Origin of the sequence: Streptomyces sp. HNM0574 (assembly GCF_012726235.1) — a bacterium.
In the GTDB taxonomy this organism is placed as follows: Bacteria; Actinomycetota; Actinomycetes; order Streptomycetales; family Streptomycetaceae; genus Streptomyces.
In genome coordinates, this window is the sequence record NZ_JAASAH010000001.1 from 57,672 (window position 1) to 115,342 (window position 57,671).

Sequence of the window (57,671 nt, forward strand, 5' to 3'; positions counted from 1 at the left end):
TCGAGTACCGGCAGCTGCGCCTGGAGCGCGTGGTGCTGGTCGGCGTCTGGACGTCCGGTACGGCGGAGGACGCGGAGAACTCCCTCGCGGAGCTCGCGGCCCTCGCCGAGACGGCCGGTGCGCAGGTGCTCGACGGCGTCGTGCAGCGGCGCGACAAGCCGGATCCGGCCACCTACATCGGCTCCGGCAAGGCCGACGAGCTGCGGGACATCGTCCTGGACACCGGCGCCGACACCGTCGTGTGCGACGGTGAGCTCAGCCCGGGCCAGCTCATCCACCTCGAGGACGTCGTCAAGGTCAAGGTCGTCGACCGCACCGCGCTGATCCTCGACATCTTCGCGCAGCACGCCAAGTCCCGTGAGGGCAAGGCCCAGGTGGCGCTGGCACAGATGCAGTACATGCTGCCGCGGCTGCGTGGCTGGGGTCAGTCCCTGTCGCGTCAGATGGGTGGCGGTGGCTCCGGTTCGGCGGGCGGCGGCATGGCCACCCGTGGTCCCGGTGAGACGAAGATCGAGACGGACCGGCGCCGTATCCGCGAGAAGATGGCGAAGATGCGCCGGGAGATCGCGGAGATGAAGACCGGCCGCGAGATCAAGCGCCAGGAGCGCCGCCGGCACAAGGTGCCCTCGGTCGCCATCGCCGGATACACCAACGCGGGCAAGTCCTCGCTGCTCAACCGCCTCACGGGCGCGGGCGTGCTGGTGGAGAACGCGCTGTTCGCCACCCTCGACCCGACGGTCCGCAAGGCCGAGACGCCCAGCGGGCGGCTGTACACCCTGGCCGACACCGTCGGCTTCGTCCGGCACCTGCCGCACCACCTCGTCGAGGCGTTCCGCTCCACCATGGAGGAGGTCGCCGACGCCGATCTCGTCGTGCACGTGGTGGACGGCTCGCACCCCGCGCCGGAGGAGCAGCTGGCCTCGGTGCGCGAGGTGATCCGGGACGTGGGCGCGGCCGACGTCCCCGAGATCGTCGTGGTGAACAAGGCGGACGCGGCCGATCCGCTGGTGCTCCAGCGGCTGCTGCGCGCGGAGAAGCACGCGCTGGTCACCTCGGCCCGTACCGGCGAGGGCATCGAGGAGCTGCGGCAGCTCATCGACGACGAACTGCCCCGCCCCTCGGTCGAGTTGACGGTGCTGCTGCCGTACACCGAGGGCGGCCTGGTCTCCCGGGTGTACGCGGACGGCGAGGTCCTCTCCGAGGAGCACACCGCCGAGGGCACCCGCCTGAAGGTCCGGGTGCACGAGGAACTCGCCGCGGAGCTCCGCGGGTACGAGCCGGCGGACGCGCGCGGCTGACCGCACCGGAATCGAGACAGGGCCCGTTCCTCGCGCCGAGGAGCGGGCCCTGTGGGTGTGCGCCGGTCAGCGCCGGGAGGTGAACTTCCTGCTGACGGCGTCGAGTACGGTCTCGGCCGTGGGGCCGAGCCGCGGGCCCGCGAGCCAGGTGGCGGGCTCCGGGCCGATGGAGTTGACCGACACCAGCTCGGGCCTGCCGTCGCTGCCGCGGGCCAGCCAGCCGCCGCCGGAGGAGCCGCCGGTCATGGTGCAGCCGACGCGGTACATCCCGGGCTGCGACGCGTCCATCGTCAGCTCGCCCGGCCTGCCGGTGCAGCTGTACATCCGCGCCCCGTCGTACGGCGCGGCCTGCGGGTAGCCGTAGGTGGTGACGCCGGCGAGGCCGTCGGGGCGCGGGGCGCGGAAGTTGACGCGTACGGCGTTGCCGACGGTCTCCTCCAGGGACCTGCCCGAGCCGTTCTCCGGCCGCACGTGCAGCACGGCGAAGTCCTGCTGGGCGCCCCCGCCGCCGGACTTGGCGCCCTTGGCGATCCAGTGGTCGGTGGTCTGCACCCAGTCGCTCCACCACTGTCCGTACGGGGCGACGTCCTGCGGTGCCGCGTCGCGGATGCGGGCGGGGGAGAGGCCGGTGTTGTTGTAGGCGGGCACGAACATGATGTTGCGCAGCCAGCCGCCGGAGGCGCCGGAGTGCACGCAATGTCCCGCGGTGGCCACGAGGTTGGACCTGCCGGGGCGGCGCGGGTCCCGCACGACGGTGCCGGAGCAGACCATCGGGCCGTCCGGGGTGTCCATGAAGATCTTGCCCGCCGGGGCCGCGGTCCGGGTGTACGGGGTGCGCACGCCCTCGGCCCGCACCGCGCGCGGTGCCGGGTCCGTGCCGCCGTCCCCGTACGCCGTGGCCACGTCGGCCGGGACCTTCTTCCGGTTGTCCTCGGCCTCCTTCATCCGGCCGGGCTTCCAGTGGTCCTTGAGGTACGGGTTGACGAAGTCCCCGGCCTCGCGGAGCCAGTCGTCCCGGCTCCAGTTCTTCCACTCCCCGTTCCGCCACCCCTCCAGGTCCTTGAGGGACGTGGGCAGATCCTCGGGCAGCCTGTCGGGCAGGCCGGGCCCGTCCGCCGACGGACTGCCGCCGGGGCCACGGGAGTCGGCCGCCCCCGGGCTCGCCCGGTCCTCCGTGCCCTGGCAGGCGGTCGCGGTCAGGGTCAGTGCCGCGACCGCGGCGGCCGCCGCGGTCACCCGGCGGCCTCGGGATACGGATGTCATGCGAAGTGCCCCCTGTGGCGGGCCGTGACGCGCGGACGCGCCCGGCACGGCGGTGCGTGCCGGGCGCGTCGGGGCCGGTCACGGCCCGCTGTTCGTCCGTTGTGCGCGGGGCCGCGCGGGATGCGCGGCCCCGTCGCCTCACTTCTTGCTGACGGTCTCGAAGACGCCCTTGGCCTCGTCACCGAGGCGCGGGCCCGCGAGCCAGCCGCCCGTGACGGGGCCGACCGAGGTCACCGACAGCAGCTCGTCCCCGCCCGGGCCGAACCAGCCGCCGCCGGAGGAGCCGCCCGTCATGGTGCAGCCGACGCGGTACATGGTGGGCTGCTGCGGGTCGAGCGTGACGCGTCCCGGCTTGCCCGTGCACTGGTACATCTTCGCGCCGTCGAACGGCGGGGCCGCCGGGTAGCCGGTGGGCGTGAGGGTCGAAATGCCCTTCACCCGCGGGGTGTTGAAGTTGATGTCGGCGGCCTTGCCGACGGTCTCCTCCAGGGACTTGCCCGAGCCGTTCTCCGGCTTCACCTTCATCATGGCGAAGTCCTGCGGCGCCCCGTTGCCCCCGGACTGGGAGCCGTTCTTGATCCAGTGGTCCGTGGTCTGCGCGTACTGCGCCCACCACACGCCGTGCGGAGCGACGTCCTGCTGCTGCGCGTCGGCGAGCCGGGAGTCGGGCAGGCCGTCCGGGTTGTAGTGCGGGACGAACACGACGTTGCGGAACCAGCCGCCGGAGGAGCCGGCGTGCACGCAATGGCCCGCGGTGGCAACGAGGTTGGACCTGCCGGGGTTGGCCGGGTCCTTCACGACGGTGCCGGAGCAGACCATGGAGCCCTTCGGGGTGTCCATGAACACCTTGCCGACGGGGGCCGCGTTCCGCGTGTACGGCGTGCGGACCTGCTCGGCCCTGACCTTGGGCGGGGTCGGGTCGGTCACGCCCTCGTCCTCGCCGGTGCCGTTGTCGCCGCCGCTTTCACCGGCGTCGATGTCCGAGTCGTCGACCTCGCGGTCGTTCTCGTCGGCGTCCTTCATCCGGTCGGGGTCCCACAGGTCGTCGATGATCGGGTTGATGAAGTCCCCGGCCTCGCGGAGCCAGTCGTCCTTGCTCCAGTTCTTCCATTCCCCGTTCCGCCACCCCTCCAGGTCCTTGAGGGAGGTGGGCAGGTCCTTGGGCAGCTTGTCCGGCAGCCCGAGCTCCTCCTTCAGGTCCTTGCCGGGCTCCTGGGCGCTCGTCTCCGAAGCGCTGGGCTTGTCGTCAGCGGGACCCTCCGCCTCCGGACCGCAGGCGGTCGCCGTCACCGCGAGGACGGCTGCGACGGCGGCCGTGGCCAGCGCTGGGCGGCGGCGCCGCGCGGGTCTGGCAGTGGCTGACATGGATGAACTCCCCCTGAACTGGTTCGTCGAGCACGCGTTCTTGTCATGCACCTCGCCGGAGTGAGGCGGACCCCACTATGCCCGGTGAGGGGAGGGACACCCGCACCAGGGTCGACGGTTCCGGCCGTTTTCCCTTCGCCCCCGACGGGCCCGTGATCCCGCGGGCCCGGCTTCGTTGGTACGGACGGGGGACAGGGGCGCGCCGGCAGAGCGGGCCGAGGGACACCACCAGAGGGAGACATCCGTGAACGCGCGCTCCGCAGCCGAGGGCACCACCAAGAGCCCGGTCCGCAGCCGGCTCGCCCGGCTCATCGACCAAGGCGTGCCGCGGCAGTCACGGCGCGACGCGCCGGAACCGGCCCGGGGGACCGCGGCGGCCGGCGAGCGCCGGACGGACACCACCGAGGACGGGAACGAGGGGACGCCGCCGGCGGCCGGGAGCACCGACTGGCCGGATGACGACGGTGCGCACCCGGCGCCCGGAACCGCCTCAACCACGCCTGCCGGCGGGGACGTTGACCGCGACCCCCTGGAGCACCCGGACACCGCGGCCGCCGCCGACGCGGCCACCACCGAGAACCTGCTGCGCTGCTGGATCCGCGAGAACGACGGCCCGCGCCCCGAGAACGGACGGCTCCGCCTCCCCCTCGACGCCGCGGGCACGGCCCTGCTCGTCCCCGTACGCCACTGGTCGGACACCGGCTGGCACCGCTTCGGCCCGCCCCGGCTGGAGAACGCCCCCGAGGGCGCGGCCCCGGCCGACGCCGTGCTCGTCGCCACGCTCATCGGGCGCGAGGCGGCACACCGCGCGGGCGCCGCCGAGCACGGCGGGGGAGCGGGCCTCGCCGAGACCGCGGCACTGGCCGGACGGGTGGCCGACTCCGTGCAGCGCACCGCCTCCTTCCTCACCGCACGCCGCGCCGAGCCCGGACGCCGTCCGGAGTGCGGCCCGTTCCTGGACGCCGAGCAGTCCCTCCTGCTGGGCCACCCGCTGCACCCCACGGCGAAGAGCCGCGAGGGCCTGTCGGAGGCCGAAGCCCGGGTGTACTCCCCGGAGTTGCGGTCCTCCTTCGCGCTGCACTGGATGGCGGTCTCCCGCACCGTCCTCGCGCAGGACTCCGCCTGGACGGAGCAGGGGCGCGTCCGCACGGCCGAGACGCTGGCCCGCCGCTTCGCGGGCCCGGAGGTCACCGCCCGGCTGCCCGAGGACACCGTGCCGCTGCCGCTGCACCCCTGGCAGGCCCGCGAACTGCGCCAGCGCCCCGGCACCGCCCGGCTCCTGGAGCTCGGGCTGCTGCGCGACCTGGGCGAGGGCGGCGACCCCTGGCACCCCACCTCGTCCGTACGCACGGTGCTCCAGTCCGGGGCCACGCCCTCCGCGATGCTCAAGCTGTCGCTCGGGGTGCGCATCACCAACTCCCGCCGGGAGAACCTCCGCAAGGAGCTGCTGCGCGGCCTGGAGGTGCACCGCCTGCTCCGCAGCGGCCTCGCCACCCAGTGGCGGAGCGTCCACCCGGGCTTCGACATCGTCCGGGACGCCGCCTGGATCGGCGCGGACGACGACCGCGACGGCACTCCCGTCCCCGGCCTCGACACCGTCATCCGGCACAACCCCTTCGGCCCGGGCGACGACGCCGTCTGCGTCGCCGGGCTGACCTCGCCGCGCCCCTGGCCCGGCACCGGGGAGGGCGTGCTGCGCTCCCGGCTGGCGGACGTCGTGACGCGGCTGTCCGCGCGGACGCGGCGCCCCGTCACCGAGGTGTCGGCCGAGTGGTTCCTGCGCTACCTGGACGCCGTGGTCCGGCCCGTGCTCTGGCTGGACGCGCACGCGGGCATCGCGCTGGAGGCGCACCAGCAGAACACCGTCGTCCTGCTCGACGCGGAGGGCTGGCCCGAGGGCGGCCGGTACCGCGACAACCAGGGCTACTACTTCCGCACCTCGCACCGCGCGGAACTGGAGCGCAGGCTGCCGGGCGCCCGACTGGGCGTCGCCAGCGACTCGTTCGTCGAGGACGCGGTGGTCGACGAACGCTTCGCCTACTACCTGGGCATCAACAACGTGCTCGGCCTGATCGGCGCCTTCGGCTCCCAGGGCCTCGCGGACGAGCGGCTGCTGCTGGCCGCGTTCCGCGACTTCCTGCGGAAGTCCGCCAAGTGCCCGGACGGAGGCCCGGTTTCACCGCTGCCGTCCCTGCTGCTGGACACCCCGACGCTGAACTGCAAGGCGAACCTGCTCACCAGGCTGCACGGGCTCGACGAACTGGTCGGCCCCGTCGACACCCAGTCCGTGTACGTCGACGTCACCAACCCGCTCGTCTGCTGACCGCTGCCCGTACGGGCACCCGGCCCACCGTCGTCGCATCCTGGAGGCGATTCCTTGCAGCGCCCGCAAGAGCAGCAGACCGGCCCGTACGGAGCAGGCGGCGGCGTGCTCCCGGGCGCGCGGCCCTCCGGGCGCGCGACGGCCCCGCCCGTGCCGCCGGTCGGCCGGGTCGCCGACTGGCCGGCCCGGCCCACGCCCGTCGGCACGCTGCGGCTGGTGCCCGTCGAGGAGGAGCGCGACGCCGCGCTCGTCGCGGGCTGGATGAACGACCCGGCCGTGGCCGCCTTCTGGGAGCTGGCCGGGCCGGTGGAGACCACGGCGGCGCATCTCCGCGCCCAGCTGCGCGGCGACGGGCGCAGCGTCCCCTGCCTCGGCGTCCTCGACGGCACCCCGATGAGCTACTGGGAGATCTACCGCGCCGACCTCGACCCCCTCGCCCGGCACTGCGCGGTGCGCCCGCACGACACCGGCGTGCACGTCCTGCTGGGCTCGGCCGCCGACCGGGGGCGGGGCGTGGGGAAGGCGCTGCTGCGCGCCGTCGCCGACCTGGTGCTCGACCGGCGCGCCGAGTGCGCCCGCGTGCTGGCCGAGCCGGACGTACGGAACACGGCCTCCGTCGCGGCTTTTCTGAGCGCCGGGTTCCGCTTCGCCTCCGAGGTCCAACTGCCCGAGAAGCTGGCCGCGTTGATGGTTCGCGACCGCGAACTGAGGACAACACTCTGAGAGCCCGCATGGCACCACGTCCGCGTCACTGCCTCCGAATAGGAGCTCATACCGTGCACCAGACCCCTGCCGCAGGCCCGCCCGGTACCCCGGGCCCCTCCGCGCCCTTCGGCCCGGCCGAGCCCGTCCCGCCCGCCGCACCCGTCCCACTGTCCGTCCCCGAGGGACTCGACGGGACGGCCTGGCGGACCGCGGCGCACCGGCTGCTCGCCAAAATGGTGGCCGAGTTCGCCTACGAGGAACTGCTCACGCCCGAACCGGACGACGACACAGCCGAGGGGACGGACGAGGCGGGGGCCTTCCGTCCCTACCGGCTGCCGGTGAGCGACGACCTGACGCTCCGCTTCCGCGCCCGGCGCACCGCCTACGGCCACTGGCACCTCCAGCCCGGCTCCCTCACCCCGGCCGACGCCGACCCCTTCGCCTTCCTCACCCGCGCCCACCGCACCCTCCTGGGCCTCAGCGGCGACACCACGGGCCACCTGATCCGCGAACTCACCGCCACGCTCACCGCCGATGTCCGGCTCGCCGCGGGGGAGTTGACCGCCGAGCGGCTCGCCGAGCTCGACTACGCCGCGCTGGAGGGCCACCAGACCGGCCACCCGTGGCTCGTCGCCAACAAGGGCCGGCTCAACTTCTCCGCCTCGGACGCCGCCCGCTTCAGCCCCGAGGCCCGCACCCCGCAGCGGCTCCCCTGGATCGCCGTCCACCGCGAACTGGCCCACTACCGGGGCGTCCCCGCGCTCTCCGACCCCGCGCGGCTCTACGCGTCCGAGCTCGGCGCCGGAGTGGTGAGCCGCTTCGAGGACACCCTCCGCGCGCGCGGGCTGCGCCCCGCCGACTACCTGTTCCTCCCCGTCCACCCCTGGCAGTGGGACGAGACGATCGTCCCGCTCTTCGCCCCCGAACTCGCCTCCGAGCGGATCGTCCCGCTCGGCGAGGACGGCGACACACGTCTGCCGCAGCAGTCCATCCGCACCTTCCTCAACACCAGCCGCCCGGAGCGGCACACGGTCAAGCTGCCGCTGTCCGTCCTCAACACCCTCGTCTGGCGCGGCCTGCCCACGGAGCGGACGCTGGCCGCGCCCGCCGTCACCTCCTGGGTGCACCGGCTGCGCGATACGGACCCTTACCTGCGGGACGAGTGCCGGGTCGTGCTGCTCGGCGAGGTCGCCTCCGTCGCGGTGCCCCACCCCGTCTACGACGCGCTGCCCGAGGTGCCGTACCAGTACCGCGAACTGCTGGGCTGCATCTGGCGCGAACCGCTCGGCCCGCGGCTCGACGCGGGGGAGCGCGCGCGCACCCTGGCGGCGCTCATCCACACCGACGCGCGGGGCCGCTGCTTCACGGCCGAACTGGTGCGCCGGTCCGGACTGGAGCCCCGGGTGTGGCTGCGCCGGCTCTTCGCCGCGCTGCTGCCGCCGCTGCTCCACTTCCTCTACCGCTACGGCACCGTCTTCTCCCCGCACGGCGAGAACGCCATCGTCGTCTTCGACGAGCGGGACGTCCCCGTACGGCTGGCGGTGAAGGACTTCGTGGACGACGTGAACATCACCTCGGGCCCGCTGCCCGAGCTCGCGGACATGCCGCGGGACGTGCGCGAGGTGCTGCTGACCGAGCCGCCCGAGTTCCTCACCCAGTTCATCCACTCCGGGCTCTTCGTCGGCGTCTTCCGCTACCTCGCCCCCCGCTGCGAGGACCAACTCGGCGTCCCCGAGGACGAGTTCTGGTCACTCGTACGGGCCGAGACCGAGCGCTACCACGCCCGCTTCCCCGAGCTGAAGAACCGCTTCGAGACCTTCGACCTGCTCACCCCGCGCATCGAGCGGCTCTGCCTCAACCGGAACCGGCTCCACCTGGACGGCTACCGCGACCGCGCCGAGCGGCCGCACGCCGCGGTGCACGGCACCGTGCCCAATCCGCTGCACGGGGTCTGACCGGTGCCCGACCGGCGGCGCGGCCCGTTGTCAGAGGCCGGGCGTAGGGTGTCTGACCTATGAGCAAGCCCGCCGTCTCCGATCTCCTCCATGCCGCCGTCGCCGCCGTCGGGGGCACGGAACGCCCTGGTCAGCTGGCCATGGCCGAAGCCGTCGCCGACGCCGTCGACGACGGCAGCCACCTGCTCGTCCAGGCGGGCACCGGCACCGGAAAGTCCCTCGGCTATCTGGTCCCGGCGCTGGCGCACGGCGAGCGCGTCGTCGTCGCCACGGCGACGCTCGCGCTGCAGCGCCAGCTCGTCGAGCGGGACCTGCCGCGCACGGTCGAGGCGCTGCGCCCGCTGCTCCGCCGCCGCCCCGAGTTCGCCATGCTCAAGGGCCGGTCGAACTACCTGTGCCTGCACCGCCTGCACGAGGGCGTGCCGCAGGAAGAGGAGGACGGTCTCTTCGACCCGTTCGAGGCGGCGGAGGCGGCCGGGCGCGCCTCCACGGGCCCCACCTCCCGCCTCGGCCAGGACCTGCTGCGGCTGCGCGACTGGTCGGACGAGACGGAGACGGGCGACCGGGACGACCTCAAGCCGGGAGTCTCGGACCGCGCCTGGTCGCAGGTCTCCGTCTCGGCCCGCGAGTGCCTCGGCGCGAGCAAGTGCGCGTACGGCGCGGACTGCTTCGCCGAGGCGGCCCGCGAGCGCGCCAAGCTCGCCGAGGTCATCGTCACCAACCACGCGCTGCTCGCCATCGACGCCATCGAGGGCGCCCCGGTGCTGCCCGGGCACGAGGTCCTGATCGTCGACGAGGCGCACGAACTGGTCTCGCGGGTGACGGGCGTCGCCACCGGCGAGCTGACCCCGGGCGGCGTCAACCGCGCGGTGCGGCGCTGCGCCAAGCTGGTCGACGAGAGGGCCGCCGACCAGCTGCAGGCCGCCTCCGAGAACTTCGAGCGGCTGATGGAGCTGGCCCTCCCGGGCCGCCTGGAGACCGTCCCGGACGATCTGGGCCAGGCGCTGGCCGCGCTGCGGGACGCGGCGCGCACCTGCATCAGCGCCCTGGGCAACACCCGCGACAAGTCCGTCCAGGACGAGGACGCGGTACGCAAACAGGCCCTCGCCTCCATCGAGAACGTCCACGACGTCGCCGAACGCGTCGTCGAGGGCTCGGAGTTCGACGTCGTCTGGTACGAGCGGAACGACCGGTACGGCGCCTCGCTGCGGGTGGCGCCGCTGTCCGTCTCCGGCCTGCTGCGCGAGAAGCTCTTCGAGGACCGCTCGGTGATCCTCACCTCCGCGACGCTCAAGCTCGGCGGCGATTTCAACGGCGTCGGCGCCTCGCTCGGGCTCGGGCCCGAGGGCGCGCAGGAGCAGACGTCCGGCGGCGCCGCTCCGGAGCCCGGCGCGGCCGCGGCCGTCGAGAGCCCGCCCTGGCGCGGCCTCGACGTCGGCTCGCCCTTCGACTACCGCAAGCAGGGCATCCTCTACGTGGCCAAGCACCTCGCCCAGCCGGGCCGCGAGGGCTCGCGCACGGACATGCTGGACGAACTGGAGGAGCTGATCGGCGCCGCCGGCGGGCGCACCCTCGGCCTGTTCTCGTCGATGCGCGCGGCCCGCGCCGCAGCCGAGGAGCTGCGGGGCCGGCTGGACGTGCCGATCCTGCTCCAGGGCGAGGAGACCCTCGGCGAGCTGATCCGCCGCTTCGCGGACGACGCGGAGACCTGCCTGTTCGGCACGCTGTCGCTGTGGCAGGGCGTCGATGTGCCGGGCGTGAACTGCCAGTTGGTGGTCATGGACCGGGTGCCGTTCCCGCGCCCCGACGACCCGCTGATGAGCGCGCGCCAGAAGGCGGTGGAGGAGCGCGGCGGCAACGGCTTCATGGCCGTCGCGGCGACGCACGCGGCGCTGCTGATGGCCCAGGGCGCCGGTCGCCTGGTCCGCGCCTCGGGCGACCGTGGCGTGGTGGCGGTGCTCGACCCCCGGCTGGAGCGGGCGCGGTACGGCGGCTTCCTGCGCGCCTCGATGCCCGACTTCTGGTACACGACGGACCGGAACCAGGTGCGGCGCTCGCTGGCCGCCATCGACAAGGCGGCGAAGGAGAACCCGGGGCGGAAGTAGACCCCGGAAAAAGGCGGAGCCGCCGGTTCCGGCGCAGGGGAACCGGCGGCCCGTACGGGACCGCGGGGGCGGGGTCAGACCCTCCGCAGTACCGCGACGACCTTGCCGAGGATCGTCGCGTCGTCACCAGGGATCGGCTGGTACGAGGAGTTGTGCGGCAGCAGCCACACATGGCCGTCCTCGCGCTTGAATCGCTTGACGGTGGCTTCGCCCTCCAGCATCGCGGCGACGATGTCGCCGTTCTCCGCGACGGGCTGACGGCGCACGGTGACCCAGTCGCCGTCGCAGATGGCCGCGTCGACCATCGAGTCACCGATGACCTTGAGCACGAAGAGGTCGCCGTCTCCCACGAGTTGGCGCGGGAGGGGGAAGACGTCCTCGACGGACTCCTCGGCCAGGATCGGCCCGCCGGCCGCGATCCGGCCCACCAGCGGCACGTACGAGGCGGAGGGCTTGCCCGCGGTGTCGGTGGTGGTCTGGGTGGTCGGTGTGTCCGAGCCGCGGACCTCGTAGGCACGGGGACGGTGCGGGTCGCGCCGGAGGAAGCCCTTCCGCTCCAGGGCCATCAGCTGGTGCGCCACGGACGAGGTGCTGGAGAGCCCGACGGCCTGGCCGATCTCCCGCATGGACGGCGGGTAGCCCCGGCGCTGCACGGAGTCCCGGATCACCTCGATGACGCGGCGCTGCCGGTCGGTGAGCCCGGAGCTGTCCGCGCGGATTCCGGGTGGACGTCCGGGCAGCGAACGTTTCGGTTGCTGGTCGTCGCGCCCCTCCGGGGACATGGCGTCATGCATGGGCTGGATCTGTTCGAGCGACTGCGCGGGACGGTTCTGGGAGGTGATGGTGGCGCTGTCTGCGGTGGTGGTCACGTCGGCCCCTCTCGAGCGGTTCTCCCTAGTAGGACAACGGTAGTTGCTTTCGAAAGGTTGCGCCAAACACACGTTCGAGTGAAAATTTACAGTTCACCTGACTTGATCAAGCTTCACGGTGTAAGTAGTGCGCACTCTCCGTAGGGCCCGCCGTCCGGCTCCCGGAGTCCCGAATCCGCGCGGCGCACAGGCGCGTGCGCCCGTCACCGGTGCCCGGCCGCGCGGCCCGCGCGCTCCCGTCACGGACGTCCGCCGCGGTTTCCCGCGGTACGGCGCGGCCCTGCCGGGGCGGTGACCGCGGTGGCCACCCCAATTGTTCGAAGAGGGCCTTCTCCGCGTAGTCTTCCTGGCTGTCGTCTTCCGCGACACGCATGGGCCCAGCTGACGCCCCGACACCAGATCTAGTGGTTTGATGGGCGCACGCCACCCACAAGTTGTGGTCCCCGGTGTCCTCTTCGCGGTGGCGTCACCTATGCTGGAAGCAGCTTCGTCAGGGGTCCGGAAGGGCCGCGCGCGGAGCTGTACAAGTGCTGCACGCCTGCGGGTTCCGAAGGTTCGAGGAGGATGGGGAGAGCGATGCACTGTCCCTTCTGCCGGCACCCCGACAGCCGCGTCGTCGACAGCCGTACGACGGACGACGGTGCCGCGATCCGTCGTCGGCGGCAGTGCCCGGACTGCTCCCGCCGTTTCACCACGGTGGAGAATGCCTCACTCACTGTGATCAAGCGGAGCGGAGTCACCGAGCCGTTCAGCAGAGACAAGGTGATCGCGGGGGTCCGGAAGGCGTGCCAGGGGCGGCCCGTCACGGAGGACGCGCTGGCCCAGCTCGGGCAGTGCGTCGAGGAGGCCGTGCGTGCCACCGGGAGCGCCGAGCTCTCCACGCACGACGTCGGCCTCGCCATACTCGGCCCCCTGCAGGACCTGGACCTCGTGGCCTACCTGCGATTCGCCTCCGTCTACCGGGCGTTCGACTCGCTCGAGGACTTCGAGGCCGCTGTCGCCGAGCTGCGGGAGGCGCAGCACGCGGCCGAGGACGACGACGGACGCGGAGGCGACGCCGCGCCCGTCACGGAGCCCGCGTCGGACCCCGGTCCGGACGTTCCCGCTCCGGCCGGCGCGACCGACTGAGCCGGCCCGCGCCCGCGCGGCGCACGACGTGAGACCTGGCCGGAGTACGCACGGCCCTCCGGTCATCAGACAGACACCGTGACCCGGGAAGAACCGGGGCACATCGGGGCGTTATGCCCGTACAGGGAGGCGGAATGACAGAGACGACGAGCGGCTCGGCGCGCGGCTCCCGCGCGAAGGGCAGCAAGGCGAACAAGGGACTGCGCATCGAGCGCGTCCACACGACTCCCGGAGTCCACCCGTACGACGAGGTGGCCTGGGAGCGCCGGGACGTCGTCATGACCAACTGGCGCGACGGCTCGGTCAACTTCGAGCAGCGTGGCGTCGAGTTCCCCGAGTTCTGGTCGGTGAACGCGGTCAACATCGTCACCAGCAAGTACTTCCGCGGCGCTGTGGGCACGCCCCAGCGGGAGACCAGCCTCCGGCAGCTGATCGACCGCGTCGTGCAGACCTACCGCAAGGCGGGCGAGGAGAACGGTTACTTCGCCTCCCCGGCGGACGCCGAGATCTTCGAGCACGAGCTGGCCTACGCCGTGCTCCACCAGATCTTCAGCTTCAACTCCCCGGTCTGGTTCAACGTCGGCACGCAGCAGCCGCAGCAGGTCTCCGCGTGCTTCATCCTCTCCGTCGACGACTCCATGGACTCGATCCTGGACTGGTACAAGGAAGAGGGGATGATCTTCAAGGGCGGTTCCGGGGCCGGTCTCAACCTCTCCCGTATCCGTTCCTCCAAGGAGCTGCTCTCCTCCGGCGGCAACGCCTCCGGTCCGGTCTCCTTCATGCGCGGTGCCGACGCCTCCGCCGGAACGATCAAGTCCGGTGGCGCCACCCGCCGCGCGGCCAAGATGGTCGTGCTCGACGTCGACCACCCGGACGTCGAGGCCTTCATCGAGACCAAGGTGAAGGAGGAGGAGAAGATCCGCGCGCTGCGCGACGCGGGCTTCGACATGGACCTGGGCGGGGACGACATCACCTCCGTCCAGTACCAGAACGCCAACAACTCGGTGCGCGTGAACGACGAGTTCATGAAGGCCGTCGAGTCCGGCTCCAAGTTCGGCCTGCGCAGCCGGATGAACGGTGAGGTCCTGGAGGAGGTGGACGCCCGGCACATCTTCCGCAAGATGGCCGAGGCCGCCCACGTCTGCGCCGACCCCGGCATCCAGTACGACGACATCATCAACCACTGGCACACCTCGCCGGAGTCGGGCCGGATCACCGCGTCCAACCCGTGCAGCGAGTACATGCACCTGGACAACTCGTCCTGCAACCTCGCCTCGCTGAACCTCATGAAGTTCCTGCGGGACGACGACGAGGGCAACCAGTCCTTCGACGCCGAGCGCTTCGCGAAGGTCGTCGAGCTGGTCATCACGGCGATGGACATCTCCATCTGCTTCGCCGACTTCCCCACCGAGAAGATCGGCGAGACCACCCGCGCCTTCCGCCAGCTGGGCATCGGCTACGCCAACCTCGGCGCCCTGCTGATGGCCACGGGCCACGCGTACGACTCGGACGGCGGCCGCGCGCTCGCCGGTGCCATCACCTCGCTGATGACCGGCACCTCCTACAAGCGCTCCGCCGAACTCGCCTCCGTCGTCGGCACCTACGACGGCTACGCGCGCAACGCCGAGGCGCACAACCGCGTCATGCAGCAGCACTCCGACGCGAACGCCTCCGCCAAGCGCATGGACGACCTGGACAACCCCGTCTGGGCCGCGGCGACCGAGGCCTGGCAGGACGTGCTGCGGCTCGGCAAGAAGAACGGCTTCCGCAACGCCCAGGCGTCCGTGCTGGCCCCGACCGGCACCATCGGCCTGATGATGGACTGCGACACCACCGGTGTGGAGCCCGACCTCGCCCTGGTCAAGTTCAAGAAGCTGGTCGGCGGCGGCTCCATGCAGATCGTCAACAACACGGTGCCCAAGGCGCTCAAGCGCCTCGGCTACCAGCAGGAGCAGGTCGAGGCGATCGTCGAGTACATCGCCGAGCACGGCAACGTCGTGGACGCCCCGGGCCTGCGCCCCGAGCACTACGAGGTCTTCGACTGCGCGATGGGCGAGCGTTCCATCTCGCCGATGGGCCACGTGCGGATGATGGCGGCGGCCCAGCCGTTCCTCTCCGGCGCGATCTCCAAGACCGTGAACATGCCCGCGAGCAGCACGGTCGAGGACGTCGAGGAGATCTACCTCGAGGGCTGGCGGCTCGGCACCAAGGCGCTCGCCGTCTACGTCGAGAACTCCAAGGTGGGCCAGCCGCTGTCGGCCAAGTCCAAGGACAAGCCGGCCGAGGAGGCTCCCGAGCCGGAGAAGGTCGTCGAGTACCGCCCGGTCCGCCGCCGCCTGCCGAAGGGTCGTCCCGGCATCACCACCTCCTTCACGGTCGGTGGCGCCGAGGGCTACATGACCGCCAACTCCTACCCGGACGACGGTCTGGGCGAGGTGTTCCTGAAGATGTCCAAGCAGGGCTCGACCCTCGCGGGCATGATGGACGCCTTCTCGATCGCCGTCTCGGTCGGCCTCCAGTACGGCGTGCCGCTGGAGACCTACGTCTCGAAGTTCACCAACATGCGCTTCGAGCCGGCGGGCATGACGGACGACCCGGACGTGCGGATGGCGCAGTCGATCGTCGACTACATCTTCCGCCGCCTCGCCCTGGACTTCCTGCCGTTCGAGACCCGTTCGGCACTGGGCATCCACTCCGCGGCCGAGCGCCAGCGTCACCTGGAGACCGGCTCGTACGAGGCGCCGGACGACGACGTCGACGTCGAGGGCCTGGCCCAGTCGGCGCCGAAGTCGGAGACCGTCGGCGAGGCGAAGGAGAAGGCCAAGGAGAAGGCGAAGGCCGAAGCGACCACCGAGCCGCAGAACGCCGCCCCCGCTCCGGCCCAGGCGCACAACTCCACGGAGCTGATGGAGATGCAGCTCGGGCTGAACGCGGACGCCCCGCTGTGCTTCTCCTGCGGCACCAAGATGCGCCGCGCGGGCAGCTGCTACCTCTGCGAGGGCTGCGGCTCCACCAGCGGCTGCAGCTGAGGCACGCAGTACCGCGCCGTTCCTGAGCGCCGCCGCTGAGCGCGGCGCGGGAGCGGGCAGCACCTGAGAGAGGGTGCCGGCCATCACGGTCGGCACCCTCTTTCGCGTACCGGCTGCCGCCCGCCGCCGATCCCCGCGCCGGGTCACCGGCCCGTGCGGGGCCTTCCGCCGTAGGGTGCCGTGACAGCTGGCCTGTGGCGGATCAGTTCTGCGGGAGGAGAGGCGTCATGACATCCGAGAGCGGCGCGGCGGCCGGGCGGCGTCCGGTCCTCGTCACCGGCGCGACCGGGACCCTGGGCCGGGAGGTCGTGCGGCGTCTGGTGGACGCCGGGCGTCCGGTACGGGCTCTCAGCCGGCACCCGCGTCCGTCGGGTGCCCCGGAGTGCGGCTGGGTGACCGGCGATCTGAGCACCGGCGAGGGGCTGGACGAGGCGCTGGACGGGGTCGGCACGGTCGTCCACTGCGCGACGACGCTGGGGCGCAAGGACGCGGACACCACACGGGAGTTGACCGTCGCGGCCCGCAGGAACGGCGCCCCGCACCTGGTGTTCGTCTCCATCGTCGGCGTCGACCGGGTGCCGCTGCCGTACTACCGCACCAAGCTCGTCGCGGAACGGATCGTGGAGAAGTCGGGGCTGCCGTGGACGGTGCTGCGGGCCACCCAGTTCCACGAGCTGCTGGCCCGGATGACCACCGGGCAGCGGAGGTTCCCCGTCGTCCTCACGCTGCGCGGCGTGCGCTTCCAGCCCGTGGACGCGGGGGAGGTCGCGCAGCGTCTGGTGGAGCTGGCGCTCGGCGAACCGGCGGGCCGCGTCGCGGACATGGGCGGCCCCGAGGTCTGGGACGCGGAGGAGCTCACGGGCCGGACCCTGCGCGCGTACGGGCTGCGGCGCCGGATCGTGCCGCTCCGGCTGCCCGGCAAGATCTTCCGGGGCTTCCGCGAGGGCGGCAACCTGGCACGGGACCACGCGGTCGGGACGGTGACGTACGACGACTTCCTCGCCGCCGCGGGGGACCGGAGGGCCCGCGGGGCCTGAGGGGTCCGGGTGCCGGGTGGTGGAGGTGTGGTGGCGGAACGGTCTGCCGTGTGACGGAAGCGTTCGCGGTGTGTGCCGCTGTGAACAGGCCGTGCCGCGGGGAGGGTTGGGCACGGTAAGCGAGCGGCGGGTCACGCTGTGGGCCGTACCATGGCGCGGTGCTGGTGAAGTGGATGCGTTGCACCGTGGTCGACCGCAGAGGTTTCGAGCGGGGGCAGCGGAAGTGGGCCGGACTGCTCGGCGAACCCGGATTCCGGGGACAGGGCGGCGGATGGAGCCGTGCCCGCCCGGGCGTGGTGCACCTCTTCGCCTTCTGGGAGAGCCGTACTTTCTACGACTCCTTCATGGCCCGCTCGCACGACCGGCTGAGCGCCTCCCAGTCGGGCACCTTCCAGGACGCGCGGGTGCGCCTCTTCGACTACCGCTTCGACGTGAAGACCGGCTTCCGGCCCGTCTTCACCGACGCCGACCTGCTGCGCGTGGCCCACTGCCGGGTCCGTGAGGACCGGATCGAGCACTACACGCTGATGCAGGAGAAGGTGTGGAACCCGGCCATGGCCGGGTCGCCCGGGATGCTCCGGGGCGTGTTCACGCAGGCCAGGACCGAGGACGAGTTCATGGTGCTGTCCATGTGGAACTCGACGGCCGAGCACGGCAAGTACCGGACGGAACGCGTCGAGCGGCTTGCCCTCCGCGCCCAGATGGGAGCCGACGTGACCGCCATCGCGGGAGACGTCATCGACCTGGAGCCGTCCTGGACGGTGTGAGCCCCGGCCCGGGGTGACCCTCCGCGCGCGGCCGCCGGGCCGGGCGAACCTACAGTGGGGGCATGGCACGTCCCCGTCGCATCGTCCTCGTCCGGCACGGAGAGTCGGAGGGCAACCAGGACGAGACCATCTACGAGCGGAAGCCCGACCACGCCCTGGCGCTGACCGAACGCGGCGTCCGCCAGGCCGCGGAGGCGGGGGAGCGGCTGCGGAAGCTCTTCGGCCGGGAGCGCGTCTCCGTCTACGTCTCCCCGTACCGGCGCACGCACGAGACCCTGGGCGGGCTCGGCCTGCACCCGGAGCTCACGCGGGTGCGCGAGGAGCCCCGGCTGCGCGAGCAGGACTGGGGCAACTGGCAGGACCGGGACGACGTCCACCTCCAGAAGGTCTACCGCGACGCCTACGGGCACTTCTTCTACCGCTTCGCGCAGGGCGAGTCCGGCGCGGACGTGTACGACCGGGTGGGCGCGTTCCTGGAGAGCCTGTGGCGCAGCTTCGAGGAGGAGGACCACCCGCCGAACGTTCTGCTCGTCACGCACGGGCTGACCATGCGGCTGTTCTGCATGCGGTGGCTGCACTGGTCCGTGGCCGAGTTCGAGTCGCTCTCCAACCCGGGGAACGGTGAGACGCGGGTGCTGGAACTCGGCCCCGACGGCCGGTACCACCTCGACCGCCCCTTCGCGCAGTGGTGCACCCCGCGCCCCTACGGTCCCTGCGGTTAGCGGCGGACCGGGGCCGCTCGCCGGGAGGCGTCGCCGGGCGGGGCGAGCGGCTACAGTCGGGAGATCATGAGCGCTGATCCCCTCGATCTCCCCCGCGGTGAGCGGGTCGCCCGTGCCCTCGCCAGCCTGCGCGGTCTGGCGGTGGGTGACGCACTCGGCTCGCAGTTCTTCGTCCCCGGCAACTACACCCGGCTCCACCGTCGTGACGTGCCGCCCGCGCCCTGGCAGTGGACCGACGACACGGAGATGGCCTGCTCGGTGGTCGCCGTCCTCGCCGAGCACGGCGGGATCGACCAGGACGCGCTCGCCGCCTCCTTCGCCGCCCACCACGACGTCGACCGCGGCTACGGGCCCGCCGTGAACCGGATGCTCCGGCAGATCCGGCAGGAGGACGGGGACTGGCACGAGCTCGCCGCAGCGCTCTTCGACGGCCGCGGTTCCTGGGGCAACGGGGCCGCGATGCGCGTCGCGCCGCTCGGCGCCTGGTTCGCGGGTGACCCGCGGCGCGCGGCCGAGCACGCGGAGCTGTCCGCGTACGTCACCCACCAGCACCGGGAGGCCGTCGCCGGGACGATCGCGGTCGCCTGCGCGGCCTCGCTCGTGGCCTCGGGCGCTTCAGGGGCCGGGGCGGGCTCCGGCTCGGGCGGCGGCGGGCGGTCGCGGGCCGAGCGGCTGGCGGACGGCGCGGAGTTGCTCGGCGGGGTGCTGGAGCTCGTGCCCAGGAGCGCCGTCCAGGCGGGCGTGCGCCGGGCCCGCGACATGCTCGACTACGACGACACCGGTACCGTCGCCGCCGTCCTCGGCTGCGGCCGCCGCACCAGCGCCCACGACACCGTCCCGTTCACGCTGTGGGCCGCGGCACGCAACCTCGGGGCGTACGAGGACGCGCTGTGGGACAGCGCACAGGCGGGCGGCGACGTCGACACCACCTGCGCGATCGTCGGCGGCATCGTCGCCGCCGGGGGCACGGGCGGGGCGCCGAAGGGGAGTTGGGCCGAAGCGACGGAGCCGCTCCCGGAGTGGCTCGGGCGCGCGGCGGGGCTGCCGGAGGGCTGAGCCGGGGGCGGTGGCCCGTGGGTGGCGCCCCGGTGTCCGGTAACCGCTCCGACCAGCGCGTATGCCCGTCCGTCGGTAGGGCGACCCCGCCCCCTCGGCGTAACCGGGGGCCGCTACCCTTACAGATGTCATGCCCTACGAGCCTCCCACTCACCGCGTCGAGCGTTCGCTCCGAGCCACTACCGGAGTCAAGGTCGTGGCCGGTGTGGACGAAGTCGGCCGTGGTGCATGGGCCGGTCCCGTGACCGTGTGCGCGGCGATCACCGGTCTGCGCCGGCCTCCCGAGGGCCTCACCGACTCCAAGCTGCTCGGCGTCGCCCGTCGTACCGAGCTCGCCGAGCTGCTGAGCGACTGGGTCACCGCCCACGCCCTCGGCCACTCCTCCCCGGAGGAGATCGACGAGCTGGGCATGACCGCCGCGCTGCGGCTTGCGGCGGTGCGAGCCCTGGAAGCCCTGCCGGTGCGGCCGGAGATGGTGATCCTCGACGGCAAGCACAACTACCTCGGCCCCCCGTGGCGGGTGCGCACGGTCATCAAGGGTGACCAGTCGTGCGTGTCCGTGGCGGCGGCCTCGGTCATCGCGAAGGTGCGCCGTGACGCGCTGATGACCGAACTGGGCGCCGACCACGTCGAGTTCGCCTTCGAGGACAACGCGGGCTACCCCTCTCCCGTGCACAGGGCGGCCCTGCAGGAGCGAGGCCCCACACCGCACCACAGGCTGTCCTGGGCCTACATGGACGGACTGCCCCGCTGGCGGCATCTGAAGCGCACGCGCGCCGAGGACGCGGACGAAACGGCGGAGCAGATCGGCCTCTTCTGACCCGGTGGGCGGGCGGTTCCGGTTCCGTGAACCCGGTGCTGCCGTCCGTGCCGCCGTTTGATAGACATCACCTCATGCCTCTCACCCCCGAGGAGCCACAGATTTACGAGAGTGTCCCGGGTCCCCGCAGTGCAGCGGGATCCACCCGAACTCCGCAGGCGTCCCGCCCCGCACCACCCATCCCCGGCCCCCGGTCCTCGTCCCGCCCCGCGCCGCCGCGCGCGGACAGCAAGGGCCCGACGCCCGGACGTCCGGCCAACCAGCGCAACGGCGGCGTCCCGCAGCAGAGCAAGGCGGCACAGCCCACGGCTCCCACCGCGGAGATCGAGCTCGTCCCCGCGGCCGACGGCACGGCGGTCGAGTCGGCCGACGACAGCGTCGACAAGCTTCTCGACGCGGGCCGCGCCCCCGGCGAGGTGCTGGTGCTCACGACGGGCGAGCAGCACCCGTGGGCCCAGCACGAACTCTCCTTCGGTGAGGACGCCTACTGGGCCCAACTGACCGACGGCGAGGACGTGTTCTGCGCCGCCGCCTCCGACGTGACGCGCATGCCCCGTCGCCCCGTCGTCGTCCTCGCCGTCAACGGCGGCACGGACGCCGAGGTGGCCGAGGCGCTGCCCGCGGCCATGGCGAAGGCCGGCACCAAGCTGATCGTCTGCGGCGACCCGAAGCGCCTGAGCGCCCTGCTCTGACCCGTCGGCAGGCTCCGGGCGCCCCGCGCGTCCCGGACGCTTGCCGGCCGGGCGCCCACCTTTCCGGCTCAGCCGGTCGCTGCCCGGCGCGGCGGGGCCGGCCGCTCGTCGGGCTCGGTGACGGACTGCCGTTCCGTGCCGCGGAGTTCGCGGCCCGACGCTTCGGCCGCGGTTCCCCCGTGGCGTGCCCTGGGCACCTGCCCGACGGCGGGAGCCCGCACCGCGTGTGCGCCGTGACGTCCGGCCGGGCTCGGTTCCGTCGTACCCGACCCGTTCTCCGCATGGGGCGCGAGGCGGGGCCGGCGGCCGCCGCGTTGCTCCCCGAGCACCTGCCACCCGTCCGGCGTGAGGACGATATAGGCGCCGCAACGCAGCCCGTGGAGGGTGCAGGCGTCGCGGAGACCCCACATCCACGCACCGTCCGTCTCCGTCCAACGCGGTTCGCCCGCGCGGCAGTAGAGCAGGACGGCCGTGCGTATCGGCGTACGGCGGCGCAGGTCGTGCGGGACGATACGGCGCAGGTGGACCAGGAGTCCGTTCCGCAGCGCCCAGCCGTCCGGCGCGGTCGGGCGCTCGGTGAACGAGGCGCTGGCGACGAGCCGTTCGTCCGGCCCGAAGACGGCGACGACCGCGGTGGCGTCGACGGGGCGATGACGCTCGTGAAGATCCGTCACCACGGTGCGCGGATTGTGAAGGAGGGGGATTCCGGTGTCCGCCCACTCGGAGGGTTCGAGTACGCGGCCGGGCTGGGCAGCGGTGTGCTGGGCGGAGGAGTCCGAGGGCGGCGGAGCAAAGCCGAAGGTCACTTTCCTCCCTTCGTCTGTTGATCCCCTACGATTCTCGCCGCCCCGATCCGGCACGGCAATGATGAATTCCGGAATGTGAGCACCATGTGACCGTTTTGCGGTCATGCCCCGGCGGCATGCCCCGTTTCCGGGCGCACGCCGGCGTCTCCCGTCGTATACCCGCCGACGCTTCTGAACGCTCTTACCTCCTCCGGTCGTTGTGCACCGCCCCGGGTGCGCCGCGCCTCAGCCCTGGACGGCCAGCACCAGCGGAAGCACCTGTTCCGCACCGGCCTGGCGCAGCAGACGCGCCGCCACGGCCAGGGTCCAGCCCGTCTCGGTGAAGTCGTCCACCAGCAGCACCGGTCCGCCCGACGCCGCCAGTGCTTCGCTCAACTGCGGTGGCAGCAGCAGCGATCCGTGCAGGGCGCGCAGCCGCTGCGCGCTGTTGCTGCGGTGCTGCGTGGCGAGCGGGGCGTCCTCCGCGTACGCCACCGTCCCCAGGAACGGCATCCGGCCGACGGCCGCGATCCCCTCGCCCAGCGAACGCACCAGATCGGGCCGTGTCCGCGAGGCGACCGTGACGACGCCCACCGGACGTGGGACGGCGCCCGAGGCCCAGCCCTGCGGACTCTTCGCCCAGTCCGCCAGCACCGTCACGACGGCGTCCCGCACGTCGTCGGGAACGGGGCCGTCCGGGGCCTGCGGCGACAGCAGGGGACGGAGCCGGTTGCCCCAGCCGATGTCCGACAGCCGCCCCAACGCACGCCCCGCGGCGGCCTGTTGACCCGCGGGGATACGCCCCTTGAGGTCCAGCCCGACGGCGGCCAGCCCGGTGGGCCACATCTTGCGCGGCTCCACCTCGACGCCGGGCCTGCCCAGTTCGCCGCGCGCCGCCTCCAGGGCCGAGTCCGACACCTCGGTGCCGAACCGTGGCCCCGAGCAGTTGTCGCAGCGCCCGCAGGGGGCCGCGGTCTCGTCGTCCAGCTGCAGCCGCAGATACTCCATGCGGCACTGCTCCGTCGTCGCGTACGTCCGCATCGCCTGCTGCTCGGCCTCCCGCTGCCGGGCCACCCAGGCGTACCGCTCGGTGTCGTACGTCCAGGGCATCCCGGTGTGCGTCCAGCCGCCGCGAACCCGGCGCACCGCGCCGTCGACGTCGAGCACCTTCAGCATCATCTCCAGCCGGGAGCGGCGCAGTTCGACCTGCGGTTCGAGCGCGGGCAGGGAGACGGGGCCGCCGGCCGAGGCCAGGACGTCCAGCGTGCGGCGGACCTGTTCCTCACCGGGGAAGGCGAGGGAGGCGAAGTACTTCCAGATCGCCTCGTCCTCCGGGCCGGGCAGGAGCAGCACCTCGGCGTGCTCCACACCGCGGCCCGCGCGTCCGACCTGCTGGTAGTAGGCGATGGGGGAGGAGGGGGAACCGAGATGGACGACGAAGCCGAGGTCGGGCTTGTCGAAGCCCATGCCCAGCGCCGAGGTGGCCACGAGGGCCTTCACGCGGTTCGCCAGCAGGTCGGCCTCGGCCGCCTCCCTGTCGGCGTTCTCCGTCCGGCCGGTGTACGAGGCGACCGTGTGTCCGCACTGCCGGAGGAACGCCGTGACCTCCTCGGCCGCGGCGACGGTGAGCGTGTAGATGATGCCGGAGCCCGGGAGCTTGTCCAGGTGCTCGGCGAGCCAGGCCATCCGGTGCGCGGCGTCGGGCAGCCGCAGCACGCCGAGGCTGAGGCTCTCCCGGTCGAGTCCGCCGCGCAGCACCAGCGGCGCCGGGGCGCCCTCGCCGGGGGTCTCGGACGGGCCGGCGTCCTGCCCGGAGTGGGCGCCCGTGCCGAGCTGTTCGGCGATGTCGGCGGTGACGCGGGCGTTGGCGGTCGCCGTCGTGGCCAGCACCGGGACGCCGGGGGGCAGTTCGGCGAGCATGGTGCGCAGGCGGCGGTAGTCGGGCCGGAAGTCGTGTCCCCAGTCGGAGATGCAGTGCGCCTCGTCGACCACGAGCAGGCCCGTGGCGGCGGTGAGCTTCGGCAGCACCTGGTCCCGGAAGTCGGGGTTGTTGAGCCGCTCCGGGCTGACGAGCAGCACGTCCACCTGCCCGTCGGCGATCTCTGCCTGGATGGTGTCCCACTCCTCCGGGTTGGCGGAGTTGATCGTGCGGGCGTGGACCCCGGCCCGGGCCGCGGCCTCGACCTGGTTGCGCATGAGGGCGAGCAGCGGGGAGACGATGACGGTCGGGCCGCTGCCCCGCTCCCGAAGGAGAGCGGTGGCCACGAAGTACACCGCGGACTTGCCCCAGCCGGTGCGCTGCACCACCAGGGCCCTGCGCCGCTCGGCGACCAGGGCCTCGATGGCGGTCCACTGGTCGTCACGGAGCCGCGCCTCGCCACCCGGGGCGGCCCCCACGAGACGGGCGAGTACGGAATCGGCTGCGCGGCGCAGAGCTGTGTCGGTCATGCCCCCATGCAACCCGATACCGCCGACAACCCGCGAACTCCGCCTGTGGATAACGACAGGTCCGTATGACAAATCACGTGCCCTGTGGATAACTCGCGACGCCGAATTGTGCTCCTGACGCAAGGTCCTCCCCATGAAACACAACGGGGACAACGGGCCTGCCGGAGAAGGCGGCCCCATCGACAGCGACAACGCAGGCGAGCCGGGCGGCCCCCGCGGGGGCCCGGGGAAGCGGGGTGACGGCGAGGCGCCCCCGCCCGCCGAGCTGAAGCACGGGCGTCAGCAGCCCGGAGAAAAGGGGCAGCAGATCGTGCTCCGGGGGCCGCGCCAGCTGGCCGACGCCCTCCCGTACCTGCTCGGCTACCGGCCGGACGACTCCCTCGTCGTCGTGGCCCTCCAGGGCGAGCGGGGGCAGTGCGGTGCGCGGATCCGCATCGGGATTCCGGCCTCCCCCGAGGAGTGGCCGGCCCTGGCGACGCAGATCGCGATCTGTCTGAAGCGCTTCGGGGACGGGCGCGGGCCCGAGGGCGCGATCGTCTACCTCTGCCGGGACCCGGCCTCCGGCGAGAGCGCCGGTTCCGTGATGCAGCGCCTGCGCCCACTGGCCCAGCGGCTGCGCACGGCGTGCGGGCAGCGGGAGATTCCGGTCTACGAGGCGCTCTGCCTCTCCGGGGGCCGCGTCTGGTCGTACTGCTGCCCGGATCCCCTGGGCTGCCCGGACGAGGGGCAGCCCTTCGCGACGGCGGGCACTTCCGTGCTGGCGGCGGCCTCGGCGTACGCGGGTTTCCAAGTGCGCGGCTCGCAGCGGGAGATGGAGCGGAGGCTTACGGCGCTCGGCCAGCCTCTCGCCGACCTCCAGGAGGGCGCGCTCGACTCCGTCGGAGCCGCACTCGTGCCCCGGATGCTGCTCCCCGGCGGGGACGCCGCCGTCCGGCGGGAGACGTTGCGGCTCGCGGGCGCGCTGATGGCCAGGTTCCGCCAGGCGGTGCCGCGTCCGGGGTGCGGCCCGGCGGAAGCCGACGCGCACGACGACGCCCTGCTGGGGTTCAGCGAGGCGGCGACGGTGATCCTCGGCCTCCAGGACCGCGAGACCCGCGACCGGGCGGCGGAGTGGATGGAGGGCAAGGACGTCGGCCCGGCGCTGCGGCTCTGGCGTGCGCTCGCCCGCCGCTGCGTCGCCTCGTACGCGCAGCACGCCGCCGCCCCGCTCACCCTCGCCGGCTGGGTCGCGTGGTCGGGCGGGGACGAGCCGACGGCCCGCGTGGCCCTGGTCCGCGCGCTGCGCACCGACCCGGAGTACGTCTTCGCGCAGCTGCTCCACCGCGCCTGCAACGAGGCCCTCGACCCGGAACTCCTGCGCCGCTGCCTGCGCAAGGACCGTGCCGACCGGGGCACGGGAGGCACCGGAACGCCCGGCGCCGACCGGGCGTGACCAGGACAGCTATGCAGACGTTCACATCAACGGCAGGCGCATGCCCACGACATGCGCCACGCCCTGCCGGTACTCGCCGAGGAGACGGAGGAAGCCGTATGGCACCGACGACACCACCCGTTCCCGCCGCACAACCCGCGTCCGGCCCGCCCCCGCCCTCCCCGTCCACGTCCACCGTGACCGTGCTGCCCGGGATCATCCCGCCCCGGGGGCGCTCCGCGATCTTGGCTCACAAGCCACCACCACAGGGGGACCCGCACCACTGGGCGGGAGCGGCCGGGTCCATCACGGAGCTGGACGCCCTGCCGGTCGAGCCGCTGCCGCCCGAACTGCTGGACCTCACACGGGCCACGGACACGGCGCCGTCCGGCTCCACCGCAGCGGCCGCCCCCGCCGGACGCTCCTCCCGGAACGCCCCGCCCCTGGCGGGCACGGGCACCGGGCCGGCCCCGGTGCACCACTCGTTGATCGCCGTCGCCGCTCCGTCCCTCGCCATCTCCGCGGAGGACGGACGGCTCCCCGGCACCGGTCTCGACGGCTTCTACGACGCGGGCCGCCGCGTCCTGGCGCGGTGCGAGCTCCACCTCGCGGGCCAGGAACCGACGCCGCTCCAGGGGCGGATGACGGGCGCGGGGGAGTCCCGCTTCGTCGCCGCGCTGGCCGGGCCCCGCGAGACCGGCCCGGACCCCGTCCTGACCGTGGAGCGGCTGCGCTCTGCCGAGGGCACCGAGCGCATCACCGTACGCAACTCCTCGTTACGCCTCGTCCGGCTGCCGCTGGAACTGCGGCTCGGCACCGATCTCGCCGAGCTCGGCGAGATCGCCGCCGGCCGGGCGGGCCCGCCGCTGCCCGCCACGGTGCACGGCAGCGGGCTGGCCTGGACCTCGGACGGCCTCCGGGCCACGGTCACGGCCGAGCCCGCCCCGGACGTCAGCCTCGCCGCGGGCGGACTCCTGCGCTGGGTCTGGGAGTTGGAGCCGGGCGCCGGCCGCACGGTCCAGCTCCGGATCAGCCTCTCGCGGTCGGGGCCCGGCGCCCGGAAGACCGGCAGGACACGTCCACCGCAGCCCTGGTTCGCGGCCGCCGCGGAGGCGGACGACCCCCGGATCGGCGCGCTCTTCCGTACGAGCCTCGACGACCTCGCGGGCCTGCTGCTCCGTGACGAGACCAGGCCGTCGAGGACGTACCTGGCCGCGGGCGTCCCGTGGCGGTGCGCTTTCTCCCCGGCCGAATCCCTGCGCGCCGCCCGCATGCTGCTGCCCCTCGGCACCCGGCTCGCCGCGGGCACCCTGCACACGCTCGCCCGCGGACAGGCCACGCACGGCCCGGACGTCGGCCGGCTCCCCGGCCCGCTGCGGCACGCCGGACCGCACAGCGGCCCCAGCTGCACAGGCCTCGAAGCGACATTGCTGTTCCCCGTCGTCCTCGCCGAGGCGTACCGGTGGGGCCTGCCGCTGCGCGACGTCGAGCAGCTGCTGCCCGCGGCGGAGGCCTGCCTGCGCTGGCTGCTGCGCGCCGGGTACGAGTGCGGGTACGTCCCGGACCCGGTTCCGGAGGGCCCGTACCGGTGCGAGACCCAGGCCCAGGCCCACCGCGCGGCACTGCTCGGGGCCGACCTCCTGGACTCCCTCAACCGGAGCGGAGCCGACGAACTGCGCTCCTGGGCAGCGGAGTCGAGGCGGATGTTCCGCCAGGAATTCTGGTGGGACGAGGGTGGCAGGCCCGTCGGGCTGTGGGACGAGGACGGCAGGCCCTCCACACACCTCGGGTCCGTCGTCGCCGAACTGCTCGACGGGGGGCTGGTCGGGGCGGGCCTCCAGGCCGAATGCTTGCTCGACCACGTGCAGACGGCGCAGCTCGCCCGCCTCCTGGCCGGCCCCACGATGGACTCGGGCTGGGGCCTCCGCACGCTGGCCTCCGCCGAGCCCGGGTACAACCCGTTCGGCTACCGCAGCGGCGTCGTCCGCGTCCAGGACACCGCGACCGCCGTGGCCGGGCTCCTCGACGCGGGTTTCGAGCGCGAGGCCAGGTCCCTCCTGCACGGGGTGATCGACGCGGCGGAGACCTTCGGCAACCGCCTCCCCGAGATGTACGCGGCCGAGCAGCGCACCGAGGGCAGCGCCCCGCTGCCGCATCCCACGGCCTGCCGCCCGTCCGCCCTGGCCGCCGCGGGCGTGGTGCGGATGCTGACGGCGGTGGCCGGCATCCGTCCCGACGTTCCCGCGCAGACGGTCCGTGTCCGCCCCGCGGCCTCGGCCCCTCTCGGCGCCGTGCAGTTCACGGGACTGAGCGTCGCCGAGGCGCCGTTCGCGGTGCGGATCAACCGGCTCGGGGCGGGGATGGTCGAACAGGCGGCGGACGGGCTCCGCCTCGGCGGCTGACGCTCTGCGCCGGCGCGCGGAGCGGTGAGCGAGGTCCCTCCGGAGCGGCCGAAGAGCGTGGGAGAACGGCCTGTTTATCGTCAGGGAGACGACTATGATCATTGCATGCCCTACGATCCGTCGGCCTTCCCGCCATTCGCTGTCACCGTCGACCTGGTCGTGCTCACCGTGCGCAAACACGCCCTGTGCACCCTGGCCGTACGCCGGGGCGAGCCGCCCTTCCAGGGGAGGTGGGCGCTGCCCGGAGGCTTCGTCCGGGACGGCGAGGACCTCGGCTCGGCGGCGGCCCGCGAGCTCGTCGAGGAGACGGGCTTGCGGGCCCACGGCTCGGAGGGCGCCGACCCGGGGGCGCACCTGGAGCAGTTGGCCACGTACGGCGATCCGGGGCGTGACCCGCGGATGCGCGTCGTCAGCGTCGCGCACCTCGCGCTCGCACCCGATCTCCCCGCCCCCACGCCGGGAGGTGACGCCCACTCGGCGAGCTGGGCCCCGGTGGAGACGTTCCTCGGCACGCAGGATTCCGGTGGCCGCGAGGAGGACCAGCCCGCGCCGCTGGCCTTCGACCACGGGCAGATCCTCGCCGACGGTGTGGAACGCGCCCGCTCCAAGATCGAGTACTCCTCCCTGGCCACCGCCTTCTGCCCGCCCGAGTTCACGGTCGGCGAGCTGCGCCGGGTGTACGAGGCGGTCTGGGGAGTCGTCCTCGACCCTCGCAACTTCCACCGCAAGGTCACCGGAACCCCCGGCTTCCTCGTACCGACCGGAGGGACGACGACGCGTCAAGGCGGCCGCCCCGCACAGCTGTTCCGGGCCGGAGGGGCGACTCTGCTCAATCCGCCGATGCTCCGGCCCGAGGTCTGAGGCACCCTCCGAGGGCTTGAGTCTGGCTCCTAGCCCGGGGCGCGTTGCCGCGCAAGTCGGACATATCGCGTTATGTTGCTCGGGTGCGTCCTCCACCCGTCCTGCGGGAGCAGTGATGATCCAGGCCATCGGCCTCACCAGCGCGCCCCGCCGCCGACAGCGTCCGGCCGTCGACGACCTCACTTTCGAGGCACGTTCCGGCCGTGTGACCGTGCTGCTCGGCCCCGAAGGCGCAGGCAAGACCAGTGCGTTGCGGCTCCTGCTGCAACTCTGCCCGGGGCGGGGCGTGGCACTGTTCAACGGCCGCCCCGTGTACCGCGTTCCGCACCCGGCCAGGGAGATCGGCGTCCTGCTCGGGGACGTCCCGGGTCACCCCGCCCGCACCGCCCGCGGGCATCTGCGCATGCTCACCGCGGTCGTGGGCGTACCGGCCGAGCGGGCCGACGAGGTGCTCGACGTCGTCGGCCTGAGCGGGCTCGCCGACCAGAAGTTGGGCACCTTCTCGCTCGGCATGGACCGACGGCTCGGCATGGCGACCGCACTCCTCGGCGACCCGCACACCCTCGTCCTCGACGAGCCCACCCACGGCCTCTCCCCGCGCGAAACCGCCTGGCTGCACGGGCTGCTGAGGGGCTACGCCGAGCAGGGCGGCGCGGTGCTCGTCACCTCCCGCGACCCGCGCGAGGCGGCCCGCGTCGGGGACCGCGTGGTGTCCGTCGAGGAGGGACGGCTCGTCGCGGACCAGTCCCGCGCCGACTTCGCGCGGACCCGTCTCCGGCCGCGCGTCGCCGTACGGACCCCGCACGCCGACCGTTTCGCGCTCCTCCTCTCGCAGGAGGCCCGGGCCGCCGACCGGACGGTCGGGCAGCAGGGCCCGCCGATGGAGGTCGTGCACGAGCGGGGCAGCCGGATCTCGGTGTACGGCAGCAGCTGCGCCGAAGTGGGCGACGTGGCGCACCGGAACGGCATCCTCGTCCACCAACTCGCCGACGAGATCGGCGATGCGGGCGATTCCTCGGTCCCGGCACCGCTCAACCGTGCCGACGGCCGGCGCACCGCGGTCGTCGCGGCCAGCCGGACCACCGAGGAGAACGACCCCGTCACGGTCGGGACGAAGACCACGACCGTGGCACGGGTGGCCTCGCCCGCACGCGTCGCGGTCGGTTCCGGCGCGACAACCTCCCGCCTCGACACCGCCGCCCCCTCGGTCAACTCGCCCTCGACACACGGCAGCTCGGACTCCGTCACACCCACCGAGGCATCGAGCGCGGTCTCCGTCGACGTCGCCGCCATCCCGGACACCTCCGACGCCGAGGACTCCTCCAGCACCGAGGACACCTCCGCCGCCGCGAAGACCGACGCCCCCGAAGCGGACGCACCGACCTCGGGTGACGCCACCTGCGATGCCGCCTGCACTACTGAGAGCACGGACGAGAAGCCCGTTCCCGACGGGGCCGGCGAAGAACAGGCCGAGCCCGGCGAGAGCGCGACCGAGACCCCCGGGGCCGGCGAGCCCGTGAAGGCCGGCAGCGAGACGTCCGCGGTCGAGGGCTCGCCGCTGCCCCCGCGGCTGCACGCCGTGCCGCGGCCGGGGCCCGCGGCGCCGCTGCTGTACGAACTGCGGCGGCTGGCCGGGGTGCGGACGACCTGGCTCACGTCGGCCGCCGCCGTGTTGGTGGCCCTCGTCGGCGGCATCGTCCTCGCGCGCACCGGTGCCGGGCTGGGTGCCGGCGCCACGGGTGCGGCGGGGGACGCGGCGCTGTCTCCCGTGCTGCGGCTGCTCACCGGGTGGCCGGGCGGGGCCGCCTTCGTGGTTCCGCCTGCCGCTGTGGCCGCCGGGTTCCTGGGGGCGCTGGCGTTCGGGCACGAGTTCCGGTACCCGGCGCTGGCCCCCGCACAGGCACCCGTGCCGCGCAGGCTGGGCCTGCTCCTGGCCAAGCTCCTGGTCTCCGCCGGGCTCGCGGTGGCACTCTGCCTCGCCACCGCCGTCGTCAACGGGGCAGCGCTGACCGTGCTCTTCGGCAGCGACGTGCTGAAGGAGGGAGCGCAGGGTGCCGCCGCCGGGCTGCCGCTCCAGGCCGTCGCCGTCGCGCTGTTCACGGTGGGCTGTTCCTGGGCGGGGCTGCTGGCCGCGGGCGTCTTCCGGTCAACGGCCGTGGGAACGGCGGCAGTCGTGGCCATTCCGCTGCTGGTCACACCGGCCGTGCGCGGGCTGCTCAGCGGCCCGGCGGGCCGTTCCCTGGAGGGGCTGCCGGACCGGCTGGCCGCGCTGCTGTTCGCACCGTGGCCCTCGCAGGGCGAGGGCTGGGTCGCGGTGGCCGTGCGCCTCGCCTCTCAACCGGCGGGCCGGGCCCTGGCGTTGTCGCTCACAGTTCTTCTCTGCGTATACGTGTTCACCTCGCTGCGAAGCCGGGCTCGCTGAGCCCGGTCACGGGAAGCGCGCGGTGCCGAGGGGCACCGCGCGCTTCGTCGTGCCGGGGCCGCGTCGGGGAGCCCGGACGGGAGGCGGGGCGAAGTCGCAGGTCAACTGGGTATGCGGGGAAGGGGAGTCGGGCGCTTGGGGTGGCGGGCGGGGCGCTGTGCGGGGACGGCGATTTCGATCCGATAAGGCGTCAATTGCGCGAGAAGCCCCGATCACCCTTTCGTGTGCTTTTCACCAAAGCCCTCAAGGCGGCAACAAGCGCCGCCGACAAAGGATGCGTGACTACCCTTGCGCACACCATGATGACCGCGGCTCGCCCCGCCGACTCCGGCCTCGGCCAGGGCGAGTACGACCGCTACGCGTACGCCGAGTCCACCGGCTCGGCCCGAACGACAAGCAACGTCCCCGCCTGGGAGGGCTCCGAGGCTGACATGAACCGTGTGGGCAGGCGCGCCGCCGGAAACCGGGGCCGTGGTCTGCACGGTCAACTCGTCCAGCAGCTCGGCCAGATGATCGTCTCGGGCGATCTCGGCGCCGACCGTCCGCTCGTCCCCGAGGAGATCGGGCAGCGCTTCGAGGTCTCGCGGACCGTCGTCCGTGAGTCGCTGCGCGTCCTCGAGGCGAAGGGCCTCGTCAGCGCCCGGCCGAACGTCGGCACCCGGGTCCGTCCCGTCAGCGACTGGAACCTGCTCGACCCCGACATCATCGAGTGGCGGGCCTTCGGCCCGCAGCGGGAGGACCAGCGCCGCGAACTCCGCGAACTGCGGGGCACCATCGAGCCGCTGGCCGCCCGGCTCGCCGCCGGCCAGAGCGGGGACGAGGTCCACCAGCGTCTCGCCGACATGGCCGAGATCATGACGCACGCCCTCGCGCAGGGCGACACCCTCACGTTCGCGCGCGCGGACGCCGAGTTCCACGGCCTCATCCTGCAGATCGCGGGCAACCGCATGCTCGAGCACCTCTCGGGCATCGTCTCCTCCGCGCTCCAGGTCTCCGGCGGCCCGGCCGTCTGCTGCGAGCGTCCGGGCGAGAAGACCGTGGGCCACCACCAGCGCATCGTCGAGGCGCTGCGCGCGGGGGAGGGCGGCACCGCCGAGGCGGCGATGCGCCAGCTGCTGGGCGGCACGGAGCGCGCCGCCGCACCGACGGGTGCCTCCGCGGCACCGGCCGGAGCCGCCGCGCAGGCGAGCGCCCAGCCCGTCCCGGCCGCGCAGGCGGGGGCGCCGGCGCAGCCCGCAGCTCAGGGTGAGCGTCCCGGGGGCAACGGCGGCGAGCCCGTCGTCCCCGCTCCGCGCGAGCACTGATCCGGTTGTCGGCGGCGCGAGTCGCTGTCGTGTGAACCGTTCCTGCGTGAACCGTTCCTGCGGTGTCGGGCCAGGGCGGAGGCGCGTGCCTCCGCCGGCCGGGACCCGTGCGAACTGTTTACGCAGGAACGGTTCACGTCCGTGTGGCTCCGTGCGGCCGGGTATTTCCGGCCGCGTCCGGGCCGGTCGCGAAGCCGCGGCCGGCCTCAATGTCCGTAAGAAGCAAGGAAGCTGAGCGTGTCCGGCGGGTTCGCCTGACCGATTCGTCCGTCTCAGTCCGCATGCATCCGCATACAGGATGTGACTCGGGCCACGAAGATTGGGCGTAACGCTTCCCGTCACAGTGCGATGACTCAAGAGGTGACAGCGGCGGAGGGAATACGTAAGCCGGGTGTGGCGCTCACACGAGGTCCGGTATTTCTCCACTGCTCAGCCCGCGCCGTCGGTCGATCACGCCGACGGTCCGCCGTTTCCATCGTTCCGAGAGGTTGTTCGTGTCGGCCAGCACATCCCGTACGCTCCCTGCGGAGATCGTCGAGTCCGAGTCTGTGGTGGCGCTCATTGAGCGGGGAAAGGCTGAAGGGCAGATCGCCGGCGATGACGTGCGTCGGGCCTTTGAGGCTGACCAGATTCCGCCAACCCAGTGGAAGAACGTTCTGCGCAGCCTCAACCAGATCCTCGACGAGGAGGGTGTGACGCTGATGGTGAGTGCCGCAGAGGCCCCCAAGCGCACCCGCAAGAGCGTCGCAGCGAAGACCCCGGCCAAGCGCACCGCTACGAAGTCGGTCGCCAAGAGCACAGCGGCCAAGAGCGCCACGGCCAAGAGCGCCGCGACGAAGAAGAGCGCTTCCGCGGCCCAGCCCGCGGCGACGGCCGCCCCGGCCGTCTCTGCCGAGAGCCCGGTCGAGGCAGCCGCCCCGTCCGCGCCCGCGAAGAAGGCCGCCGCCAAGAAGACGGCCGCGAAGAAGACGACGACGGCCAAGAAGGCCGCCGCCGCCCCGAAGAAGACCGCGACGAAGAAGTCCGTCGTCGACGAGATCCTCGAGGCCGAGGACGAGATCGTCGAGGAGGTCGCGCCGAAGCGTTCGAACAAGCCGGGCGCCGACGACGGCCCGACGGCCGAGGTCAAGAACGAGAACGAGGGTTTCGTCCTCTCCGACGACGACGAGGACGACGCCCCCGCGCAGCAGGTCGCCGCCGCGGGCGCCACGGCCGACCCGGTCAAGGACTACCTCAAGCAGATCGGCAAGGTCCCGCTGCTCAACGCCGAGCAGGAGGTCGAGCTCGCCAAGCGCATCGAGGCCGGCCTGTTCGCCGAGGACAAGCTGGCCACCGAGGAGAAGCTCGCGCCGAAGCTGAAACGCGAGCTGGAGATCATCGCCCAGGACGGGCGCCGGGCCAAGAACCACCTGCTGGAGGCCAACCTCCGTCTCGTGGTCTCGCTGGCCAAGCGCTACACCGGGCGCGGCATGCTCTTCCTGGACCTGATCCAGGAGGGCAACCTCGGTCTGATCCGCGCGGTCGAGAAGTTCGACTACACCAAGGGCTACAAGTTCTCGACGTACGCGACGTGGTGGATCCGTCAGGCCATCACCCGCGCCATGGCCGACCAGGCCCGGACCATCCGGATCCCGGTCCACATGGTCGAGGTCATCAACAAGCTCGCGCGCGTCCAGCGCCAGATGCTCCAGGACCTGGGCCGTGAGCCCACTCCGGAGGAGCTGGCCAAGGAGCTCGACATGACCCCGGAGAAGGTCGTCGAGGTCCAGAAGTACGGCCGCGAGCCGATCTCCCTGCACACCCCGCTGGGTGAGGACGGCGACAGCGAGTTCGGTGACCTCATCGAGGACTCCGAGGCGGTCGTCCCCGCCGACGCCGTGAGCTTCACGCTGCTCCAGGAGCAGCTGCACTCGGTGCTCGACACCCTGAGCGAGCGCGAGGCGGGCGTCGTCTCGATGCGCTTCGGTCTGACCGACGGGCAGCCGAAGACGCTCGACGAGATCGGCAAGGTCTACGGGGTCACGCGTGAGCGGATCCGGCAGATCGAGTCGAAGACGATGTCGAAGCTGCGGCACCCGTCCCGGTCCCAGGTCCTGCGCGACTACCTGGACTGACGCGACGGTCAGGAACGATGGCAGGCGAAGGCCGCCGGTCCCCGCAAGGGGCCGGCGGCCTTCGTCGTGTGCGGGCAGCGGGTATTACGGCGTACGTGCCCCGGTGGTATTCGGCCACCTGAAGGCACCTTCCCGTCCTGCTTCCGGATGCGGTTGCGGTCGGTTCGGATCACTGTGGGTGGTCACGGAACCCCGTACGGTCAGGAGGCCGAATGCGTTCCCCTCGTGCTTTGCAGGTCCTGACACCTGTGGTCATCGGTGTGCTCGGCGGAGCGCTGCTCACGCCGCAGGCCTTCGCGGCCGGCGGCGAAGATCCGCCACGTGACTGGACGGCCGCGTCCGATGCCTCCGGCGCGCAGGACGCCCGTGACGGGCTGGTGGTGGGCGGCCGCTCGGTCAGCGTCGCGGACAACCCGTGGACCGTCGCGCTGGCCAGCCGTGACCGGTTCGGGGAGAAGCGTTCCGGCCAGTTCTGCGGCGGTGCGGTCGTCGGCACCCGTACGGTCGTCACCGCGGCGCACTGCCTGGGCAAGCAGGTGCTCGGCGGGGAGGTGGAGAACGTGCCCGACCTGCGGGTGATCGCCGGGCGGGACGATCTGAACACCGACGCGGGGCGGGAGTTGAAGATCGAGAAGTCCTGGGTGAACCCGGAGTACAACAGCGGCTCGAACGGCGGGGACGTCGCGGTGCTCACGCTGGCGGAGTCGCTGCCGGAGTCCTCGGTCATCCCGATGGCGGAGGAGGGCGACCCGGGCTACGAGCCGGGCGCCAGGGCCCGGGTGCTCGGCTGGGGTGACACCACGGGCAAGGGCACGTACTCGACGGGGCTGCGCGCGGCCGGGCTGCGGATGGTCTCGGACGAGGAGTGCGCACGCGCCTATCCGGGTGGTCAGGACGGGCGGTTCGAGAAGGCGACCATGGTGTGCGCCGGGGTCCCGGAGGGCGGCAAGGACGCCTGCCAGGGCGACAGCGGCGGGCCGCTCGTCGCCGGGGGACGGCTGGTGGGGCTGGTCTCCTGGGGCACCGGCTGCGGTGAGCAGGGGTATCCGGGGGTGTACACCCGGGTGTCGGCCGTGGCGGACCTGGCCAGGCAGCACGGCGGCGGCTGAGGCGTCGGAGCGCGCGAAGGGGCGGCCACCCGGTGGGTACCGGGTGGCCGCCCCTTCATGTCCGGCTCAGAGCCGGTCCGAGCTCGTCGGATGGGGCGCTGTCGGAGCGCTCCGCGCCGTCAGCGTTCCTCGTCGGTCACGGACGCCGGAGTCGCGGTGAGCTTCTCCGTCTCGTCCTGTATCTCCGCGGCGATCTTCTTGAGCTCCGGCTCGAACTTACGCCCGTGGTGGGCGCAGAAGAGCAGCTCTCCGCCGCTGAGCAGAACGACGCGCAGGTAGGCCTGGGCGTTGCACCGGTCGCACCGGTCGGCGGCCGTCAGCGGGGTCGCGGGGGTCAGAACAGTAGTCAACGTCGCCTCTTCTCTAGCTCGACGAGCTGTCGTACCAGGGTCAACACACAACCAGGCCGAAAACGTTCCCGCTCTCAGCGATTCCTCGAAAAAAATTCTGGCGAGGCGGTCGCACGTTGCCGGGTGGCGGCGAATGAGCCGTATTGCTGGTCTCTTGCTTCACGTTGTTCGTGGCTGTTGTTCGGTTGTTGTGCCGCGTCCGGGGTGTGCCCTCCGGAGGCCCTCGCAGGTCCCGGCGGGTTGTCCCTTCGTGTCTGAGGACGTGCCCGGAGCCTAAATGGTTCATGCCTCGAAGGGAACGTGATGTTTCCGGCAGCCCCCAGATGTTATCGAACGGGTAATCGACTCTGGGCTAGCATGAACCGTCTCCTGGGTGGCGTGACACGGGCTCTCCCGGGCCTCGGTACCCTCTGATCCGGCACTCCAGCCACCATCGAGCAGAATTCAGCGAGGAGCGAACCCGCGTGACCGCCGAGACGTCCGTGCCGTCGACCGCACTGCTGACCGGAGCCGACCGGGACGGCGGTTCCAATTACACCGCGCGGCACCTCCTCGTCCTGGAGGGGCTCGAGGCGGTGCGCAAGCGGCCCGGCATGTACATCGGCTCCACCGACAGCCGCGGCCTGATGCACTGCCTGTGGGAGATCATCGACAACTCGGTGGACGAGGCCCTCGGCGGCCACTGCGACCGCATCGAGGTCGTGCTGCACGACGACGGCTCCGTCGAGGTCCGCGACAACGGGCGCGGCATCCCCGTCGACGTCGAGCCGAAGACCGGGCTCTCGGGCATCGAGGTCGTGATGACCAAGCTGCACGCGGGCGGCAAGTTCGGCGGCGGCTCGTACGCGGCCTCCGGTGGTCTGCACGGCGTCGGCGCCTCCGTCGTCAACGCGCTCTCCTCGCGGCTCGACGTCGAGGTCGACCGGGGCAGCCGGACGCACTCGATCAGCTTCCGGCGCGGGGTGCCGGGGATCTTCACCGAGCAGGGGCCCGAGGCGCCGTTCGACCCCTCGGCCGGGGTGCTCAAGGGCAAGAAGATCCCGAAGACCCGCACCGGCACCCGCGTGCGGTACTGGGCCGACCGGCAGATCTTCCTCAAGGACGCCAAGCTCTCGCTGGAGACGCTGCACGCCCGCGCCCGCCAGACCGCGTTCCTCGTCCCGGGGCTGACGCTGGTGGTGCGGGACGAGCGGGGCGCCGGCGGTGAGGGGGGCGAGCCGGTCGAGGAGGTCTTCCACTACGACGGCGGGATCAGCGAGTTCTGCGAGTACCTGGCGCAGGACAAGGGCGTGTGCGACGTGCTGCGGCTGCAGGGCAGCGGCAGCTTCAAGGAGACGGTGCCCGTCCTCGACGACCGGGGCCACATGATCCCGACCGAGGTGAAGCGCGACCTGGGCGTGGACATCGCGCTGCGCTGGGGCACCGGCTACGACTCCACCGTGAAGTCCTTCGTCAACATCATCGCGACGCCGAAAGGCGGAACGCACGTCTCCGGCTTCGAGCGCTCCGTGGCCAAGACGGTCAACGAGGCGTTGCGCTCGGCCAAGCTGCTGCGGGTCGCCGAGGACGACGTCGTCAAGGACGACGCGATGGAGGGGCTCACCGCGGTCGTGACCGTACGGCTGGCCGAGCCGCAGTTCGAGGGGCAGACCAAGGAGGTGCTGGGCACCTCGGCGGCGTCCCGGGTGGTCTCGCAGGTCGTCGCCACCGAGCTGAAGAAGTTCCTGACGTCGACGAAGCGGGACGCCAAGCAGCAGGCCCGTGCGGTGCTGGAGAAGGTCGTCGCCGCGTCCCGTACGCGGATCGCGGCGCGGCAGCACAAGGAGGCGCAGCGGCGCAAGACCGCGCTGGAGTCCTCCTCGCTGCCGGCGAAGCTCGCGGACTGCCGCAGCGACGACGTGGAGCGCAGCGAGCTGTTCATCGTCGAGGGGGACTCGGCGCTGGGTACGGCGAAGCTGGCGCGGAAGTCCGAGTTCCAGGCGCTGCTGCCGATCCGGGGCAAGATCCTCAACGTCCAGAAGTCGTCGGTCTCGGACATGCTCAAGAACGCCGAGTGCGGCTCCATCATCCAGGTCATAGGAGCCGGTTCGGGGCGGACCTTCGACATCGACCAGGCGCGCTACGGGAAGGTCATCTTCCTGGCCGACGCCGATGTGGACGGCGCCCACATCCGCATCCTGCTGCTGACCCTCTTCCAGCGCTACATGCGCCCCATGATCGAGGAGGGCCGGGTCTTCTCGGCGGTGCCGCCGCTGCACCGGATCGAGCTGACCAACCCGAAGAAGGGGCAGGAGAAGTACATCTACACGTACTCGGACAACGAGCTGCGGCAGACGCTGCTGGAGCTGGAGCGGACGAAGACCCGTTACAAGGAGTCCATCCAGCGCTACAAGGGTCTGGGCGAGATGGACGCCGACCAGCTCGCGGAGACCACGATGGACCCGCGGCACCGCACCCTGCGCCGGATCAACATCAGCGATCTGGAGGCGGCGGAGCAGGCGTTCTCGCTGCTGATGGGCAGCGAGGTGGCGCCGCGCCGGGAGTTCATCAGCTCGTCCGCGGCGACGCTGGACCGCTCCCGCATCGACATCTGATCCCGCGCCGTCCCCGCCCCGGTGTTCCCGGGGCGGGGACGCGGGACCACCTGAAATGGTGAACCGGCCGGAATGCCCCGGCCGTGATCTTGCGCTTCTGTCCATCCTGAGGCATGCGCATCGACGACCCCTGGCGTGACGTCCACACCTGTGGTGTGGGCGGAGCCGAACCACCCCCGCCCGCCGCCCGCCCCGCCCCCGTACCGGGCCCACGGGAGCCGTCGGCGGAGCGGACGTCCGCGCGGGAGGCGGACGACGCGCAGGCCGCGGTCTATCTCGCCGTGCACCGCAGCCCGGCCTTCCGCGAAGTACGCGACCGCTACCGGCGGTTCGTGCTGCCCGCGACGCTCGCCTTCCTGCTCTGGTACTTCGGCTACGTCGTCGCCGCGACCGCGCTGCCCGGGGTGATGGCACGGCCGGTCGCCGGGGTGCTGAACGTCGGGATGCTGGCCGGGCTCGGGCAGTTCGCCAGCACCTTCCTGCTGACCTGGGCGTACGCGCGGCACGCGCGGCTGCGCCGGGACCGGCTCGCGCTCGAACTGCGCTGGGAGACGCAGGAGATGACGCGGGGCGCGGGCCAGGTGCGCGAGCGGCGGGAGGCGCTGCGGTGACGGGGAATCATCAGACGCTGACGCTGCTGCTGTTCAGCGCGGTCGTCGCGGTCACGCTCGGCATCACCAGCTGGGCGGCGCGACGGCGGGCGGGGTCGCCGGAGGAGTTCTACGCGGGCGGGCGGCTGTTCACCCCGATGGAGAACGGTTTCGCCATCGCGGGCGACTACATGTCGGCCGCGTCGTTCCTGGGCATCTCCGGCATCATCGCGCTGTACGGCTACGACGGCATGCTCTACTCCGTCGGCTTCCTCGTCGCCTGGCTGGTCGTGCTGATGCTGGTGGCCGAACTCGTGCGCAACTGCGGCCGGTTCACGCTGGCCGACGTCGTCGCCGCGCGGATGCGGGAGCGGCCCGTCCGGATCGCGACGGGGGTCTCCTCGGTGACGGTCTCGGTGCTGTACCTCGTCGCGCAGATGGTCGGGGCCGGGGCGCTGGTGGCGCTGCTGCTGGGCGGGTCGAGCGGCGCGGCCACCTCGTGGACGGTGGTCGGGGTCGGCGCGCTCATGATCTTCTACGTGTCCTGCGGCGGCATGCGGGCCACGACCTGGATCCAGATCGTCAAGGCCGTCCTGCTGATGGGCGGGGCGCTGCTGCTCACCGTGCTCGTCCTGGTCCGCTTCGGCGGCGATCTCGGGGCGCTGCTGGCCACGGCGGCCGAACACAGCGGCCACGGGCGGGACTTCCTCGCGCCGGGGCTCCAGTACGGCGGCGACTGGACGCACCGGCTGGACTTCATCAGCCTCGGCGTCGCGCTCGTGCTGGGCACGGCCGGGCTGCCGCACATCCTGTCCCGCTTCTACACCGTCCCGACGGCACGGGCCGCGCGCCGGTCCGTCGTGTGGTCGGTGGGGCTGATCGGCAGCTTCTACCTGATGACGATCGTGCTGGGCTTCGGCGCCGCCGCCGTGGTCGGCACGGCCGCGGTGCGCGGTTCGGACCCGGCGGGGAACACGGCGCTGCCGCTGCTCTCGGTCGAACTGGGCGGCGGCGCCGGGTCGACGGGCGGCTCGGTGCTGTTCGCGCTGGTCGCCGCCGTCGCCTTCGCCACCATCCTGGCCGTCGTCGCGGGCATCACGCTCGCCTCGTCCGCCTCCGTCGCGCACGACCTGTACGGCTCGCTGCGGCGCCGGAGGCCCACGGGCGCCGACGCGGGGCGCGAGGTGGGCGTCGCGCGGCTGGCGTCCGTCGTGATCGGGGCCGTCGCGGTGGCGCTCGGGCTGCTGGCGCAGGACCTGAACGTGGCGTTCCTGGTGGGGCTGGCCTTCGCCGTCGCCGCCTCGGCCAACCTGCCGGTGCTGCTGTACACGCTGTTCTGGCGGCGGTTCACCACGCGGGGCGCGGTCTGGTCGGTCTACGGCGGGCTGGCGCCCGCGGTGCTGCTCGTGGTGCTCTCGCCCGTCGTCTCGGGCGCGCCCGGGGCGTTCTTCCCCGGCGTGGACTTCGCGCTCTTCCCGCTGGAGAACCCGGGACTGGTCTCCGTCCCGCTGGGCTTCCTCGCGGGCTGGGTGGGCACCGTCACCTCGCGCCCCGGACAGGACCCCTCGGGCCCCGCGCGGCACGCGGAGACGGAGGTGCGGGCGCTCACCGGGGCCGGCGCGGTCTGACGGGGCGCGGCTCAGTCCGCCTCCGGCGGGCGGAGGGCCTGCGGGAGGTGGACGGTGAACCGGGCGCCGCCGGTGGGCGCCCGGTCGACGCGGGCGGTGCCGCCGTGCCGTTCGGCGAGGCGGCGGACGAGGGCCAGGCCGAGGCCGCGCCGGCGGTGGGCCGGGGGCTCCTTGGTCGACCAGCCCTCGGAGAAGACGAGTTCGCGGCGGTCCGGCGGAATCCCGGGCCCGCTGTCGCTGACCCGCAGCAGCAGGCCCGTCCCTTCGCGCGCGGGCCCGGTGCCCGCCGGCCGGGAGGGCTCAACTCCGGGCTCCGGGGCGTGCGTCGGAATCTCGCCCGAGCTCTCGGGAGCGGACGCGTCGGGGGTCGTGCGGAGTTCGACGGTGACCCACGGGTCGGCCGAACCGGAGGCCGCGTCCAGGGCGTTGTCGACGAGGTTGCCCACCACGGTGGCCACCTCGCGCGGGTCGACCAGCCGGTTGGGGAGCGGCGGGGCCGGGGCGAAGCGGAGGGCGACGCCGCGTTCCGCGGCCACCGTCGCCTTGCCCACCAGCAGCGCCGCCAGCAGCGGGTCGCGCACCCGCTCGGTGACCTCCTCCGCGGTGGTGCGGCGGGCGCCGACGGCCTCGCTGAGGTAGTGCACCGCCTCGTCGTGCAGGCCGAGTTCGAGCAGCCCGAGCAGGATGTGCATGCGGTTGGCGTGGTCGTGGTCCTGGGCGCGGAGGGCGTCGATCAGGCCGCGTGAGCCGTCGAGTTCGCGGCCGAGTTCCTCCAGCTCGGTGCGGTCGCGGAGGGTGACCACGGCGCCGCCGTCGCCGGTCGGCATCCGGTTGGCGACGAGCACCCGGCCCTCGCGCACCGTGAGCAGGTCACCGCCGGTGACGTGGCCGGCGAGCACGTCGGCGGTGCGGCCCGGGCCGAGCACGTCCCCGAGCGGGCGTCCCGCGTCCTCGGGGCGCAGTCCGAGGAGCCGCTGGGCCTCGTCGTTGACCAGCCGGAGCCGGCCGCGGCTGTCGAGCGCGACGACGCCCTCGCGGATGCCGTGCAGCATCGCCTCGCGCTCGTCGAGCAGCGCGGAGATGTCGGAGAAGGCCAGGTCGTGGGTCTGCTTCTGGAGGCGCCGGGAGATCAGCAGCGCCGCCAGCACCCCGAGCCCGAGGGCGCCGCCCGCGTACGCCAGCAGCTCCGGTACCTCGCCGATCAGCCGGTCGCGGACCCCGCCGTAGGCGATGCCGACGGAGACCGCGCCGACGACGCGCCCCTCCTCGTCCCGCAGCGGCACCTTGCCGCGCGCCGAGCGGCCGAGGGTGCCGTCGTCGATGTGCCGCACCTCGTGCCCGGCGAGGGCCCGGGTGGGGTCGGTGGAGACGTGCCGGCCGACGCGGTCCGGCTCCGGGTGCGACCAGCGGATGCCGCGGCGGTCCATCACCACGACGTAGCCCGCGCCGGTGGCCTTACGGACGCGTTCCGCGTCCCGCTCCACGGGGCCGTCGGGGGTCGGGCCCGCCGGGTCCCTGAGCTTGTCGGCGAGGCCGGGCCGGGTGGCGGTGGTCTGGGCGATGGCCAGGGCGCGGTCCATGGCCTGGTTGTCGAGCTCGTCGCTGAGCGGGGCGAGGAAGAAGCCGGTGGCGACGGCCGTCACGCCGGTCACGATCGCCAGCTGCATGAGCAGGACCTGTGAGAACACCTTCCGCGGCCAGCGCGGCCGCAGCCGCCCGCGGAGCGTCCGCCGGCCGGAGTGCTTCCCGGGCGACGGCGACGGGGCGGGCGGCGGTGCGGGGGGAGCGGGCACGGGGGTCCTCGGCGGTGCGGTGGCGGCGTCCGTCGGACGGTAGCGCCTGGACGGCTCCCGCGCTGTGACGCCGCCGACGCCCCTCGCCCGGGGCCGGGCCCGTCAGGACCGGCGGGCCGTGATCGGCCCCGTCCGGTCACCGGTCAACCGGCCGTCCCCGTCACGGAGTCGATGTGCAGCGGGGCCGGGACGCCCGGGGCCGCGCCGCAGCTCGCGACGGAGGTGGCGCTCTCGGGGGTCGGGGCCGCGCTGATCCGGACCCGCCAGTTCCGGCCGTCGGTGTGCGCGACGCGGACGTCCCAGGCGTGGGCCTCGCCGTCGTCTCCGGGGAGCACCGGATCGGTGCCGGTGACCGTCAGTGCCCCGGCGCGGGTCTCGCCGGTGCGGGCCCGGACGGCGAGGTCGGCGGCCTGGCCCGGGCGGTCCCAGACGGACCGGCCGCGGCAGCCGTCCGTCACGATCCGGCCGCCGGCCGCCGCGTCGAGGATCTCCTTGACGCCGGGCGCGGTGGCCCGCCCGTACGCGTAGCCGTAGGGCAGGACGAGCAGGGTCGGGGAGAAGCGGTGGCCGCCGATGTGGGTGACCTCCCAGATGTCGCCGCTGCCGGAGGCGGCGAGTTCGGCGGCGAGCGGGCGGCCGGTGAGGGCGCAGCAGCGGTCGCGCTTGCCGTTGGTGCACACCAGGGCGAGCGGCTCCCCCTCGTACGGCTCCCAGTCCGCGCCCTCGTGGTCGCCGGAGCCGAGCCGGGCGAAGTCCAGGCCGAGCAGGGGCGCGGGGGAGCCGGCCAGGACGGTGCGGCGCACCCAGGAGCGGCCGGGGGCGGTGTGCGCGAGGAAGGCGGTGCGGCGCGGGGCGCCGGGGACGTCGGCGTGCCGGCCGGGGCGGCGGATCAGCGCGACGCGGACCCCGTGCGGGGCTGCGGCCTCCTCCAGGGCCCGGCCGAGCGCGGGGTCGAGGCGGCTCTGGGTGAGGGCCTTGGCGCCCCACGGGCCGGGCTGTTCGAGGAGGAGCCAGGTGCGGGCGGTGGCGGCCGTCCCCATGAGGGGTTCGGCGAGCGCCCGGGAAGCGGTCGCGCACGTATTCACGCGGCGACCATAACCTCTGGCGTACGCCGTCACCTGCACACATGCCGGGTGCCGCGGGCCGGGGCGGGCTCGGTCCCGCGCGCGGGGCTCCGCTACGATCGGCAGCTTCGCAGGGCTCGCGGCGGCGGCCCGCGCGGGGCGGCGGGAGCGGTCCGGCACGGGGTGCGCGGCCGCGGCGGTCAGGTACGGAAGGCAGCCAGGTGACCAGCACACGCAGGATTCCGGTCGTCGTTCTCGCGGGCTTCCTCGGGGCGGGCAAGACGACCCTGCTCAACCATCTGCTGCGGCACAGCGCGGGCACCCGGATCGGCGCCGTCGTCAACGACTTCGGCAGCATCGAGATCGACGCGATGACCGTCGCCGGGCAGGTCGACTCGATGGTCTCGCTCGGTGACGGCTGCCTCTGCTGCGCCGTGGACACCGACGACCTGGACGGCGTGCTGGAGCGGCTCGCGCACCCCTCGGCCGGGATGGACGTGATCGTCGTCGAGGCCAGCGGGCTGGCCGAGCCGGAGACGCTGATCCGCATGATCCTCGCCAGCGCCAGCCCGCACATCGTCTACGGCGGGCTCGCCGAGGTCGTCGACGCCGCGGAGATCGACGGCACCCGCGAGCGGCACCCGGAGCTCGACCGGCACCTGCGCGCCGCCGACCTGGTGGTCCTCAACAAGGCGGACCGGGTGGACACTTCCGGGCAGCAGCGGCTGCTGGCGGCCCTGGAGGAGCTCAGCCCGGGCACCCCGGTGGTACCCGCGGCGTACGGCCGGGTCGACCCGGGGCTGTTCTTCGACCCGTCGATGCGCCCGCGTCCGGACGTCGAACAGCTCTCGTTCGACGCGCTCTTGCGGGAGGAGGACGCCGACGACCACGCGGGCCATCTGCACGCGGCCTACGAAAGCGTCGAGTTCGTCTCGGAGCGGCCGCTGGACCCGCGCCGGTTCCTGGAGTTCCTCGACAGCCGCCCGGCCGGGCTGTACCGGATGAAGGGCTGGGCCGACTTCGGTCCGGCCGACCCGGAGCACCGCTACGCCCTGCACGCGGTCGGCGGCTTCCTCCGGTTCACGCCGCAGGACCGGGCGTCGGGCCCCGGCACCCAGCTGGTGATGATCGGCTCCGGCGTCGACGGCGACGCGCTCCGCTCCGGCCTGGCGGCCTGCGTCGCCGAGCCGGACGCGCCGGTGGACCCGCGGGCCATGTGGGGCGTGCTGCGCTACGTGGACCGCCCGGCGGAACAGCAGCCGGAGGAGGAGCCCGAGGAGCAGGAACTCCCGCCGCTCGACGAGGAGTTCACCGGCCCGGCCGGGTCGTACGCCGGGTACTGAGCCCGCACAGCACGACGGCCGGGTACGCGGTGCGTACCCGGCCGTCGTCGCTGCCTGCCGTGTCAGCCCGTCACGCGGGCCCGGCGACGGAGGCCACGCGCTTCTTCAGCGGAACCCCGGAGCCGTCCCGGCGCGGGTCGGTCTCGGGGAGTTCGGCCGCGGCGCCCGTGGACGTCGCCGCCTTGGCCGGAGCCGGCCCGGCCCAGGCGAAGGTGAGACAGTCCTCGCCCTTGAGGAAGCGCTGGCAGCGCACGCCGCCCGTGGCGCGGCCCTTGCGCGGGTACTGGTCGAACGGCGTGAGCTTCGCCGTGCACAGGGCGTCGTCCAGGGTGCCGTGCGAACCGGATTGCGTGAAGACCACGGCCTCCGCCGACGGGTCGACCGCCGTGAAGGAGAGGACCTTCGCCTCGCCCTGGAGCTTGATCCCGGCCACACCGCCGGCCGCGCGGCCCTGCGGCCGCACCTGCGAGGCCTGGTAGCGCAGGAGCTGCGCCTCGTCGGTGATGAAGACCAAGTCCTCCTCGCCGGTGCGGAGTTCGACGGCGCCGACGATCCGGTCGTCGTCCTTGAGGGTGATGACCTCCAGCTCGTCCTTCTGCGCCGGGTAGTCGGGTACGACGCGCTTGACGACGCCCTGTTCGGTGCCGAGGGCGAGGCCGGGGGAGGACTCGTCGAGCGTGGTCAGGCAGACCAGCCGCTCGCCGGACTCCAGCGTCAGGAACTCCGAAATCGGCGCCCCGCCCGCGAGGTTGGGCGCCGCCGGGCTCTCCGGCAGCTGCGGGAGATCCACCACGGGCAGCCGCAGCAGCCGCCCGGCCGAGGTGACGGCGCCGACCTCGCCGCGTGCCGTCGCGGGGACGGCGGAGACGATCACGTCGTGCTTGACGCGCTTGCCGTCGCCGCCGACCGGGGCCTCGCCGGTGGCCGTGCGGGCGAGCATGCCCGTGGAGGACAGCAGCACCCGGCACGGGTCGTCGGGCATCTCCAGCGGCACGGCGGCGACCGTCGTGCCGGCGGACTCCAGCAGTTCGGTGCGGCGCGGGGTGGCGAACTTCTTGGAGATCGCCGCGAGTTCGGCGGAGACGAGCTTGCGCAGCTCGGCGTCCGATTCGAGGATCTCGGTCAGCTTCTCGATGTCCGCGGTGAGTTCGTCGCGCTCGCTCTCCAGCTCGATGCGGTCGAACTTGGTGAGGCGGCGCAGCGGGGTGTCCAGGATGTACTGGGTCTGGACGTCGCTGAGGTCGAAGCGGGAGATCAGCGACTGCTTGGCCTCGGCCGCGTTCTCGCTGGAGCGGATGATCCGGATGACCTCGTCGATGTCGACCAGCGCGACCAGCAGGCCCTCGACCAGGTGCAGCCGGTCGCGCCGCTTGGTGCGGCGGAACTCGCTGCGGCGGCGGACCACCGTGAAGCGGTGGTCGACGTAGACCTCCAGCAGCTCCTTCAGGCCCAGCGTCAGCGGCTGGCCGTCCACCAGCGCGACGTTGTTGATGCCGAAGGACTCCTCCATCGGCGTCAGTTTGTACAGCTGCTCCAGCACGGCCTCGGGGTTGAAGCCGTTCTTCAGCTCGATGACGAGACGCAGCCCGTGCTCGCGGTCGGTGAGGTCCTTGACGTCCGCGATGCCCTGCAGCTTCTTCGCGTTGACCAGGTCCTTGACCTTGGAGATGACCTTCTCCGGGCCGACGGTGAAGGGCAGTTCGGTGACGATGATGCCCTTGCGGCGCGGGGTGACCTGCTCGATCGCCGTCGTCGCGCGCATCTTGAAGGTGCCGCGGCCCTTCGCGTACGCGTCCCGGACGCCCTCCAGGCCGACGATCCGGCCGCCGGTCGGGAGGTCGGGTCCTGGCACGAAACGCATCAGCGTCTCCAGGTCGGCGCCCGGGTGCTTGACCAGGTGGCGGGCGGCGGCGACGACCTCGCCGAGGTTGTGCGGCGGCATGTTCGTCGCCATGCCGACCGCGATCCCGGAGGCGCCGTTGACCAGGAGGTTGGGGTACGCGGCGGGGAGCGCGGCGGGCTCCTCCTCGCTGCCGTCGTAGTTCGGCCCGAAGTCGACGGTGTCCTCGTCGATGGACTCGACCATCAGCCCGGCGGCCGGCGCGGCCTTGCACTCGGTGTACCGCATGGCGGCGGGCGGGTCGTCGTTGCCGAGCGAGCCGAAGTTGCCGTGGCCGTCGACCAGGGGCAGCCGCATTGTGAAGGACTGCGCCATCCGCACCAGCGCGTCGTAGATCGCCGTGTCGCCGTGCGGGTGGAGCTTGCCCATCACCTCACCCACGACGCGGGCGCACTTCACGTAGTTCCGCTCGGGGCGCAGCCCCATCTCGTGCATCTGGTACAGGATGCGGCGCTGCACGGGCTTCATTCCGTCGCGGGCGTCGGGGAGCGCGCGGGAGTAGATGACCGAGTAGGCGTACTCCAGGAACGAGCCCTGCATCTCGTCGACGACGTCGATGTCGAGGATGCGCTCCTCGAAGTCGTCGTCCGGCGGCGGGGTCTTCGTACTGCGGCGGGCCATCGCGGGTGCGGCTCCTTCGTGCGTACGGCCGGGGCGGGCGGGCCGCGGGGCGGCGCCCGGCCCGGGCGGTCGGTCGGCGGGTCGTGCGGACGGTGCGGGGCGCGGTGGACGCCGGTGCCCCGGAACTGCCGCCGACCATTGTGGACCGCCGCACCGACAGTGCTCCCGGCGACCCGGCCGTGACCGGCGGCGCCGGGGCCGGGGGCGGCCGGGAACGTGCGCGCGCGGGGCGCACCGGCGTGCGGCGGGGCGTGAACCGACGCACGGCGACGGTTCACGCACGTACGGTACGGGAACTTCGCATGTTGTCACCGCGGTTGCATACAGTGACAGGATCCGACGCGACGTACGGCACCGCACGTGGCCGGCCCGTGGCGGCACCCGCTCCGGCCGGTCCACGGGCTTCCCGCCCGGCACCAACCGCACCGCTGCCGCCCTTGACGACCACCCCGTCGACGCGCCCCGCCTTCGACGGCCGACGCCGACCGACGACCAACGCCCTTGACGACCAACGCCATTGAAGAACAACGCGATCGAAGGGACTCGAAGCCCATGGGTCACACGGCCATGACTCCGACGCCTCCGCCATCCCCCTCCGAACAGGGAACCGCTTCGGCGGAGGCGCCCGCCGGCACCGGCGGGCTCACCGCGACGGAGCACCGGCTGGCCAACGGCCTGCGCGTGGTGCTCTCCCGGGACCACCTCACGCCGGTCGCAGCCGTCTGCCTCTGGTACGACGTCGGCTCCCGGCACGAGGTCGAGGGCCGCACGGGCCTGGCCCACCTCTTCGAGCACCTGATGTTCCAGGGCTCGGCCCAGGTGAAGGGCAACGGCCACTTCGAGCTGGTGCAGGGCGCCGGCGGTTCGCTCAACGGCACGACGAGCTTCGAGCGCACCAACTATTTCGAGACGATGCCGGCGCACGAACTGGAGCTCGCGCTCTGGCTGGAGGCGGACCGCATGGGTTCGCTGCTCTCCGCGCTGGACGACGAGTCGATGGAGAACCAGCGCGACGTCGTGAAGAACGAGCGCCGCCAGCGGTACGACAACGTGCCCTACGGCACCGCGTTCGAGAAGCTGACGGCGATGGCCTACCCGGAGGGCCACCCGTACCACCACACGCCGATCGGTTCGATGGCCGACCTGGACGCGGCCTCGCTGAGGGACGCGCGCGAGTTCTTCCGTACGTACTACGCGCCGAACAACGCGGTGCTCTCGATCGTCGGCGACATCGACCCCGAGCAGACCCTGGCCTGGGTGGAGAAGTACTTCGGCTCGATCCCCGGGCACAGTGGCAAGCGCCCGCCGCGGGACGGCACGCTGCCCGAGGTGATCGGCGAGGAGAAGCGCGAACTCGTCGAGGAGGACGTCCCCTCCCGCGCGATGATGGCCGCCTACCGGCTGCCGCACGACGGCACCCGCGAGGCCGACGCGGCCGACGTCGCGCTGACCGCGCTGGGCGGCGGCGAGTCCTCGCGGCTGCACAACCGCCTGGTCCGCCGGGACCGGCTGGCGGTCGGCGCCGGCTTCGGCATGCTGCGGCTGGCCGGTGCGCCCTCGCTGGGCTGGCTGGACGTCAAGGCGTCCGGCGGGGTCGAGGTCGCCGACATCGAGGCGGCCGTCGACGACGAGCTGCGCCGCTTCGCCGAGGAGGGCCCGACCCCCGAGGAGATGGAGCGGGCGCAGGCCCAGCTGGAGCGCGAGTGGCTGGACCGGCTCGCCACGGTGGGCGGCCGCGCGGACGAACTCTGCCGGTACGCCGTGCTGTTCGGCGACCCGCAGCTTGCGCTCACCGCCGTCGGCCGGGTGCTGGACGTCACCGCCGAGGAGGTGCGCGCGGTCGCGGCGGCCCGGCTCCGCCGGGACAACCGCGCGGTCCTGGTGTACGAGCCGACGGCCGAGCCGGCGGCACCGGAGGGGCCCGAGCCCGTGCTGGGCGAGGGCGCGGAAGTGGCAGCAGACAACGAGAACGAGGAGTCCGGCCAGTGAGCGAGACCGCCACCCCGGAAGGCAGCACGGCGGCCGGCCCGCAGGAGGCGCGCCCGTCCATGGACTTCCACCCGCAGCCGCACGGCGGCACCCCCAAGCCGTGGGCCTTCCCCGCGCCCGAGCGCGGCACCCTGCCCAACGGCCTGACGCTGCTGCGCTGTCACCGTCCCGGGCAGCAGGTCGTCGCCGTCGAGGTCAGCCTGCTGGCCCCGCTGGACGCCGAGCCCGAGGGCCTCGACGGCGTCGCGACGATCATGGCGCGGGCGCTGTCGGAGGGCACGGACAAGCACGACGCCGAGGAGTTCGCGGCCGAGCTGGAGCGCTGCGGTGCCACGCTCGACGCGTACGCGGACCACCCGGGCGTCCGGGTCGCGCTGGAGGTTCCGGCCTCCCGGCTGACGAAGGCGCTCGGCCTGCTCGCCGACGCGCTGCGCGCCCCGGCCTTCCCCGAGGGCGAGATCGAGCGGCTGGTGAACAACCGCCTCGACGAGATCCCGCACGAGCTGGCCAACCCGGCCCGGCGCGCGGCCAAGGAGCTCTCCAAGGAGCTGTTCCCGGCCGGGGCGCGGATGTCCCGCCCGCGGCAGGGCACCGAGGAGACGGTCGCGCGGATCGACGCCGGGGCGGTGCGCGCCTTCTACCAGGCGCACGTCCGTCCCGGCACGGCGACGGCCGTGGTCGTCGGCGACTTCGACGGCATCGACCTGGACGCGGCGCTGGCCGACACCCTCGGCGCCTGGACGGGTTCGACGGCCGAGCCGCAGCGGCCGACGCCGATCACGTCCGACGACACCGGACGCGTCGTCATCGTCGACCGTCCCGGCTCCGTGCAGACGCAGCTGCTGATCGGCCGCACCGGCGCCGACCGGCACGAGCGGGTCTGGCCCGCGCAGGTGCTGGGCACCTACTGCCTCGGCGGCACCCTCACCTCCCGGCTGGACCGCGTGCTGCGCGAGGAGAAGGGCTACACCTACGGCGTGCGCGCCTTCGGCCAGGTGCTGCGCTCGGCGCCGGACGGTTCGGGCGCCGCGCTGCTGGCGATCTCCGGCTCGGTGGCCACCGACGTCACGGGTCCGGCGCTCGCCGACCTGTGGCAGGTGCTGCGGACGCTGGCGGCCGAGGGGCTCACGGACGACGAGCGGGACGTCGCGGTGCGGAACCTCGTGGGGGTCGCGCCGCTGAAGTACGAGACGGCGGCGGCCGTCGCCGGGACCCTCGCGGATCAGGTGGAACAGCACCTTCCGGACGATTTCCAGGGCGAGTTGTACGCGCGGCTGGCGGAGACCGGCACGGTCGAGGCGACGGCGGCCGCCGTCAACGCCTTCCCGGCCGACCGGCTCGTCGCCGTCCTGGTCGGTGACGCCTCCCAGATCGCGGGCCCGGTAAGGGAGTTGGGGATCGGCGAGGTCAAGGTCGTCACCGGCAGCTGAGCCGTTCCGGCGCCGCCCGGGGACACGGGCGGACGAAACCGGACGTCTCGCCGGGCCTGAGCCCGGAGGGAAGCCCGGGGAGGTGGAGCTACCTCCCCGGGCTTCCGTTATGTCCGGCTCCGGCGGGCCGGGTCCGCCCGCGGTCCCAACGGGCCCGCATGAGCGCGAGTTGACCATATTTCGGGCCGCATGTCCGATTCGCCGGTGTGGCGAAGGTGACAGAATCCCCGATCTGTTTGGCGCGGCGGAGATGTCCCCTTTAGCGTCGCATCCGCTGTTCGCCAGAAGTGGCCGCGACCGCGCGGGCACCGAACAGCCATCGCCGAGTCCCCGACGGCACGTGCGGAGCACCACCCGGTGCGACGGACGTCAGGGGAGCCGGGGACCCAACCGTCCTCCGCGCGCACGTGGCGCGGATCAGGGACCCCGGGGTGAATCGGGCGGCCTCCTCGCGAGGCGGCCCGTAGGAGACCTTCCTGCTCCGAACCCGTCAGCTAACCCGGTAGGCGAGAGGGAAGGAAAGGAGTCACGCCAGCTCATGGCGTTCATCCGTGCCACCGGTAAGCACCGGCGTCCCACGCGTGTCCACCGCGGCAGCGCCAACGCCGCGGGAATAGCCGGGCTCGCCGCCGTCGGCGTCGTCGGCTCGCTCGCCAGCCCCGCTCTCGCCGCGACCGGTGAGAAGGCCGATGTCCACGAGACCGGTCTGACGCAGGCCATCGACATGGGCGGCTCGCTCGCGCAGCACGTCTCCGACCAGGCCGGCGAGCAGCAGGCCGCCGCCGAGCAGGCCAAGGCCGAGGCCGCGGCCAAGAAGAAGGCCGCCGAGGCCAAGGCCGAGGCGAAGAAGCGCGCCGAGGAGGCCCGGAAGAAGGCCGCCGAGAAGGCGAAGAAGGAGCGCGAGGCGAAGGAGCGCGCCGAGCGCGCCGCCGAGGCCAAGCGCGCCAAGCTGAACGCCTTCGTCTCCCCGATCGCGGGCAGCTACGTCTCCACCGGCTACCAGGCGTCCAGCGGACTGTGGTCCTCCGGCAGCCACACCGGCATCGACTTCCACGCGGGCATCGGCACCTCGGTCCGGTCCGTCGCCGCGGGCGAGGTCGTCGAGGCGGGCAACGGCGGCGCGTACGGCAACAACGTCGTCATCAAGCACAACGACGGCACGTACACCCAGTACGGCCACCTGTCGTCGATCGAGGTGTCCGTCGGCCAGTCCGTCACCTCGGGCCAGGAGATCGCGCTCTCCGGCAACACCGGCAACACCACGGGCCCGCACCTGCACTTCGAGGCCCGCACCGGCGCCGACTACGGCTCCGACATCGACCCGGTCTCGTACCTGCGCCAGCACGGCGTCAACGTCTGACACCGGGTCCGCACCCGCACGTCCACGCAGCAGACCCCCGGCCGGAATTCTCCGGACCGGGGGTCTGCTGCGTGCGTCGCCCGAGGCGGGACCGTCTCAGACGGTCTCCGGGAGCTCCTCCAGCCCCTCGGCGACCAGCTTCGCCAGGCGGTCGAGGGCGGCGCCCGCCTCGTCCGCGTTCTCGGCCTCGGATGCCAGCACGATCTCCTCGCCGCCCTCGGCGCCGAGCCCCAGCACGCCCAGCATGGAGGCGGCGTTGACGGGGTTGCCGTCGCCCTTGCGGACGGTGACGGGGACGCCGGCCGCTGCGGCGGCCCGGCAGAAGATCGAGGCGGGGCGGGCGTGCAGCCCCTCGGCCCAGCCGATGGTGACGCGGCGCTCAACCATGGTGTTGCCCTTCGAGTCGTTCCAAGTCAGTCATGACGGTTGTCTAGACCAGTTTGGCATGCGGGTCCCCGTGGTCTCCAGGGACCGGCGGACACCCACACCCTGCACCGGAGCGGACGCGCCGGGCGAGCGCCGTTCGCATTCCGGACCGCCCGCCGGGGCATCCCCGCGCGACCGGCGCGAGGCGGCGCCGACGGCCTTACGCTGGGCGCATGCGGACCCCGGAGGAGCGTGCCTATCCCACCCACTGGGAAGCCGACGTCGTCCTGCGCGACGGAGGCACGGCGCGGATCAGGCCGATCGCCGAGGACGACGCCGAGCGGCTCGTCAGCTTCTACGAACAGGTCTCGGACGAGTCGAAGTACTACCGCTTCTTCGCGCCCTACCCCCGCCTCTCCGACCGCGACGTCCGCCGCTTCACGCAGCACGACTACGTCGACCGCGTCGGCCTCGCGGCCACCGTCGGCGGCGAGTTCATCGCCACCGTCCGCTACGACCGGATCGACGCCACGGGCCGCCCCGCGCACTCCCCGCCCGGCGCCGCCGAGCGGCTGGGCCGGCACCACGGGCAGGGCGCGGCGGCCGGGCTCGACGACGTCGCCGGGGTCGCGGACGAGGCCGAGGTCGCCTTCCTCGTCCGCGACGACCACCAGGGCCGCGGCGTCGCCTCGGCGCTCCTGGAGCACATCGCCGCCGTCGCCAGGGAACGCGGCATCCGCCGCTTCACCGCCGAGGTGCTCCCCGCCAACAGCAAGATGATCAAGGTCTTCACGGACGCGGGCTACTCCCAGAAGCGCAGCTTCGAGGACGGCTCGGTGCACCTCACCTTCGACCTCGAACCCACCGAGCGCTCCCTCGCCGTCATGCGCGCCCGCGAACAGCGCGCCGAGGGCCGCTCCGTACGGCGGCTGCTCGCCCCCGGCTCGATCGCCGTCGTCGGCGCGGGCCGGGAACCGGGCGGGACCGGCCGCACCGTCCTGGAGAACCTCGGCGCCGGCGGCTTCACCGGGCGCCGCTACGCCGTCAACTCCGCGCTGGGCGAGGGCGGTTCCGAGATCGCGGGCGTGCCCGCGCACCGCTCCGTGCGCGAGGTGCCCGAGCCCGTCGACATCGCCGTCGTCGCGGTGCCCGCCGCGCAGGTCACCGGCGTCGTGCGGGAGTGCGGCGAGCGCGGGGTGCAGGGGCTGGTCGTCCTCTCCGCCGGGTTCGGGCGGGACGAGCAGCGCGAACTCGTCCGGCTGGCCCGCTCCTACGGGATGCGGCTGCTCGGCCCCGACGCCTTCGGGATCATGAACACCGCCCCGGACGTACGCCTCAACGCCACCCCGTCACCGGCCATGCCGCCCGCGGGACGGATCGGGCTGTTCACCCAGTCCGGCGCCATCGGCATCGCCCTCCTCGACGGGCTGCACGCACGTGGTGCCGGTCTGTCCACCTTCGTCTCGGCGGGCAACCGCGCCGACGTCTCCGGCAACGACGTCCTCCAGTTCTGGGACGAGGACCCGGAGACCGACGTCGCCCTGCTCTACCTCGAATCCATCGGCAACCCGCGCAAGTTCACCCGGCTCGCGAAGCGGACGGCGGCCCGCAAGCCCGTCGTCGTGGTCAAGGGCTCCCGGCACAGCGGCAGCGCCCCGCCGCCGGGGCACGCGGCGCCCGCCTCGCGCACCCCCGTCGCCACCGTGACCTCGCTGCTGCGGCAGGCGGGCGTCGTCATGGTCGACACCGTCACCGAGATGCTCGATGCCGCGGCCCTGCTCGCCGCGCAGCCGCTGCCCGCCGGACGCCGCACCGCCGTCCTCGGCAACGCCGTCTCGCTCGGCTTCCTCACCTACGACGCCTGCCTCTCGGACGGGCTCCGCCCCCGCCCCGTCACCGACCTCACCACCGAGGCAGGGCCCGAGGACTTCCGGCGGGCCGTCTCCGCGGCGCTGGCCGACCCCGGCACGGACGCCGTCGTCGTCACCGTCATCCCCTGGGTGGGCACCACCCCCGTCGAGGAACTGGCCGACGCGCTGCGCTCCGCGAGCGAGGGCGCGGAGAAGCCCGTCACCGTCGTCCACCTCGCGATGGAGGGGCTGGAGACGGCGCTGGCAGCACGCGGCGTCCCCGCGTACCCGGCGCCGGAGCGCGCCGTACGCGCCCTCTCCCGCGCCGCGCGCTACGGCAGCTGGCGGCGGGAGGCGCGGAACCCGGGCCGCGTCCCGGAGTTCGACGTGGACGAGCGGGCCGCCGCCGCCCTGCTGGCCCGCGCCACCGAGGCCGGCGCGGACGGCTACGCCGGGGACGCTCCCGGCACCCCCGCCGCACAGCCCGCGCACGCCGACGACGACCGCACCGCCGACGACCGCCCCGAGGTCCCCGACCACCCCGAGCCCGAGCACCCCGAACCCGGCCACCCCGGCGTCGAGGGCGTCCCGCCCGGCGCCCCCGCCGGCTCGGCCGTGCCGCCCGCCGGCGCGCGCGAGGCGCGGCCGACCACGCTGTCCTCCGAGGTCAGCGGCCGGTACCGGAGCTTCCCGCTGAACGCGGCCGACACCGCCTCGCTGCTGGCCGGCTACGGCATCGACGTCCAGCCCGTCAGCCCCGCGCCCACCGCCGACGCCGCAGCCGAGGCGGCCCGCGGCTTCGGCTACCCGGTGGCGCTCAAGACCACGGCCCCGCACCTGCGGCACCGGGCCGACCTCGGCGGCGTACGCCTGGACATCGCCGGGGAGAACGAGCTGCGCCGCGCCTTCGCCGAGCTCACCGCGGCTCTCGGTGCGCCGCGCGAGCTGCGGCCCGTCGTGCAGCCGATGGCGCCGCGCGGCGTGGACACCGTGGTGCGCGCCGCCTTCGACCCGGCCATCGGCGCCGTCCTCTCCTTCGGCCTCGCGGGACCGCCCTCGGAGCTGCTGGGCGACACCGGGCACCGGCTCGTGCCCGTCACCGACCGGGAGGCCGCCGAGCTGATCCGGACGATCAGGACCGCGCCCATCCTCTTCGGCTGGCGCGGCGCCCAGCCCGTCGACACCGCCGCGCTGGAGAACCTGCTGCTGCGGGTCTCCCGGCTGCTCGACGACCACGTCGAGATCGTCGCCGTCGACCTCGAACCCGTCGTGGTGGCCCCGCGCGGGCTCGCCGTCCTCGGGGCCACCGTCCGGGTCGCCGAGCCGCCGCCGCTGACCGAACCGGGGGCGCGGCGGCTGCCCGCGTACTGAGCGCGGGCGGGGTGCGGACGGGCGGCCATCAGGTGCGCCCGGTCCCCGTAGGATGGAGTCCATGGCGAAGACCGGCACGACGACGCAGGGACTGCGTGAGGCGATCGAGCGCAGTGGCTATTACCCGGCCCTCGTGGCTGAGGCTGTCGAGGCGGCCGTGGGCGGCGAGCCCGTGGTCTCGTACCTCGTCCACCAGGAGACGACCTTCGACTCCAACGAAGTGCGGCGCCACGTCACGGTCCTCGTCCTCACCGGCACCCGCTTCATCGTCAGCCACACCGACGAGCAGCCCGCCGACGGCACCTCGCCCTCGCCGTACGCGACGACGTCCAGCGAGTCCGTGAAGCTCGGCACCATCTCCTCGGTGGTGCTCTCCCGCGTGGTCGCCAACCCCGAGTCGTACACCCCCGGCACCCTGCCCCGCGAGGTCGTGCTGACCATCGGCTGGGGCGCCGTCTCCCGCCTCGACATGGAGCCCGCCACCTGCGGCGACCCCAACTGCGAGGCCGACCACGGCTACACGGGCTCGGCCACCGCCGACGACCTCTCGCTCCGCGTCAGCGAGGCGGCCGACGGCCCGGACACCGTCCGCCAGACACTCACCTTCGCGCAGGCCCTGTCCGAGGCCACCGCGAAGACCCCGGCGGGACCGGCCCGGTGAGCGCTCACCTCGCGCAGTACGCGGGCGAGCCCGCCCCGCTGGAGCCGGGCACCGCGCCCGTACCCCGCTACGGCCAGGGCTCCCTCGCCGACCTGCTGCCCGCGATCACCGCGGGCCAGGGCGTCCCCGGCATGGACACCGGCTTCGCGCTCGAACCGGCCGACCGCGCCTGCGTGTTCCTCGTCGACGGGATGGGCTGGGAGGCGCTGCGCGCGCACCCGCAGGAGGCGCCGTTCCTGAACTCGCTGCTGGCGACCTCGTCCAACGGCACGGGCCTGCCCATCACCTCCGGCTTCCCCTCCACCACGGCGACCTCGCTCGCCTCCGTCGGCACCGGCCTCACCCCCGGCGTGCACGGCCTGCCCGGGTACACCGCGCTCGACCCGCACACCGGGCAGCTGATGAACCAGCTGCGCTGGCGCCCCTGGACCGACCCGCACGCCTGGCAGCCGTACCCCACCGTCTTCCAGCGCGCCGACGCCGCGGGCATCGCCACCTGCCAGGTCTCCGCACCGCACTTCGAGCAGACCCCGCTGACGAAGATCGCCCTCTCCGGCGGCACCTTCCACGGCAGGCTCTCCGCCGAGGAACGGATGGACCTCGCCGCCGAACGCCTCTCCGCCGGCGACCGCTCCCTCGTCTACACCTACTACGCCGAACTCGACGGCAACGGCCACCGGTACGGCATGGACTCCGACGCCTGGCGCGGCCAGCTGATGTACGTCGACCGGCTCGCGCAGCGCCTCGCCGAGCAGCTGCCGCCCCGCTCGG

General features: G+C 73.2%; 39 protein-coding genes, 2 pseudogenes and 1 riboswitch (2 of these 42 cut by a window edge). Of the genes and pseudogenes, 30 read left to right on the forward strand and 11 right to left on the reverse strand.

What is annotated here, in order from left to right:
• Nucleotides 1-1,298 carry the 3' portion of a GTPase HflX gene (gene hflX, locus HCC30_RS00220; protein WP_169439880.1) on the forward strand. 211 nt of this gene lie to the left of the window's left edge, so 1,298 of the gene's 1,509 nt are visible here — the last part of the coding sequence; its start codon lies off the left edge, out of view; the stop codon is at nt 1,296-1,298.
• Nucleotides 1,299-1,364: 66 nt separating this feature from the next.
• Here hflX and HCC30_RS00225 read toward each other — a convergent pair whose 3' ends face one another.
• Both HCC30_RS00225 and HCC30_RS00230 read right to left on the reverse strand, forming a co-directional pair.
• Nucleotides 1,365-2,561: a hypothetical protein gene (locus HCC30_RS00225; protein ID WP_169439881.1), complete on the reverse strand. Its 1,197-nt coding sequence runs from the start codon at nt 2,559-2,561 to the stop codon at nt 1,365-1,367.
• Between the two features lie 138 nt (nt 2,562-2,699).
• A complete protein-coding gene (locus tag HCC30_RS00230) occupies nt 2,700-3,926 on the reverse strand; it encodes a hypothetical protein (protein WP_169439882.1) in 1,227 nt (408 codons plus the stop codon).
• Between the two features lie 244 nt (nt 3,927-4,170).
• Between HCC30_RS00230 and HCC30_RS00235 the strand changes: the two genes are divergently transcribed.
• From HCC30_RS00235 to HCC30_RS00250, 4 genes are all read left to right on the forward strand, one after another.
• The gene (locus HCC30_RS00235; RefSeq protein ID WP_346776433.1) at nt 4,171-6,249 is read left to right on the forward strand and encodes an IucA/IucC family protein; all 2,079 of its coding nucleotides are present in this window, start codon (nt 4,171-4,173) and stop codon (nt 6,247-6,249) included.
• A gap of 54 nt (nt 6,250-6,303) precedes the next feature.
• The gene (locus HCC30_RS00240) at nt 6,304-6,972 is read left to right on the forward strand and encodes a GNAT family N-acetyltransferase (RefSeq protein WP_346776434.1); all 669 of its coding nucleotides are present in this window, start codon (nt 6,304-6,306) and stop codon (nt 6,970-6,972) included.
• A gap of 149 nt (nt 6,973-7,121) precedes the next feature.
• Nucleotides 7,122-8,909: an IucA/IucC family siderophore biosynthesis protein gene (locus HCC30_RS00245; RefSeq protein ID WP_240979265.1), complete on the forward strand. Its 1,788-nt coding sequence runs from the start codon at nt 7,122-7,124 to the stop codon at nt 8,907-8,909.
• Between the two features lie 59 nt (nt 8,910-8,968).
• A complete protein-coding gene (locus tag HCC30_RS00250) occupies nt 8,969-11,014 on the forward strand; it encodes an ATP-dependent DNA helicase (RefSeq protein WP_169439884.1) in 2,046 nt (681 codons plus the stop codon).
• A 74-nt stretch (nt 11,015-11,088) separates the two neighbouring features.
• Here the strand turns inward: HCC30_RS00250 and lexA are convergent, their stop codons facing one another.
• The gene (lexA, locus tag HCC30_RS00255; protein ID WP_169439885.1) at nt 11,089-11,883 is read right to left on the reverse strand and encodes a transcriptional repressor LexA; all 795 of its coding nucleotides are present in this window, start codon (nt 11,881-11,883) and stop codon (nt 11,089-11,091) included.
• Nucleotides 11,884-12,459: 576 nt separating this feature from the next.
• Between lexA and nrdR the strand changes: the two are divergent.
• From nrdR to HCC30_RS00295, 8 genes and pseudogenes are all read left to right on the forward strand, one after another.
• A pseudogene (gene nrdR / locus HCC30_RS00260) lies at nt 12,460-12,897 on the forward strand (transcriptional regulator NrdR); the annotation flags it as partial.
• A gap of 248 nt (nt 12,898-13,145) precedes the next feature.
• A complete protein-coding gene (locus HCC30_RS00265) occupies nt 13,146-16,040 on the forward strand; it encodes a vitamin B12-dependent ribonucleotide reductase (protein WP_169439886.1) in 2,895 nt (964 codons plus the stop codon).
• Between the two features lie 227 nt (nt 16,041-16,267).
• Nucleotides 16,268-17,077 (forward strand): NAD(P)H-binding protein, encoded by an 810-nt coding sequence (locus HCC30_RS00270; RefSeq protein ID WP_169439887.1) that lies wholly within the window; start codon nt 16,268-16,270, stop codon nt 17,075-17,077.
• Between the two features lie 158 nt (nt 17,078-17,235).
• Entirely contained in the window at nt 17,236-17,844 is a 609-nt protein-coding gene (locus tag HCC30_RS00275) for a YdbC family protein (protein ID WP_169439888.1), read from the forward strand.
• Nucleotides 17,845-17,906: 62 nt separating this feature from the next.
• The gene (locus HCC30_RS00280) at nt 17,907-18,566 is read left to right on the forward strand and encodes a histidine phosphatase family protein (RefSeq protein ID WP_169439889.1); all 660 of its coding nucleotides are present in this window, start codon (nt 17,907-17,909) and stop codon (nt 18,564-18,566) included.
• A gap of 66 nt (nt 18,567-18,632) precedes the next feature.
• Nucleotides 18,633-19,622, forward strand: a complete 990-nt coding sequence (locus tag HCC30_RS00285) for an ADP-ribosylglycohydrolase family protein (RefSeq protein WP_169439890.1) — start codon at nt 18,633-18,635, stop codon at nt 19,620-19,622.
• Nucleotides 19,623-19,752: 130 nt separating this feature from the next.
• Nucleotides 19,753-20,442 carry a ribonuclease HII gene (locus HCC30_RS00290; RefSeq protein ID WP_169439891.1) on the forward strand — a complete coding sequence of 230 codons (690 nt, stop codon included), beginning with the start codon at nt 19,753-19,755 and terminating at the stop codon, nt 20,440-20,442.
• 74 nt (nt 20,443-20,516) lie between these two features.
• Complete coding sequence (locus tag HCC30_RS00295) at nt 20,517-21,134, forward strand: hypothetical protein (protein WP_169439892.1); 618 nt, start codon at nt 20,517-20,519, stop codon at nt 21,132-21,134.
• Between the two features lie 296 nt (nt 21,135-21,430).
• On the opposite strand, the pseudogene HCC30_RS00300 reads toward HCC30_RS00295, so the two are convergent.
• Nucleotides 21,431-21,940: pseudogene (locus HCC30_RS00300) on the reverse strand (hypothetical protein); the annotation flags it as partial.
• Nucleotides 21,941-22,165: 225 nt separating this feature from the next.
• A complete protein-coding gene (locus tag HCC30_RS00305; RefSeq protein WP_169439893.1) occupies nt 22,166-24,367 on the reverse strand; it encodes a DEAD/DEAH box helicase in 2,202 nt (733 codons plus the stop codon).
• Nucleotides 24,368-24,500: 133 nt separating this feature from the next.
• On the opposite strand from HCC30_RS00305, the gene HCC30_RS00310 reads away from it, so the two are divergent.
• From HCC30_RS00310 to HCC30_RS00330, 5 genes are all read left to right on the forward strand, one after another.
• Nucleotides 24,501-25,799, forward strand: coding sequence for a DUF4192 domain-containing protein (locus HCC30_RS00310; protein ID WP_169439894.1), 1,299 nt, complete (start codon nt 24,501-24,503; stop codon nt 25,797-25,799).
• Between the two features lie 224 nt (nt 25,800-26,023).
• The gene (locus HCC30_RS00315; RefSeq protein ID WP_346776435.1) at nt 26,024-28,180 is read left to right on the forward strand and encodes a glycogen debranching N-terminal domain-containing protein; all 2,157 of its coding nucleotides are present in this window, start codon (nt 26,024-26,026) and stop codon (nt 28,178-28,180) included.
• 105 nt (nt 28,181-28,285) lie between these two features.
• Nucleotides 28,286-29,041, forward strand: coding sequence for an NUDIX hydrolase (locus HCC30_RS00320; protein WP_169439896.1), 756 nt, complete (start codon nt 28,286-28,288; stop codon nt 29,039-29,041).
• Nucleotides 29,042-29,156: 115 nt separating this feature from the next.
• Entirely contained in the window at nt 29,157-31,463 is a 2,307-nt protein-coding gene (locus HCC30_RS00325) for an ATP-binding cassette domain-containing protein (RefSeq protein WP_169439897.1), read from the forward strand.
• 224 nt (nt 31,464-31,687) lie between these two features.
• Entirely contained in the window at nt 31,688-32,767 is a 1,080-nt protein-coding gene (locus tag HCC30_RS00330) for a FadR/GntR family transcriptional regulator (protein WP_169439898.1), read from the forward strand.
• Nucleotides 32,768-33,167: 400 nt separating this feature from the next.
• Here the strand turns inward: HCC30_RS00330 and HCC30_RS00335 are convergent, their stop codons facing one another.
• Entirely contained in the window at nt 33,168-33,329 is a 162-nt protein-coding gene (locus HCC30_RS00335) for a hypothetical protein (RefSeq protein WP_169439840.1), read from the reverse strand.
• Between HCC30_RS00335 and HCC30_RS00340 the strand changes: the two genes are divergently transcribed.
• Together HCC30_RS00340 and HCC30_RS00345 are read left to right on the forward strand one after the other, a co-directional pair.
• A complete protein-coding gene (locus HCC30_RS00340; RefSeq protein WP_346776436.1) occupies nt 33,262-34,881 on the forward strand; it encodes an RNA polymerase sigma factor in 1,620 nt (539 codons plus the stop codon). The genes HCC30_RS00335 and HCC30_RS00340 overlap by 68 nt on opposite strands.
• 230 nt (nt 34,882-35,111) lie before the next feature.
• Nucleotides 35,112-35,990 (forward strand): serine protease, encoded by an 879-nt coding sequence (locus tag HCC30_RS00345; protein WP_240979240.1) that lies wholly within the window; start codon nt 35,112-35,114, stop codon nt 35,988-35,990.
• 119 nt (nt 35,991-36,109) lie between these two features.
• On the opposite strand, the gene HCC30_RS00350 is transcribed toward HCC30_RS00345, so the two are convergent.
• Nucleotides 36,110-36,340, reverse strand: a complete 231-nt coding sequence (locus tag HCC30_RS00350; RefSeq protein ID WP_169439901.1) for a hypothetical protein — start codon at nt 36,338-36,340, stop codon at nt 36,110-36,112.
• Between the two features lie 464 nt (nt 36,341-36,804).
• On the opposite strand from HCC30_RS00350, the gene HCC30_RS00355 reads away from it, so the two are divergent.
• The 3 genes from HCC30_RS00355 to HCC30_RS00365 all read left to right on the forward strand — a co-directional run bounded on the left by HCC30_RS00355 (nt 36,805) and on the right by HCC30_RS00365 (nt 41,152).
• On the forward strand, nt 36,805-38,934 hold the full coding sequence (locus HCC30_RS00355; RefSeq protein ID WP_169439902.1) for a DNA topoisomerase IV subunit B: 2,130 nt from the start codon (nt 36,805-36,807) through the stop codon (nt 38,932-38,934).
• A 113-nt stretch (nt 38,935-39,047) separates the two neighbouring features.
• Nucleotides 39,048-39,545 carry a DUF485 domain-containing protein gene (locus HCC30_RS00360; RefSeq protein ID WP_169439903.1) on the forward strand — a complete coding sequence of 166 codons (498 nt, stop codon included), beginning with the start codon at nt 39,048-39,050 and terminating at the stop codon, nt 39,543-39,545.
• Nucleotides 39,542-41,152, forward strand: coding sequence for a cation acetate symporter (locus tag HCC30_RS00365; protein ID WP_169439904.1), 1,611 nt, complete (start codon nt 39,542-39,544; stop codon nt 41,150-41,152). Before HCC30_RS00360 ends, HCC30_RS00365 begins: the two co-directional genes overlap by 4 nt.
• 11 nt (nt 41,153-41,163) lie before the next feature.
• On the opposite strand, the gene HCC30_RS00370 is transcribed toward HCC30_RS00365, so the two are convergent.
• Both HCC30_RS00370 and HCC30_RS00375 read right to left on the reverse strand, forming a co-directional pair.
• Nucleotides 41,164-42,819: a sensor histidine kinase gene (locus tag HCC30_RS00370; RefSeq protein WP_169439905.1), complete on the reverse strand. Its 1,656-nt coding sequence runs from the start codon at nt 42,817-42,819 to the stop codon at nt 41,164-41,166.
• A gap of 269 nt (nt 42,820-43,088) precedes the next feature.
• Entirely contained in the window at nt 43,089-44,030 is a 942-nt protein-coding gene (locus HCC30_RS00375) for a sucrase ferredoxin (protein ID WP_169439906.1), read from the reverse strand.
• Nucleotides 44,031-44,230: 200 nt separating this feature from the next.
• Here HCC30_RS00375 and HCC30_RS00380 point away from each other — a divergent pair, with 200 nt between their 5' ends.
• Nucleotides 44,231-45,352, forward strand: coding sequence for a CobW family GTP-binding protein (locus HCC30_RS00380; protein WP_346776437.1), 1,122 nt, complete (start codon nt 44,231-44,233; stop codon nt 45,350-45,352).
• 70 nt (nt 45,353-45,422) lie between these two features.
• On the opposite strand, the gene HCC30_RS00385 is transcribed toward HCC30_RS00380, so the two are convergent.
• Nucleotides 45,423-47,873, reverse strand: a complete 2,451-nt coding sequence (locus HCC30_RS00385; protein ID WP_169439908.1) for a DNA topoisomerase IV subunit A — start codon at nt 47,871-47,873, stop codon at nt 45,423-45,425.
• 567 nt (nt 47,874-48,440) lie between these two features.
• On the opposite strand from HCC30_RS00385, the gene HCC30_RS00390 reads away from it, so the two are divergent.
• From HCC30_RS00390 to HCC30_RS00400, 3 genes are all read left to right on the forward strand, one after another.
• On the forward strand, nt 48,441-49,862 hold the full coding sequence (locus HCC30_RS00390) for a pitrilysin family protein (protein WP_169439909.1): 1,422 nt from the start codon (nt 48,441-48,443) through the stop codon (nt 49,860-49,862).
• Between the two features lie 59 nt (nt 49,863-49,921).
• The gene (locus HCC30_RS00395; protein ID WP_169440470.1) at nt 49,922-51,292 is read left to right on the forward strand and encodes a pitrilysin family protein; all 1,371 of its coding nucleotides are present in this window, start codon (nt 49,922-49,924) and stop codon (nt 51,290-51,292) included.
• A 310-nt stretch (nt 51,293-51,602) separates the two neighbouring features.
• Nucleotides 51,603-51,816, forward strand: a riboswitch (cyclic di-AMP (ydaO/yuaA leader).
• 14 nt (nt 51,817-51,830) lie between these two features.
• Nucleotides 51,831-52,652 carry a M23 family metallopeptidase gene (locus tag HCC30_RS00400; RefSeq protein ID WP_169439910.1) on the forward strand — a complete coding sequence of 274 codons (822 nt, stop codon included), beginning with the start codon at nt 51,831-51,833 and terminating at the stop codon, nt 52,650-52,652.
• Between the two features lie 96 nt (nt 52,653-52,748).
• Here HCC30_RS00400 and HCC30_RS00405 read toward each other — a convergent pair whose 3' ends face one another.
• Entirely contained in the window at nt 52,749-53,039 is a 291-nt protein-coding gene (locus HCC30_RS00405; RefSeq protein WP_169439911.1) for an HPr family phosphocarrier protein, read from the reverse strand.
• A gap of 212 nt (nt 53,040-53,251) precedes the next feature.
• Here HCC30_RS00405 and HCC30_RS00410 point away from each other — a divergent pair, with 212 nt between their 5' ends.
• The 3 genes from HCC30_RS00410 to HCC30_RS00420 all read left to right on the forward strand — a co-directional run.
• Nucleotides 53,252-56,239 carry a GNAT family N-acetyltransferase gene (locus HCC30_RS00410; RefSeq protein ID WP_169439912.1) on the forward strand — a complete coding sequence of 996 codons (2,988 nt, stop codon included), beginning with the start codon at nt 53,252-53,254 and terminating at the stop codon, nt 56,237-56,239.
• 61 nt (nt 56,240-56,300) lie between these two features.
• Nucleotides 56,301-56,900: a DUF5998 family protein gene (locus HCC30_RS00415; protein ID WP_169439913.1), complete on the forward strand. Its 600-nt coding sequence runs from the start codon at nt 56,301-56,303 to the stop codon at nt 56,898-56,900.
• Nucleotides 56,897-57,671 carry the 5' portion of a nucleotide pyrophosphatase/phosphodiesterase family protein gene (locus HCC30_RS00420; protein ID WP_169439914.1) on the forward strand. 419 nt of this gene lie beyond the right edge of the window, so the window shows 775 of its 1,194 coding nt (coding positions 1-775); the start codon lies at nt 56,897-56,899; its stop codon lies off the right edge, out of view. The genes HCC30_RS00415 and HCC30_RS00420 overlap by 4 nt, the downstream gene beginning before the upstream one ends.

Excerpts from the sequence above, each read along its gene's own strand:
- HCC30_RS00400 (WP_169439910.1), top strand. The coding sequence starts at position 51,831 with ATGGCGTTCATCCGTGCCACCGGTAAGCACCGGCGTCCCACGCGTGTC.
- HCC30_RS00305 (WP_169439893.1), bottom strand. The coding sequence starts at position 24,367 with ATGACCGACACAGCTCTGCGCCGCGCAGCCGATTCCGTACTCGCCCGT.
- HCC30_RS00280 (WP_169439889.1), top strand. The coding sequence starts at position 17,907 with ATGGCACGTCCCCGTCGCATCGTCCTCGTCCGGCACGGAGAGTCGGAG.
- HCC30_RS00295 (WP_169439892.1), top strand. The coding sequence starts at position 20,517 with ATGCCTCTCACCCCCGAGGAGCCACAGATTTACGAGAGTGTCCCGGGT.
- HCC30_RS00225 (WP_169439881.1), bottom strand. The coding sequence starts at position 2,561 with ATGACATCCGTATCCCGAGGCCGCCGGGTGACCGCGGCGGCCGCCGCG.
- HCC30_RS00385 (WP_169439908.1), bottom strand. The coding sequence starts at position 47,873 with ATGGCCCGCCGCAGTACGAAGACCCCGCCGCCGGACGACGACTTCGAG.
- HCC30_RS00370 (WP_169439905.1), bottom strand. The coding sequence starts at position 42,819 with ATGCAGCTGGCGATCGTGACCGGCGTGACGGCCGTCGCCACCGGCTTC.
- HCC30_RS00320 (WP_169439896.1), top strand. The coding sequence starts at position 28,286 with ATGCCCTACGATCCGTCGGCCTTCCCGCCATTCGCTGTCACCGTCGAC.
- HCC30_RS00415 (WP_169439913.1), top strand. The coding sequence starts at position 56,301 with ATGGCGAAGACCGGCACGACGACGCAGGGACTGCGTGAGGCGATCGAG.
- HCC30_RS00310 (WP_169439894.1), top strand. The coding sequence starts at position 24,501 with ATGAAACACAACGGGGACAACGGGCCTGCCGGAGAAGGCGGCCCCATC.
- HCC30_RS00410 (WP_169439912.1), top strand. The coding sequence starts at position 53,252 with ATGCGGACCCCGGAGGAGCGTGCCTATCCCACCCACTGGGAAGCCGAC.
- HCC30_RS00230 (WP_169439882.1), bottom strand. The coding sequence starts at position 3,926 with ATGTCAGCCACTGCCAGACCCGCGCGGCGCCGCCGCCCAGCGCTGGCC.
- HCC30_RS00405 (WP_169439911.1), bottom strand. The coding sequence starts at position 53,039 with ATGGTTGAGCGCCGCGTCACCATCGGCTGGGCCGAGGGGCTGCACGCC.
- HCC30_RS00285 (WP_169439890.1), top strand. The coding sequence starts at position 18,633 with ATGAGCGCTGATCCCCTCGATCTCCCCCGCGGTGAGCGGGTCGCCCGT.
- HCC30_RS00325 (WP_169439897.1), top strand. The coding sequence starts at position 29,157 with ATGATCCAGGCCATCGGCCTCACCAGCGCGCCCCGCCGCCGACAGCGT.
- HCC30_RS00290 (WP_169439891.1), top strand. The coding sequence starts at position 19,753 with ATGCCCTACGAGCCTCCCACTCACCGCGTCGAGCGTTCGCTCCGAGCC.
- HCC30_RS00270 (WP_169439887.1), top strand. The coding sequence starts at position 16,268 with ATGACATCCGAGAGCGGCGCGGCGGCCGGGCGGCGTCCGGTCCTCGTC.
- HCC30_RS00250 (WP_169439884.1), top strand. The coding sequence starts at position 8,969 with ATGAGCAAGCCCGCCGTCTCCGATCTCCTCCATGCCGCCGTCGCCGCC.
- HCC30_RS00265 (WP_169439886.1), top strand. The coding sequence starts at position 13,146 with ATGACAGAGACGACGAGCGGCTCGGCGCGCGGCTCCCGCGCGAAGGGC.
- HCC30_RS00390 (WP_169439909.1), top strand. The coding sequence starts at position 48,441 with ATGACTCCGACGCCTCCGCCATCCCCCTCCGAACAGGGAACCGCTTCG.
- HCC30_RS00335 (WP_169439840.1), bottom strand. The coding sequence starts at position 33,329 with ATGAGCGCCACCACAGACTCGGACTCGACGATCTCCGCAGGGAGCGTA.
- HCC30_RS00395 (WP_169440470.1), top strand. The coding sequence starts at position 49,922 with ATGGACTTCCACCCGCAGCCGCACGGCGGCACCCCCAAGCCGTGGGCC.
- HCC30_RS00360 (WP_169439903.1), top strand. The coding sequence starts at position 39,048 with ATGCGCATCGACGACCCCTGGCGTGACGTCCACACCTGTGGTGTGGGC.